A 52,786-nucleotide genomic window follows, 5' to 3' on the forward strand; every position below is an offset into this window, starting at 1 on the left:
TCAGTACAGTTAATGCTCCCATTTACGTGAGTTGGACAGCAGGCAAAATAATGGGACCTGTTTTTCAAGAATTGAACAACATCTACTAATCACAGGGGCCTCTCGAAGAAAATTATTCTTTGAGAGGCTATTTTGGACAGTAGTGACCCAAAATGTGTTATTGAAGCAAATAGCGCTGTAAAAATTAGCTTTCCACCCGGTTTGAGCAAGCCGTAAATTCATCAAATGCCAGGGTGGTGTCAGGTACATAATCAAACTCTTCGCTACATAGAATGCCATCATAAGAGTCGTTCGGTTCCTGGATATGGGTAATATCCCAAACCAAGTCAATTTGAATGGTATTCCACTGCCCCATTTTCATGCTCTTTCCGTATCCCACACCTCCGTACTGCCAAAAATCTTGAGAAACATATGACCGGTGATTGCAGTGGTTCCGATTGGACAATTTCCCGGCCCCCGCATCAAGAATCATCCGCCATAAAACAAATCTGAAAGGATTTTCTGAAACCAGGCCTGACGGTTTTCTTCATTAGCATTTTTATAATGCATATGAATATTAACCATTTATTGATTCAGCATAATTTAACAAAAGTAAAAATTCCCAATGCGTAACGCTGACAAGCCAAATCAGCAAGACAAACTTCATCAAATGACACTTCATCAACCTGATCACCTCCCCTGATCACACTCAACCCAATCAGCTTAAGTGAATTCTGTAAGGCCAAGCTTATTATAACGCGCGGATCAAAAACACGGTTGGCATTGAACTCCACACGTTCCTGCCCGATGGGAAGGGAAAGGTAAAAAATACCCTCTACTTGAAGCAAACCCGCCATATTTTCAAGACCGAGTTCAAATCCTTTAGGATTGATCGGGTCCCCATAGCGCCCCAACCCAAAGTGCTCCAAGGCATGTAGACATGAAAGGGAATCGCAATACCCCGTGACTCCTTCCACTGGCATCATAAAATCGACCTGTCTGAATGTTATCCCCGGTATTTGAGTCGTAATCGGCCTGACATCAAAAACTTCAAGTTTTCGAAAACTGGCTACATGAGCCACAAAACCATCAACACGGGAGCCAATATCGACATGCCTGATGGGGTTGGCATCGAAGATCTTCTTGGCCACCAACAAATCCTGCCAAAAATACTCGTTCTTGGTCCCCCCACCTTCTTCATACCAATCATGCAGACATGGGACAACTTCCAGAGGCCCCGTATATTCTGATCGAAATCTGACAAAATTAAGTACATATTTAGGTAACCCTCGGCAAAAAAGAAGAGTAAGCCTCAAATCGATCCCAACCTGTGTTGCCAAAAAAAAATAGGCCTTGAGAAACTTTCTTTTCATTTTCAACACTCCTAGTAGGATCGATATAGTTTCTTCAACTCGTACAGTAAAAAATTACGAATGTTAACAACAAACCTTTGAACGGGGTTTTGGCTATCCTTTTGAATTACTTCAGATTGCATCGAACCTGCCAACCTGCATGCATCATATATATTATTCACCATGTCATTAGGGGCCTTAAACTGCCAAGATCCTAACTGAAATCCCAATCTTTTAGAAATAGTTATTGATGCGGCAGCTCGATCAGGAATTCGCGTTCGCCCTCCCACCGCCGACACTGTATGAGCAGCTGAACGCAGAATCTCATCAGAGGCATAAGAACACTTCGCATTTCTAACCAATATTTTCACATATTTTTTCCATGAGGGTTCAGAAAATTTCAGCAAATGAATATATTTCTTAGCCAAAAGATATTCACCCATGACACACACCGATGGACAAGGCGCCATCTTCAGACGGGGATCATACTCTATTAAGTTTTCCGACATAAATTTTGCAAAAGGGGTACCTGCCTCTTTGTCCACTGATCTCACAAACGATGTCCCATTGCTGTGCCGAGACGCCCCGTTGACTGAAAAAGAATAATTCGTATAGAGATAGTTACCTATAATAGAACTAAGAGCAATTCCCGAAAAAATATCGGGAGAAATAGCGTTAAAGAACACTCCATTTACTGACAACTTTTTTATCTTATCCACGAAGCTTTTCCGGACTATCCCATTATAAAGACAGGGTAATTTGGTATACATCTCTTGAAAACGAATCACCTTTTTAAGAGTGCTAAGAGCCCTTACCTTTTTAAGAGCGCTGTCTTCTGTTCCAAACCAAAACAAATTCCTTGAGTTTTCATCAATATGATCGGGCCAACAATAGTCTATTTTATGCCAAACCAATGCATTTGTGCGAAACTCGACTATAATACCCATCGCTTTTGCTAAAGCGCCAGAAACAAAGCCATCGTCATCGCCGATATAAGTTACAAAATCACCTTTCACATGACCTAATGCAAACTCCCAATTTTCAGACATACTGACACGCCTGCCTGTATTAATGTAGCGAATCCGAGAATCTGAAAAAGATTCAACAACTTCTTTTGTATTATCGTTGCTATCGTTATCACTTATTATAAATTCACAAAACTGATAGTCCTGGTCCACTAAAGTTTTAATGGTATAAAAAAGTGTATCGGATCGCTCCCTTGTTGGCACAACCACAGACAACTTAGGCGCTAAAATTTCTTTTGACATTCACCCTTCCTTTTTATTTATGGCTCCTTTCCATTTCGAGTGGGTAAATCTCGGATAGTCCATATAGCTTCGGTACGTTTTGGTTGCACCAGGCCTGCCATGGCAGGCATACGGAGGCATAAACTCTTAGCCACCAAAGACGGCAGACACCTGCAGCAGTCAAGGCTGCGCAGCACCGGCGTATCCCGGCTTGGCCTTGACAGCAAGGGGGGCTGACGTAGCATGGGGCGGAGAGTTTTTCACTCCACAAGCGTTTTGGAAGGACATTCTACCCACTCAAATCGTGAAAGAGCCTTATTTATGTACCTTGGTGAGTCACACACATTTCACAGTCCTATACGAGAGTCGTTGCACTATCCATCTTCTGGTTTCCGGGGTAACCCATGCTGCAAACCCGAAGGTCAGCAGAGAAACCACAGCGATATAAAACACTACGCCGAGCTGCGACAACGAGTCAGGCATCAAGATCCGGCCACAACCCGCCGTCACGACAGCACACAATAGTGGCAGCCCAACATCCCGACCATACCAGTACATTTTTTCATCCGGCAACAGCCGTCGATGCATCAACTGAATGGTAATCAACACGTAGCCACTGTTTAGGATCACCCAGACACTTGCCCCACCAACAGCACCATAATGTTTGGTCATGAAAAAAATCAGCGGAAACAAGATAATTACTGAAACTAGATTGACGTAAAAGGCTAATTTAGTCCATCCGTGAGCAAGTTGCAGTGCATAGGGAATATTCATCAACCCATTCAAGGCAGTTCCTGTCACCAACAAACTCACCAACAGATACGCTCGTTCTGCCGTTACAACATTCTGCGTCCACAGCAAGAGAAGCTCCCGTGAAAAAAAGGCCAGAACAAAGGCTGCCGGCAAAATCATCAACGACATTACTTGGCAACTTCGATGGTAGAGTTCCTTTATAGCGAACTGATCATTAAGGGTAACAAGCTGGGTTAACCGGGGATAAACACCATTGAAGATGGGTCCAATAAGGCGAAAAAGACTCAAAGCCACCACTCCCGACAAAGTGTAATAGCCAAACATCTCCAGTGGCAACATGCGACTCAAGATAATCTTATCCATCTGGGTCAGCAAGGTTGCGAGCAGACTTATACCAAACATACCCACGGCAAATCGCCAAATGCGCCGCAAAACACTGGCTTGAAAGCAAGCCTTACCGCGACTCTTAGGCATGCTGTACCATAAAGCACCTGCCAGCAGCAAAGTTGTCGTCCCGCTGACCACAATCTGCCAGGAGAAAAATGCTCCAATAGTGGGGGACACCAGCCAAAGTATCAATACGGCCCCGACGCCTCGCAACGTCGCCATAATGATATTGACAACGTTGAGCAGGACCTGGCCTTGCAACCCCATTAGGCCCCCAGAATAAAAACTGACCGGCCACTGCAGCCCGGTAGCGATCCCCATGAGAATGACCGCCTCCCGCACCGTCTCTGGAGACAAATGTTCAGCCGTCACCCAGTGCTGTGAAATATACCCGGACAACAAAACGATAACGACGACGATTGCAACTGCTACCCCCCAGTAGATAAACTCCAAGGTGCGCACCATATTGCGCATTTCCTGTTCACGCCCAACCTCGGCGGAAAGGCCTGCCATCTCACGATTCAAGGTGGAACTCAAACCCATATCAAGTAAAGCAAACACACCTTGCAAGGTAGCATAAAATCCAACGAGTCCGTAAGCCTCTATCCCCGTAAAATGAATATACAAGGGTATAAAAACAAGCGACATGAGGGCCATCCAGATGCTGCCTGCAAAATTGGCAATAATATTGCGTTTTATGAGTGAGATAGGGGGCATGGCCCTCGGTTTTATGCCATTGCTCACTTAATACACTTCAGATAGCCGTCCGGTGCTACCGTAATCAAAAGTTTATTTTGTATTTCCTCGTCAATGACAAATCGATCGTTGTGCTTCAGAAACTCCCATACCGCAGTCTTGGGATTATTGCCCTTGTCCCAAGGGCGATCAGGAAATGAACCCACCGGCATATCCTCAATAATTGTATCAAAAACTACAAGATAACTGCCCTGGTTAACCAAGGGTGAATATAACTCAAGTTCTTTGGCCACATGCTCGTGGGAATGCATGGAATCTAAGCAGACCAACACCTTTTTTTTCCCTCTGGCAAATTCTACAACCTGCCGGACAATCTCTTCATCAATTGATGATCCCTCGAGCATGGTGATGCGCTTGGACATGGGATGCTTCTCGATCTCCAACCGGTTGTGTTCCCGGATGTCGATATCAAGGCCCAACACCTCGCCATCACCACCCAACAGTTCCAACATGGACGCTGAAAATATCAGTGATCCACCATGGGCGATACCTGTTTCAATAATCAGATCAGGTTTCACCTGCCATATAATTTCCTGCAGGGCCATAATATCCTGAGGATATTGAATGATAGGACGTCCCATCCACGAAAATCCATAAGAATATTCTGCTTTCAAGGTTTCGTTCAAAAAAGCCTTTGAAGTTTGCTGCAATTCACTGTTATTCACTCGCTCATGAATTCTTTTTTTTCTTTCAGCCTCGAATTTTGAAATTGAGTTCATTTAAAGCACTCCCAATGTATATAGTTTTACATCATTTTTTCTTGTCATTTTCTTAATCTCATCCAGATAATTTTCATTCATTATCAAAATATTTTCGACCCTCATTCTGATAATCTCGTCAGGCGAAAAAATCTTATGACCAGTTCCAGAGATGAACCTGTTTTGTTTTTTTTTATTTACATCAATTACGCCTGCAATTAATTCACATTCAGGGTCAACAATATTACAAAAAGTAGATCCTTTTGCACCAGCACCCCAAACAAGAACAGGCGCATGTTGTTTGACAAACTTTTTGTACCTATTTATACCTTCAAGAAATCCATGTTCAGTCAGGAATAACTCATTTGAATCAGAACAGATCCCATCGCTTTTAAAACTGCTCAAATCTGCTACTATGTATAGATATTGTCCTCCAAATAAACGCCCTGAATCTATAACGTTAGCAAACATCGAACATAAGGACTTCATCGAAAAATAGTTACAATGCTCATAAAAAATATCCCAAAAGGCATTTTTATTTATAATCCAATCGATATCAGGTACTTCTATATAAATTAGGCCTTGATGATTGTTGGAAAAGGCAATATCCCTCAAAAATGCTAAAGGGTGAGATATATGTTCCAATGTATGACGCAAAACAATGAACCCAGCATTAATCGATTGATACTTCGCAGAAAAATAGTCTTTAATAACCCATGGATGATTACCCTCATACGCGGGGTCAAACCCAGTGGCATTAATATTCTCACGCCTTAATCGATCGAGGAAGAAACCTTTACCGCACCCAACCTCAACTACACGTGACGAGCTAACTCCATTTTTTTTTAAGACTAAAAAAACTTCATCTAAATGTAATCTAAAAGAAGAAGAATTAGCTTGCTCATTTTGATAATTTTCATCGTACTCCATCTTAGTATCATCAAATGAAGCATTCCAAATAAAGCCGCAATTCCGACAATTGCAAAGCAGTACATCTCCAGACACAGATGATCTTGCATCATCAGGATTTCCGTAAACTTTATTTTGAAAAACAGGCATTCCACTTAAATTATATACTTCTACGAGTAGAAATGATCCACAAAGGGGACAACATACATTCATGAAACAGTCCTTAACTTAGAATTATCACCCCAAAATGCAAATGGCTCATAATCCGGATAGGGATAATACCCCAGATTTAAATTAATTTTTTCCCCTGTATTTCTAACGTGATCTTCAACAAGCTTTCTTATCGTTACAGGTTTCCCACTGCAGCAATTGACTATACCGTTTATCTTATTTTGAAGCGATATTTTCACGATGATCCTGGCAACCTTCTCAACCGGAAGATAATCCCTGATCTGCTCACCTCCGGACATATTAAATACTTCATCCCCATTATCTATGGCTTTATCGAGTTGAGAGAGCAGTGAAGTCTTACTCTGGCCTTCCCCGTACATATAAAAAAGCCTTACCCACTGAAAAACAAAAGGGTGCTCACAAGCAAGCTGTTCCAAAAATTTCCGCAACACATCCTTGGCGAGACCATAGGGATTTGCCGGCTCTGTTGACAGAGTTTCAGACAAACACCCACTTTGCATACCATATTCAAAACAAGTCCCGGCAACTACAAGATGTCTCAAACCGCCCTGAATCATTTTTTTTAAAAAATTATAGTGCACAGGGAGATTTGTCTCATAATGAAACAAACCTTTGTAGTTAGGCAACCCATCCCATGCCAAATGAATGAGTATATCCGGCTTGGACAGATAATTAAAAAAATCGGTTCGGTCCTCGGAAATATCGCAAGGGATGTAGGATATCCCATTATCAATAAGATGTTCTGGAAGATTTTCCGTTCTTCGTGCAGTTGCAACTATCTCGCAATCATAGTTCTTCAACTCATTTATAACATATCTACCTATAAAACCCGTTGCCCCGGTCACCAGGATTTTCATTGTTTTTACCCAAAACTGTTATAATGAAGAGGTTAAATCCCTACCAGCATCTGAGTTCCGGCACAGCCGTCACAAACTTGCCGCCCCAATCCCGAATATAGCGAAGCTGATCACTAATCTCATCCCTGATATTCCAAGGCAAGATCAAGACGTAATCAGGGCGTTCGGTTTTTATCGAATCCTCTGTTACAACGGGGACACGACTTCCTGGAAGATATTTCCCCTGTTTGTGCGGTGAGGCATCCACTACAAAACTGATCAGGTCATTTTTTATGCCGCAATAATTAAGGAGAGTATTACCCTTAGCGGCGGCTCCATAAGCAACAACCGCGAACCCTGCCCGCTTCTGCTGAATCAAGAATTCCAGCAAAGCATATTTAATCCGTTCAGCTTTCTGCTGAAACCGGGTATAGAATGACAATTTAGACATCCCCACAGCAATTTCTTTGGACTCAAGATCTACGACTGAAGGCATGATTATCTTTGAACCGTCACCAGTATGTCTGGCATAAATACGCAGAGAACCACCATGAGTTGAGATTTCCTCAACATCAAAAATCGTCAGATCATGTGAATTAAAAATCTGTTGAACTGTATGAAATGCTAGATAGGAAAAATGCTCATGATAAATAGTATCAAACTGATTGTTTTTTACCAGTTGCATTAGGTGGGGGAATTCCATGGTGATGGTCCCATTTTCTCCCAAAAGTATCTTCATTCCCTCGACAAAATCATTTATATCTGGAACATGAGCCAGAACATTGTTGCCCAATATCAGATCTGGTTTTTTCCCTCCAGCCACCAACTTTGTCGCCAGTTCAACACCAAAAAATTCAGTGATGGATTCTATGCCTTTTGCTCGGGCAACTGCAGCTGTATTTTTTGATGGTTCAACCCCAAGGCAGGAAACACCTTTTTCCATAAAATATTGAAGTAGATATCCATCATTTGATGCTATTTCTACGACAAAAGCATCCATTCCCAGTTCAAGCCTGGATGTTATCATCTCTACGTATAATTTAGCATGGGTTAACCAACTTTTGGAAAAAGATGAAAAATATGCATAGTCTTGGTTAAATATCTCATCAAACTTTTTATATTCATCGATCTGGACCAAGTGACACTCATGACATACAAACAGTTTCAGTGGGTAAAAATTTTCCGGTTCGTTGAGCTGTTTTTTTGACAAAAAAGAATTGGATGCAGGTGCATTGACCAAATCGATAAAGGTATGTTCCAATGAAGCATTACAATATCTACAATTCATTACAAAATCCCCCTAAAACCTTCTTGCAGTAATGGGTGAAGGTTATCCCTCTGGGATATTTCCGTTATCTCTTCAGGCCAGTCAATACCCATCAGGGGATCATCATAGCGGAAAGCGCCTTCATGCTCCGGGCTATAGTATTCCGTATGAAAATAAAGCAGCTCGCAATCATCCTCTAATGTCTGAAAACCATGGGCAAAACCTTCCGGAACATACATCATCTTCATGTTCTGGGCCGATAGAACCGTACCATGCCACTGCAACAGTGTGGGTGAATCTTTCCTCAAATCGACAATGACATCAAAAACAGCACCGCGACTACACTTAACCATCTTAATCTCTTTTGCCGGAGCATACTGAAAATGCATACCACGTACAGTGCCCTTTTTCCGCGTCAGAGAATAATTCACCTGTGTAATCTCTTTAGAGTGCCCTATCTTTTTCAACTCATCCATGCAGACAAGTCGGGCAAACTTACCACGCTTATCCCCATGAGGCTCAGGTTGAATGATATAAGCCCCAGCCAACCCCAATTCGATAAAAATCATATCATCAAACCTTCGTACTGTCTGATCTGATCCAGAGACAATACCTGCAATTCATCAGAATGATCACGGAATGTCTTATACCATATGGCAGACCACTCCAAAGCCTGGTTAACATTTAAACAAGGCGTCCACCCAAGCAAGGTACGTGCTTTGGAACAGTCCAATTTCAAAAGTGCTGCCTCATGAGGATGATTGCCATCATCCATCGTCCACTGGACATCATCACCCCAGCAGCCCGCAAATTGCTTAACGACCTGCCCTACTTCCAAGACAGATTCATCATGGGGCCCAAAATTCCACCCCCCAATGAAACGAGGTCCCTCTATATAAAGACGTTGGGCCAACAATAGATACCCAGCCAGAGGTTCCAAGACGTGCTGCCAAGGTCGTATAGCATGGGGAGAACGGATATGTACTGAATCTCCGTTGGAAAAGGCACGAAACACATCTGGAATAAGACGGTCCTCAGCAAAATCTCCACCACCGATAACATTTCCTGCCCTTGCAGAAGCTAATGCAACTCGATGCTGCTCATAATGACCAGGATTAAAAAAGGATCTTAAGTACGCGGATGAAACCAATTCAGAGCAACCTTTTGAACTGGAATAGGGGTCATAACCACCCATGGGATCATTTTCACGATAGCCCCAAAGCCATTCCTGATTCTCGTAACATTTATCACTTGTAACATTAACAACGGCACGAACGCTTTCTATCGTTCGTACCACATCAAGCAAATGCACCGTCCCCATAACATTTGTCGAAAAGGTATCGACAGGATTTTCAAAAGATCTCCGCACAAGAGATTGGGCCGCCATATGAATGACGATATCAGGCTTAAAATCCTGAATGCTCTTTTCGAGCAACTCATAATTTCTTATATCACCATTAATTGAGACAATGCCGTCAGCAACGTTAGCAAGTGAGAAGCAACTAGGGTTGGTCGGAATATCAAAAGAATATCCACATACCTCAGCGCCCAGCATTTTAAGCCACAGACAAAGCCAAGCCCCCTTAAACCCTGTATGCCCAGTAACAAACACACGTCTTTTATTATAAAATCCCGCAAATGATTCCCGCATGTTCATCCTTATGACCATATTTTCCAAGGTGCGTTTCCTGAACCCCACAACTGTTCTAATTCCGTTTTATCACGAAGGGTATCCATCGGTTTCCAAAAACCAGAATGTTTAAATGCAACCAATTTGCCATCTTTTACGAGATCTTGCAGGGGTTCACGCTCCATACTCGTACTGTCATCCTCAATATATTTAAATATATCTGGTTCTAATACGAAAAAGCCTCCATTAATCCAAGATCCATCACCTTTTGGTTTCTCTTGAAACGAATTAACTTTTTCATTAACTTCATCTACAATCAAAGCGCCAAAACGTCCAGAGGGTTGAACAGCTGTGACAGTGGCCAGCTTTCCTTGCTGCTTATGAAATTCAACTAGTTTATCTATCGCAATACTTGCAACACCATCACCATAGGTCAGCATAAAAGGTTCATCACGAATATATTCCTGAATCCGTTTTACTCTTCCACCTGTCATAGTATTCAAACCTGTGTCAACGAGAGTTACGCGCCAGGGTTCGGCCGAATTAGAGTGTATGACATGATCATTGCCATTTCTAAAATCAAACGTCACATTGCTTTGATGAAGATAATAGTTAGCAAAATACTCTTTAATCGCATAGCCCATATAGCCCAAGCAAATCACAAAATCATTATATCCATAGCTTGAGTACATTTTCATGATATGCCAGAGAATTGGCTTACCGCCGATCTCCACCATGGGCTTCGGTTTTAAATGCGTTTCCTCACTCAATCTTGTACCAAATCCACCCGCTAATATGACAACTTTCATACGCACCTTCTCACCAAATTAATAATTTTCACATCGCCAAAAAAACAATTTAATTAACATAAGATTTGTAACTATTCTCTAAGCCATCTTTCAACGATATTGACGACTTCCAACCTACACTTTGCAACTTTGTCAAATCGAGAAGTTTCTGTGGTGTACCATCAGGTTTGGTTTGATCCCAAGAAACCTTACCCTTGTATCCAACGACATCAACAACCATGGCAGCAAGTTCTTTGATCATAAGGTCAACGCCGGTACCGATGTTTACAAATTCCCCAAGTTCATTTGCATTATATTTTTGCATTAAATATACGCAGGCATCGGCCAAATCGTTTGCATGTAGAAATTCCCTGAAGGGAGAGCCTGTACCCCAGAGTGAGACCACCACTGAAGACGTAGAGTTCATGACCGAATGCAAATCAGATCTCTCATCATTGTGTTCAACACTTATCCCATATTTATTGAGAATCGAGAGAATCTGCTTTTCAGGCACAGATCCATCAATCCCTTCGATGGGTCGTCTGTCAAGATCTGCCCGCAGAGCATCCAAATCTCCCATCTGCAAACACTTGCCCAAATGCATCTTACGAATCAGTGCTGGCAACACATGGGATGTCTCCAGATTAAAATTATCACCAGGCCCATAGAGATTGGTGGGCATAACTGATATAAAATTGGTTCCATACTGCTGATTATAATACCGACAAAGTTTAATTGCCGAGATCTTAGCCAAGGCATATGCCTCGTTGGTGGGCTCAAGTTCACCGGTCAAAAGATATTCTTCCTTGAGCGGCTGGAATGCAAGCTTAGGGTAAATACAGGACGACCCAAGGTTTAGGAGCTTTTTAACACCAGTTTTATAACTGGAGTGGATCACATTAGCAGCAATTATAAGGTTTTGATAAATAAACTCTGCTGGGTATGTGCTGTTAGCCATAATGCCGCCAACTTTCGCGGCAGAAAGAAAGACATATTCGGGACGAGCCTGCACAAAAAAGGCCTCTACTTGGTCCTGACGTGTGAGGTCCAACTCGGCGTGTGTACGAGTGACAATGTTATTAAATCCATCACGCTCAAGACACCCGACGATAGCCGAGCCCACTAACCCACGATGGCCAGCAACATATATTTTCGAACCTTTATTCATGTCTTTCAATAACCTCAAAGCCATTTTTCTTGCAAAGAAGGTCTCGCTTGGCGAATTCTAAATCAGCTGCAACCATTTCTGATATAAGCTCATCAAACGTAATCTTCGGAACCCAGCCAAGTGTTTGCTTTGCTTTGGACGGATCACCCAACAATGTTTCAACTTCAGTAGGCCTGAAATATGCGGGATCTACGGCGACAATCTGCTTTCCAGTCTTGGCGTCGTAGCCTTTCTCTTCGACACCAGTCCCTTTCCATTGGATTTCAATTCCCAATTCGTTTGCAGCGACATTAACAAAATCTCGAACCGAATACTGAACCCCCGTGGCGATCACGAAGTCATCCGGTTCATCCTGCTGAAGCATCAACCACTGCATCTCAACATAATCTTTAGCGTGGCCCCAATCGCGTTTAGCATCAAGATTACCCAGATACAAACAATTCTGGGTGCCTAATTTAATACGTGATATGGCTCGTGTTATCTTACGAGTAACAAATGTTTCGCCCCGCAATGGAGATTCATGATTGAATAAGATCCCATTGCATGCGTACAAGCCATAAGCCTCTCGGTAATTGACGGTTATCCAATAAGCATACATTTTAGCTACTGCGTAGGGGCTCCGCGGGTAGAACGGTGTTTTTTCCGTTTGAGGCGTTTCCTGTACCTTGCCAAACAATTCAGAGGTGGATGCCTGATAGAATTTGGTCTTTTTTTCCAACCCCAACAAGCGAATTCCTTCAAGAATCCGGAGAGTTCCAAGGGCATCTGTATCAGATGTATATTCGGGGGATTCAAAAGATACTGCAACATGGCTTTGAGCTGCGAGGTTGTATATTTCGTCAGGTTGTACTTGTTGAATGATCCGAATCAGATTCGTTGAATCGGTCATATCACCATGATGGAGAAAGAAATTGCGATTTTTTTCGTGGGGATCCTGATAAAGATGATCAATTCTATCGGTGTTGAAAAGCGAAGCTCGACGTTTGATCCCGTGAACTTCATACCCTTTGCTAAGCAAAAGTTCCGCAAGGTAAGATCCATCTTGGCCTGTGATACCTGTAATAATGGCTTTTTTCATATGCTATTCCAAATCGAACTTATTGGGTTTTAACAGCGCGACATTCATATAGTGAGAGCAGAAAAAATCATTTCCTCAACACCGCATAACACACTTTCATCAATAATCAATGTGCTATCTTTAATCACTCAGCTCCACCTTTATAGAAATTATAATAATTAACTACTATAATAAGCTTTATACCAATTCACAAAATTTCTAACACCATCTTTAATCGAAGTTGATGGCTTGAAGCAAATGTCATTTATTAAATCATCAACATCCGCATACGTCTCGGCCACATCGCCCTTTTGCATGGGCAGTAGATTCCGTTTGGCTGTTTTCCCCAAGGATTCTTCGACCTCAGAAATAAAATCGTTTAACATCACAGAAGAATTATTACCGATATTATAAACCTTAAACGGAGCATAAGATGTCCCTGGGTCTGTATTTTTACCACTCCAGTCCTGATTAGCTGTGGGCACTCTTTTCAAGATCCTAAAAACGCTTTCCACAATATCATCAATATATGTAAAATCCCTTCTCATGTTCCCATGGTTGAAAACATTTATTGGTTTTCCAGCAAGAATGGCCTTAACAAAAATGTGATAAGCCATATCAGGTCGTCCCCACGGCCCATAAACGGTAAAGAAACGCAGCCCTGTACAGGGAAGGCCAAATAGATGACTGTAAGAATGCGCCAGTAGCTCATTGGATTTTTTTGTCGCAGCATAAAGGGAGACCGGATGGTCTACATTATGATGAACCGAAAACGGCATATTAGTATTGGCACCGTAGACTGAGCTCGATGAGGCATATAACAGATGTTTAACTTTAGTGTGCCTGCATCCTTCAAGGATATTGACAAAACCCGTAAGATTTGAATCCACATACGCATGGGGATTTTCAAGAGAATACCTAACCCCCGCCTGAGCTGCAAGGTTCACGACTGCATCGAAACCATGCTCTTCAAAAAGAGCAGCAGTGGATTCTCTATCCGCCATATCAGCTTTTACGAAGGTGAAAAGATCATATTCAGATAATAACTGGAGACGGGACTCTTTTAAACTTACATCATAGTAATCATTTAGATTATCGAGCCCAACAACCTCGATGCCCTCTTCGAGAAGTCTCTTTGAAAGGCTGAATCCGATAAAACCGGCAGCACCTGTAATCAAGCATTTATTTACGTTTAAATCGGTCATCGTTTGATTATCTCCCAATACCAAAATACTCAAAACCTGCGCCCCTTACAAACTCAGGATTGTACTGATTTCTGCCATCAAAGATGGTATGTCCATTCATACGCTCATGCAACATTTTATAGTCAGGTTGTCTGAACTGCTTCCACTCTGTAATCAAAACAAGAGCATCCGCACCAACAACTGCATCATACTGACTCTGAGCAAGAATAAGGTTTTTGTCATCAAAGAGCCCCTTATCAAAACATTCGAGAGATTCGGTCATCGCTTGAGGGTCATAGGCTTTGACTGTAGCCCCCGCTTTTACCAAACTGTTTATCACCACAACGGAGGTTGCCTCCCTCATGTCATCTGTACCTGGTTTAAAAGCAAGGCCCCAGATACCAAAACATCTCCCCGTGAGGTCAGAACCATATGTGTCGGTTATCTTCTGGAACAATACATTTTTCTGAGAGGCATTCCTCTCCTCGACGGCATCAAGAAGTAACGGTTCAAAACCACTCTCGCGACTTGTTCGGATAAGCGCCTTGACATCCTTGGGAAAACAGGACCCGCCATAACCGCAACCCGGATAAATAAATGAATACCCGATTCGTGTATCCGAACCTATCCCTTTCCTTACATTCTCAACATCAACACCGAGTTGTTCACAAATTCCCGCAATTTCATTCATAAAGGAAATTTTCGTCGCAAGCATCGAGTTGGCGGCGTATTTAGTCATCTCCGCGTCCTTGACCCCCATCACATGAACTTTATCATGGTTTCGGTTAAATGGACTGTAAAGCTCCTTCATATAGACTTCAGCCTTGGCAGACTCAATGCCAAGTATAATTCTGTCAGGTTTCATGAAATCATTGACCGCATCACCCTCTTTTAAAAACTCAGGATTGCTGACAACATCAAATTCGACATCTACACCTCTTTTTTTCAACTCTTTGGTAATCGCATCCGTAACACGCTCAGCCGTTCCCACTGGAACCGTCGATTTATTCACGATAACGGTATAATTTTCTATTGATTTACCGATATCAGATGCAACGGTAAGAACATGTTGAAGATCAGCAGATCCATCCTCTTTCGGGGGGGGTCCCAACGGCGATAAATACAATGGAAGCATCTTTTATCGTTTTTTTCAAGGAATCAGAAAAATGTAAAAAACCGTTGTTATAATTATCAATCACAATACCATCCAAGCCGGGTTCATATATTGGTAGAATTCCATTCTTTAAATCTTCTAATTTTTTTCTATCAACATCAACACAGGTGACATTATTTCCCATCTCTGAAAAGCATGCACCGGTTACGAGCCCAACATAGCCGGTTCCGATAACGGTAATTTTCATTTATTTTACGTCCTGTAAATTATAGTAAATTATATACATTGCGTCATTGATCTATTCAGCAAATCGCATACTCCTTGTTTACCTAATTTTTCTGTATACTCAACAACAAGGAAAGGCTAAAATATGTATGATTCAAAATTTAAAAATCTCGTATCATGACAATTCATTATAGAAACGCGCTATCGCTATCACGATTAATCGTTAAGAAAATTACTTTTCACATGTTTTTATATATTCAATAATCAACGTCGCAAATATCATGAAAAACAAACTACAGACAAAACTCATCATAACAATTAATCGCCGATTAGGACCAACCCGGCCCTCTTCTGTCATCACCGGAATGAGCTCCTGAAAGGGGATGATATGTTTAATGGTTCGCGCGCTTTCTTCAACACTCATTTGTAATTCCCCGGTTAAAACAGAAGTCGCCTGTTGTTTTTTCTCAAGTGAAGCAATTTGAACATTAATCTCGCTTAGCTCTTTTTTCAAAACCGAATAGACCACCTGTCTGTTTTGGATTACCATATTGTTATACAAAAGAGCTTTATGAAGGCTTTCCGCAGTCATTTCTTCTGAAGCCAAACTTTTTACACCGCGAGACTGATATGCGTTGGTGGATTCAATGGCAGCATCTATTTGCTGCTGCACATTTTTCTTTGCCTTATATTGTTCCTTTAAATGGAACGCTAAAAGAGCCAAGGTCTTTTCATGTTCTGAAAGAGCCTTTTTATCCGAATCAATACCGGCTTGAAGACCTTCGACAAAAGGCTTGATAATATTCGAATCCTCTTTTTCTAATTGACCGATCAGATTACTTAGCACTGCTTTACCAAAATTTTGATTGGACGTATCATAGGAGATTAGAAGCGTACTCGAGTGCTTTGGAATGGAGGAGTGAAGGGCTTTTGATGCGTACCGCAGAGCAGGGAACTGTTCAATAAGGGTCTCGGACAGTTGCATGCTGTAAGCACCCGCATCAATCTGCCCCTTGACGCTTTCCAGGCTATTGGTAAAGGTTACGTTGCCGCCCGGCTTACGAGCTACAATCCCCGGGCTTACAAGAGCTTTTACCCTATATACATCTGGTTTTAAAAATGCAATCACACCAGCTGCCACTACAAACAAAAGCACACCGAGCCCAATGAACTTTTTGCGTTTCCAAAGGGTTGCGAACACCTCTCTCAGATCAATTTCATCGTCGGGATATGGCATTGATTGAAAAGGTGGTATGGGCTGATTTCCGTGATTAATTTCTGTGGTCATCTTGGGTTCCATTTGGGATTAATTTTATTTTTTCGCAGAAGCAGAAAAGGTAGCACAAAGTACATAGCTCCGCCTCTCCATTTACAATGGCCGAATGTATAAAACTGGTATTAAGCCTTACAAACATCGGCTGAAACCTTTGCCTGCTTTAGCCCGGTAATTTCATGAAGAACCTCACTGCAAATAAATATTTAATTTTATTGCAGAGTGTTGCATCGATAAAAATCAGTTGTTCAAAAAATGGAAACTGTCATTTTCAGTTCTATGCCCGTTTTCTAACCCTTCGGGCGGACCAAGTGCATCCATCTTCTGTGTTAACAGAAAACTAAGGTAAACAAATATAGCAGCAGCTCTTGTGCCTTGAATATACTCCACTCGTGAAATATTCGGGTTAAGTTAAAAACGTCATGACATTACTTCTCGGGAGGCCCTATGTCAATAGTTATGCATGGGCAATAAAAAGCCTGGCTCTGCTCTGTGTTCGTCGTTTTAGTTTAATGTTGAAAAGCGACAGCCTTACCCTTTGTTCAAAGCCAAAAATCGATTTGTTTTGTATGATTTCAAGAAATTAGGTGGTAGCGAATCACCTCCAAGACTATTCGCTACTTACGGCTCCTTGCCGAATGCTACTCAAACGACGCCATCCCCTTATAACCCATTGCCCATAGCCTGTCACCTATCTTACTTACCTTCCGTCCCCATCACGCAAATTTATTGTTTTGACATCAGCCGGCACTTCCCTTAAACCTATCTTGTTGTTCAAACAATAAGCGGCATATTTTTGATTTTGTGATTCATTTTCCATAAAGGCAGCTACCATCATGATCCTTACCATCAACCCGGATAATCCCCAACCCAGAAATATCTCACGCGTCGTGGAGTGCCTGAAAAGCGGAGGGCTCATCGCCTACCCCACCGACACCCACTACGGTATCGGCTGTGATATCATGAACAAAAAGGCCATTGAGAAAGTCTACCTTCTGAAGCAACGGGATAAAAGCAAGCCTTTCAGCTTTATCTGTTCGGACTTAAAGGACATCAGCGATTACGCAAAGGTATCAAACTACGCGTACCGGAATCTGAAAAAGCTGCTGCCGGGGCCCTATACGTTTATTTTAGAAGGGACCAAATTGGTTCCGAAGATGATGCTCACCAAACGAAAGACTGCCGGGATCCGGGTTCCGGACAACACCATCTGTATTGAGATCATCAAAAAACTTGGCAACCCGATTCTCTCTACGTCGGCGGGACTCCCGGGCGAAGAAATCATGAACAATGCCTGGATGATTGATGATACCTTCGGGCACTTGGTGGATATTGTTATTGATGGGGGGGATGTGCCGGAGGTGGCCTCAAGTGTTATTTCGCTTCTGGATGACGAGCCTGAAATCATCCGTGAGGGTGCGGGAGATGTTTCGATGTTTGTTTAAGACCCCAAAAGACCTGTGAGGGTGCCATCTATGAAATCAAGGCTTTGTGGAGACAATTTAAAACCGCCACTTATCCATGATGGTGCATAAAATGCACCCTACGGGGCCGATGGCAAATGTCCTATGACGCGTCCCCCCATTCACGCACCTGTTCCCACCTGCCACTGATAATTCACGGGTAAACCATAACGAACCACAACCACCTCCGATGTATCTTCTATAATCTATTATCTGTTTAATTCCCCAACTTATACAAAAACGATGCTCCCATCTCCGGCGGATGCAGCGCTGAAGAGATCCGCACTGCGGCGCTGTCCATGATATAGTCCATCATGTTCGCTTTTTCCCGGGGCGGGTAGATGAGCTCGGGTATTCCTTCCAGCCCTCCGAGTTCTGCTGCCCATTCCTGGGCATCTTCGAGGTTGCCGAGGCGATCCACAAGCCCTAAAGACTTGGCCTCTTCACCGGTATAGATACGACCATCAGCGAGTTTGGCTACATCCGGGACCTCAAGACCCCTGGCGGTAGCCACGTCCCGTACGAACTGACCGTGGAGGGAGGTGACGAGCTGCTGGAGGTAGGCGCGCTCTTTTTCGGTCATCTCTCGGGTGGGGGAGCCGGCATCTTTCATATCACCGCTTTTGAAAACCACGGGCTCAAGGCCGATTTTGTCCAAAATTTGGCGGAAATTGGTGTACCCCATAATGACCCCTATGCTCCCGGTGATCGTGCCGGAATTCGCCACGATGCCGTTTGTGGCGGCGGCGGCGTAATAGCCTCCTGAGGCGGCCACGCCACCCATGGAGGTGATGACCGGTTTGACCTCACGGGTTTTCATCAGGGATCGGTAGATCTCCTGGGAGGGGCCCACCCCGCCGCCTGGGGAGTTGACGCGCAGCACAATGGCCTTTACCTCGTCCGTATCGCGGAAATACTTCAAATCATCAAGGATTTGCTGGGAATCGGCGATGACGCCTGTGATCTCCACCACCCCCACACCATCCTCCAAAACAGGGACCTCAGGAGACAAAGAGACCATCACACCCACGCTGATCACAACAACTGTGGCGGAAAACATCCCCGTCAACATCAGGATAAAAAACAAAATCGGATGACGCCTTGAAAACATAGTTTCACCTTTTGTCATAAAAACAAGATTTAAGGGCGATGATAACTCACAAAGAACGATACATACGCCAATATCAGGACCCTGCTCTTGGCCTCGGTTACTCAGCAGTGTGCAAGTGCATCCCACCAAGACATAGGTTTCTGAGAGCGTCGGCCTGTAAAAAAGGCAAAATCATCGACAACAGGCCTTGATCATCGCTTGAGCCGAGGCCTGCAAAGAGCCGATTCGTAGGGCGCACTCCGTGTACCAAAATCAAAGCCTTGGGTGCCCCCGGGCTGGTGCACAGAGTGCACCCTACGGGCTGTCGGCCTTTTGGGGCGGAGTCATCAATAACAATCTGTTGACCCAAACGATGACCAAGACCGACCCACACACCAACCCCCTGAGCCTGCCCTTACTCTCCGGTTACCCGGCGGTGCGCAAGCGCATCGTACCAAAACATAGGTCTCCGCAAGCCTCGGCCATTGGACGTTGTACCGGATAAAAAAAATGCCCCGGAAAGACTCACGTCATGACCGGGGCATTCTTTACACTCTAACCAGGCCCTCCTGGGAAAGCCTGCAGGCAAACCGTAGGGTATGCCTACTCAGCAGCGTCATCGCCGCCTTCCTCGTCACCTTTCAGCTGATCCGCCAGGTTTTCACGGAGGATCTCACCGAAATCGGAGGTAGGCTTCTTGGAGTTGCTGATGTATTCGCTCAGAATCGCCTTGTCGTCTTCCATCTCGAGACGCTTGATGGAGAGACCGATACGACGCTCGTCACTGTTGATATTCATCACCTTGGCAACGAGAGAATCGCCCACGTTGTAGGTACCAACGGGAGTCTTGATCTTCTCTTTGCTGATCTCGGAAACGTGAACCAGGCCTTCGATGCCCTCTTCCAGCTCAACAAACACGCCGAAATCGGTCACATTGGTCACGGTACCGTTGATCTCGGTGCCCACTGCGTAACGCTCGCCAACGCTCTTCCAGGGATCTTCCTGGATCTGCTTGATGCCGAGGGAGAAACGCTCGCTCTGCTTGTCGATATCCAGAACAACCGCCTGCACCACGTCGCCCTTCTTGTATACTTCGGAAGGATGCTTGATGCGCTTGGTCCAAGAGATATCGGAAATGTGGACCAGACCGTCGATCTCGTCGTCGATCCCGATGAACAAACCAAAATCGGTGATGTTCTTGATCTTGCCTTCGATGATGGTACCCACGGGATACTTGTCGCTGATGACCTCCCAGGGGTTCTCCGCAACCTGCTTCATACCCAGAGAGATACGACGGTTGTCGGGCTTGATGTCGAGGACAATGGCCTCGATCTCTTCGCCCACGGAGATGATCTTGGAAGGGTGACGGATCTTACGGGTCCAGGACATTTCAGATACGTGAACCAGACCTTCGATGCCCTCTTCGAGTTCAACGAAGACACCGTAATCGGTGAGGCTGACCACGCGACCGCCCACTTTGGAGCCCACGGGGTACTTCGCTGCGGCAGATGCCCAGGGATCCTCGGAAAGCTGCTTCATACCCAGAGAGACACGCTCCTTCTCAAGATCGAAGGAGAGAATCTTCACGGTGATGTTGTCACCAACGGAGAAGAGCTCGGAAGGATGCTTGACACGGCCCCAGGAGATATCGGTGATGTGGAGGAGACCGTCCACGCCGCCGAGGTCCACGAAGACACCGTACTCGGTGATGTTCTTGACAACGCCGTCCATGACCTTTCCTTCCTCGATGGTCTCGAGGGTTTTGGAACGGGTCTTTTCACGCTCTTCCTCAAGGATAACCCTGCGGGAGAGGACGATGTTGCTGCGTTTTCTGTTGTACTTGAGAACCTTGAAGGTATAGGACTTGCCCACCATCTCATCCAGATTACGGATGGGTCGCAGGTCGGCCTGTGATCCGGGAAGGAAAGCCTGGAGTCCAACATCGACAGAGAAGCCACCTTTGACGCGGCTGGCGATAACGCCTTCCACGGTGCCTTCTGCGTCGTAGATCTCTTTGATCTTTTCCCATACCTTGATCTTGGCCGCTTTGTCTTTAGAGAGGACTACACGCTCTTCCTCTTCGTCCCAAAGCTCGACCATGACCTCCACTTCATCTCCAATGGCAACGTTGACTTCACCGTTTTCATTTTTGAATTCGTGGATGGAAATGAGACCTTCGGATTTGTATCCGACATCGACCAGAACGTAATCTTTGTCTACGGCAATGATCTTACCAATTGCAAGTTCGCCTTCGGAAAAAGATTTGAAGCTTTCCTCATAAAGTTTGAGAAAATCCTCGTAGCTCTCTTCCCCGTCTGATGTAAGATTACCGTCGATTGCATCACCAAAAAGATCTGTTTTCACTTCCCTAATACCCTTGGTTTCGTTTGTACTAACTGTCATTAATATTAACCCCCTAAACAATGTATTTTACGCCCCCACCGGTTATAAATGAGAGCGTAATCCGGGTTAACATATCAACTGGCCAAAAAAAATTCAACGAAAAATTATGCTCTTATCTCAGCCACGACCTTGGCCATCATTTCCACCACTTCGTCGATGCCGATGCGGCTGGCGTCCACATGGATCGCATCCTCTGCGGGCCGCAGCGGAGCGAGCTTTCGGCTGCTGTCATTGGCGTCCCGCGTGATGAGATCTTTTTTTACATCCTCGAAATCCAAATCCTGCCCCTTGGCCTTCAGTTCAAGGTAGCGCCGCTCTGCGCGGATCTCGGTGTCGGCATCGAGAAAAAACTTTACGTCCGCTTCAGGAAACACAACGGTTCCCATGTCCCGCCCTTCAAATACAACCGAGCGTTCTTCCCCGAGGCGCCTCTGGAGAACCGTCAGAAAGGCACGTACCGGCGCAAGGGCCGACACAGCCGAAGCACGCATGGAGATCTCGGGGGTCCGGATCAGCTCTGAAATATCCCGCGTGCCGGAGTAGAGCCGAAGGTCACCGTTTTCGATCTTGAACCGCAGATCAATGGTCCGGCACGCCGCTTCCATGGCCTCCTCATCATCGGCGGCAATGCCCCGCTCCTGTGTCTCAAGGGCAATACCGCGATAAAGGGCCCCGGTATCAATGTATCGGTAGCCGATCCTGGCTGCCAGCGTCTTGCTCACCGTTGTCTTGCCGGCCCCTGACGGCCCGTCAATCGTAATAACCAGTTCTTTTTTCAATATCTCTTCCTGTATTGAATCGTATCCCTGACGGCACACGTGCACAGGGCCCGTTAAACGGGCCCGAATCAGAGGGGTGGATGCCTTAAAAAGCAAGGGGCCGGCTCATCGCACTGACGCCCGGTCTGAAACATGCTTGCCTGCTGCAGCATCTTCTATATGTGAAAATGGAAAAAAAATGTAGCCCTGCGTTGCAGAATCTCCCTCACTCAGACCCTGTGACGGCGCCTGCAATGGAGAAAAAAAATCCGTTGTCACGATTCAGCGGATGCCCCCGGTGGCCCTGCATAGCACGAAACGTCACAAAATTTAACAAACAGGGCTTAAATAGGTTCCGCGAATGAGCTCGGTTTGATAGGCGAATGCGCTTTACCCCGAGGAACAAGGGGAAAAACGCATTCGCAAGCGGCTTTCAAGATGGCACACCTTGCCGCCGGAGGCAGCTTTTGGCGCCGAGCAGTTACAATCCGCTCTCGGCATTAAAATCCCACGGAACGATGCGCCAACACGCTCCATCTATATGAACCATCAATACCAGGGACGCACCGGAAACTGGGACACCACGATGCGGTTGTCCACCTTATGGATCCCCTTGACGCTGCGGACAATGTTTTCCGCAGAGACCCTCTCTCCTTCCGTGGGAAGGTACCCGGTGAGCATCACTTTGCCGCTCTCGCACGGAGACACCTTCACCGCGTTGGACTCGCCCATCTCCATCATCAGCATCAACTCGGCACGCTTGCAGATGGCCATCTGGCGGAACTCCAGCTTGATCTCGGGGGTCACCGGATGGAGGCGGTTCACTTCTTCTGCCGTATCGTGAATAAGCCTGACCGCCATGTCCTGGGATACCACCCGGGTATTGATCGTCAAATCATACACATCTGTTTCGGCAATATTGCGGTTGTGGAGGTACTTGATAAAGGAGCTGCGTTCCCGGTCGGACGCCTTGATGATGTCACCGGCCATGCCGATCTCGATGCCCTTAAACCCGGCGTAGTTGCGGATTCGCTCTTCAACGGGCGAGACCACGCGCACATTGAGGACACACTTGAGCCCCTCAAGGATAAACTGCCCTCCCCTGCCCACCACCACCACATGATCAGCGGCGGCCGCTTCATAGACCATGGCGGCGATGATGTTGCCGTACACGCAGTGGTTGTGAAAAAGCTTTTCAAACAGCTTTGGAGGACTCTCATTGGTCAGGGCCTCCACCTCTCGGGAAAAATGTCCGTCAAAGCCTTCGGCTTCTCGGTGAAATCGTTCCTTGTTGAAGAGTTGGTAGCCCTTCTCCTCGGCAAGCCTTGCGGCGATGGTACCGCCGTGGCTCCCCACCTGCCTGGATACGGTAATTACGGTCATGGCATCCCCTTTCGAAAGCCTCGGAAGTCCCGGCAGCTGATACACTCCTGGGTGCCGGAAGGAACCTCCCGGGGACAATCCCATTCGAATTCCTACCCTTGCCTTTCAGGACAGGGATGGCCTACACTTGAAAATCTCCATGAACCCTATCCAATCGAGGCACTTCCATGAAAAATGTTACGCAAAAAATCGCTATCAGGCAAGCAGATATCACCACCCTTGATGTGGATGCCATTATCAATGCCGCCAACAACTCCCTTCTCGGAGGCGGGGGTGTGGACGGCGCCATCCACAGGGCCGCCGGACCGGAACTCCTTGCCGAATGCAAAACCCTTGGGGGCTGCCCCACAGGGGAGGCGAAAATCACAAAGGGATACAACCTCACCGCCCGTCACGTCATCCACACCGTGGGCCCCGTCTACAGCAGCAAAGAAAACGATCCCATTCTCCTTGCCTCCTGCTACCGAAACAGTTTCACGCTAACCGCCGAACACGGGCTCTCCTCCATCGCCTTTCCGGCCATCAGCTGCGGCGTGTACCGATACCCCGTGGAGAAGGCCTGCGCCATTGCCCTGCGAGAAACAGTTGAAGCGCTGGGTCGGTACCCGGGTATCGAGCAGGTGGTGTTCGCTCTTTTTTCTGAAGATCATGTCAGGATTTATTTAAACGAGCTTGCAGCGATTGATCTATAAAATGACAGGGTGCTCTTGCGCACCCGGCAGATAAACCGAAACAGCAAACAAATGGCAACTATCCAGCTCCTAAAAAGCAGCCTCTGGCGGCAAGGTGTGCCACCTTGAAAGCAGGTTGCGGATGCGCCCCCCCATGTAACGGCGTAGCCGCAGGCGAAGACGGATCGCTTGTCGCGCCGTAGCCCATTGACGTTGGTCGAATGGAGACTCATTGACACGGGCGTAGGCAGATTCCTCGGGCCAAATCACATCTGCCTTTAAAATGACATTTACTCAAGGACAATTCGGCCTTAGTCATCGTTTCGGCCAGTACCATAAAAACCGCGAATTACCTTTGGTCGCCATACTACAGACGGAACATGTAATTCCGGGCATGGGTCCCCGGTCACTTGACGATACGAAAGGTGGCAAGTGCCGGACAGCAAAACGGTACAACCGACCCCTTTTCCCGGGCAGCCGGGGAAGACGAGGAGGTGCGAAGGACATCACACTCGGTACCGTCTTTCCCGCGAAGGCGGGAACCCATGTTAGTTATAGGATACTGCCGGGCTTCATGATGCGGGTGGTACGATAAACGCGAAGGTGGCCTTAACGATGATCAAGGTCGACAATTCTTAAGGCCTGTTTGTTAAACATTCTTGTCGCGCCGTAGCCCTTGGGCGAAGGAGGATTAAATGTTTAGCCCCTGACAGGGCCGCCGGAGGCATAAGCTGAATAGTTACTACAAATAAAAGGTTGGTGGCAGGATCGCCCCCTTGTTTGAACGGCAAGCGGTGTCGGCTTGCAAAGGCCAAGGTGCACAAGCACACCCTACTCAGTAACGAATTATCCCACATTACCCGCCCGTCAGCAAATGTGACGTCCCTGAGGAACGAAGGGACGGAGCATTTGCGAGCCTGGGGTCCAGGGGTGGCAAAGCCACTTTGGCTAATAATCCCCTGGCCGCCGGAGGCATGTTTTTAAATGCCCCCCGAATTACGTCTCCCGGGTACAAATCCGCAGGATAATACGGTCAAGGAGAACGGTGGGGTCTTCGGGGCTGCTTTTCATGGTGCGGTCGCAGTCGGCCAGGAGCGAGTGGATAGAGGTGAGTTCGGCCATGGAAAACCGGGCCGCGTTCTGCAGGAGCAGAAACAGGGGATACGGGCTCCCACCGCGGTTGAGAAGCAGATCGGTCTTCTTTTTGGACAGGGCCAACGACGCCTGCCACGCCTCCACCCTGCCGGCCATGATCTCATCGGCTGCTTTCACGGCATTGATACCGCCTGCCCGAAACTGGTTGTAGTCCCTGAGCCCTCCAAGGGAGCGGCCCTCCCGGCTCTCCAGAAAAGATCTGGCCAGAAGAAGGCGACGCACCTGGTTCACAAGGGCGGCCAGTACCTGGAGCGGATGGGTCTCGTTGGCAAGGAGGTTACGCACGCAGGAAAGGGCCATCCGGCCGTTGCGCTCGGAGATGGCACCGGTGAGTTCATAGATGGGATCCTGCTTGGTCTTTTTTGTGATGCGGCGGGCGTCATCATAACTGATGGTGGGATTGTCCCCCACAAACGAGCAGAGTTTCTCCACATCTCCCACAAGGACCCTCAAGTCAAAACCCACCATCTCCACAAGGTACCGAACGGCCCGGGGGTCCATCTTTTTCCCGTACCGGGACAGGACCGCCTTCACGGTCTCGTCGATGATCTTGGCCTGCTGGTCCTTGTCGGCTTTGCGCTCTCCTTTGGGGGCGGAGCAGTCCACGACGCTGCCGCACTCTTTAAACGCCTTGAAGAGGCTTTTTCGTTTATCCGCCTGATCCGTGGTGAGCACCAGGTGGTGTCCTGCGGGAAGCCCGGCACGGATGGCGCGTTCCACCATGCTCTGGTCGTCCATGGGCTCGGGAACGACGATCTTGTTTGCCTCGGCCCAGGCCGCCACCTCACCCGTCCACGGCGGCACCTGCCCGTCTTCGGCAAGGGCTTTCAGCTTGTCCAGCCCCTTGGGCATAGAGAGATGCTTGAACTGGAGCTTCAGCTTGGAAAGAAGCTGGGCAAGGCGCCGGGCCGCAAGCTGCATTTTGCCGTCATCGTAGGCTTTGGTGATCTTGGCAAGCTCTTTGTTCTCCCCTTTTTTTGCATAAAAGATGTGAGAATCCCGAACCACAACCACCTTACCGCTTGAAAAAAGGGAAAAGGTGGACACCTGTTCCAGGGCGTCCCGGAGTTCTGCGTCCCCTTCCACCACCTCGCAGCTGGAGTCTCCCAGGCCACCGGGAAGCAAGGTTCCCACCAGGGCCTTCAGGGACCGATCCACAAGGAACTCCTCCCCGTAAATCAGCCAGACCGGCGAGTCCGACGCTTTGGCCAGACTCTTTTGAAGGGTATTGTGCGCCAATTCAGCCACGAACCACCTCCCGGTGCGCTCGTTTAGACAGGATAAAAAGCATCACCGCGCCGGAAACACATAAGAGAACACCCACCTGCTGAGCCGGGGACAGCCCCAACAGATACGACCCCCTTTCATCTCCCCTGGCAAACTCCAGGAGAAACCGAATCACACCGTAGGCCACCACGTATCCCCAGAAAAGCTGCCCCTCAAATCGTTTCTTCTTCCGCACCGCCATGATCACCCCGAAAAGAGCAAGGTTCGCCAGGGACTCGTAAAGCTGAGTGGGGTGCAAAGGGGTATGCAGGGGCGCCAGGGAATCGGGGTTGGTAAAGGTCACGGCCCAGGGAAGATCGCACACCTTTCCGTAACAGCACCCGGCATTGAAACACCCGATGCGCCCTAAAAAATGGCCGAAGGGAAGGGCCGGGGTCAGGATGTCGATGCTCTTCCAGAAAGGTATCTGGCGCTTGCGCACACAGTAAAACGCCGCGCCCAGGCCGCCGATGAACCCGCCGTAAAAGACAAGGCCCCCTTCCCACACCTTCACCACATCAAGGGGATGGGAAACAAACCAGGAGAGATTCACGGCCACATAAAACAAACGGGCGCCGATGACCCCCCAAAGCAGAATATAAAAAATCAAATCGGCGATTTTGTCGGGATCTTCGCCGAACACCCTGGCCTCGCGTTTGGAAATCACCATGGCCGCAAGAAATGCCAGAGCCATCATCAACCCATAGGTGTGAACCACCACCGGACCGATTTTAAAGAGTACCGGATGCATCAATTCTCCTCAGGCATGCGATTGAAAAGGATATGAACAATGAGAATCCCCACACCGACGCAGATGGCGCTGTCGGCAAGGTTAAAGGCAGGCCAGTGCAGGTCGCCGATGTACCAGTCGATGAAATCCACCACGTTGCCGAACCGCAGCCGGTCGATAAGATTCCCCACGGCCCCGCCGAACACCATGGCAAGACCCGCCGACAGGATCCGGTGGGTCTCGGGAACCGTGTTGTATACCCAGAGAATAAAAATCGTGGCCACGCCGGTGACAAAAAGAAAGAAAAACTCCCGCACCGACTCACTCTGGCCGGAGAGAAACCCAAAGGCCCCGCCCGGGTTCCTCACATGGACAATATCAAAAAAACCTTCAATCAGAGGAAACCCGCTACCCACGGGCATGGTATTCAACACCAGCTGCTTGGAGAGCTGATCCAGGATCACAACCAAACCGGCCACCAGGATAAGGCGGGGCCACTTCTGCTTAAACCATGTCATCCAATTATCCTTTCAGTAATTAAAATCGTGCCTTCTATGGTCAAAGTGCATGGAAAAGCCAGCCTACGGCGGCCAGGGGATAAATCCCCTGAGCCCCAGAATCGGGAATGCTCCGTGCCTTCGTCCCTCAGGCCCTTCCCACTCCCTGACGGGCTACGCCCGTGGGTGGCGCCGCAGGTTGTCCGACCCTATGCATCAAAATCGCGCATGCTCACAGGGTCGTCTCTGGTGCATAGAATGCACCCTACGCGTTGCGGGCATCCCACCGGGACCGGGTTGACCCGGAAAGGATCAGCCACTCCCAAACGGGCATCAAGAAATATGTCGAAGTACTTCGGCCCGTAGGGTGCACTCCGTGCACCATGCCCAACCACCGGCCTGAATCATTCCCACCCATTCGGCGTGACCAGGGCGTCGCCTCTGGTGCATGAAATGCACCCTACGCGTTGCGGGTATCCTGCCGGGTCCGGGTTAATCCGCGAAGGATCAGACACCCACAGATGGGAATCAAGAAATACGTCGAGATACTTCGGCCCGTAGGGTGCACTCCGTGCACCATGCCCAACCACCGGCCTGAATCATTCCCACCCGTTCGGTGTGACCAGGGCGTCGCCTCTGGTGCATGGAATGCACCCTACGCGTTACGGGCATCCTGCCGGGTCCGGATTAATTCGAGAAAGATCAGCCACCCACAGGCAAGAATTACCCTCACCCCTTCAATGTAAGTGGCGTGCCATCTCCAGCAAATGTGACGCCCCTGAGGAACGAAGGGACGGAACATTTGCGACCCTGGGGTGCAGGGGATTTATCCCCTGCCCGCCGGAGGCATGCTTTTTATGCTTTTATTTTTTCGTACACCCTTCCGCAACGCCGCCATGCGCAGTAACCAAAAAAAGGGCCGGGGCACGCTTGCATGCCACCGGCCCTTTCTATTCAGCTTTTATACGGTTTAGGCGGTGCGGTCAAGGATCCCGCGGCAGCGGCTGCACAGGGTGGGCCGCTCGCCGTCTTCGCCCACGGAGGGGCTCCAGGTCCAGCAGCGCTCGCACTTGTCGCCTGAGGCTGAGGCGACCTGCACGGCAAGGCCCTCCACCTCATCGCTGACAAAGGCGCCTTCCGGGGCGTCTCCTTCTGCGAGGGTGAGGTCGGAGACGATGAGCACCTGCTTCAGCTCGGAAGAGAAGCTCTCGAGGAACGCCAAGGTCTCGCCTTTTGCCGTCACGGTGATGGCGGCGTCGAGGTTCTGGCCGATGAGCTTTTCGCTTCGGGCTTTTTCAAGGGCTTTGTTCATCTCGTCGCGCAGGGTCACCAGGCGCTCCCAGCGCTCGATGATCGCATCGTTTTTCCAGTGGGCCTTGGGCTCGGCACCTGCCATGAGGTGCACGCTCTCTTTCTTGCCTTCGAAATCGGGCATGTGCCCCCAGATCTCCTCGGCGGTGAAGCAGAGGATCGGGGCCATCATGCGGACGATGGCGTCCACAAGATCGAAGAGCACCGTCTGGATGCCTCGCCTTACAGCGGAATCCGTGCCTTCCACGTAAAGAGCATCGCGAACGATGTCAAAGTAGAAGCTGGAGAGATCCACCGTACAGAAGTTGTTGAGGCTGTGGTAGATGGTGTGGAACTCATAGGTCTCGTAGGCCTTGGTCACCCGCTCGATAAGGGTTGCCAGACGAGCCAGGGTAAACCGGTCGATGTCCCGCAGGTCCTCGTACGCCACCCGATCGGTGTCCGGGTTGAAGCCATCCAGGTTCCCCAGCATGTAGCGGCAGGAGTTCCTGATCTTTCGGTAGGCGTCGCTGAGCTGCTTGAGGATGTTGTCGGAGATGCGCACGTCGTCCCGGTAATCCGTGGACGCCACCCACAAGCGCAGCACTTCCGCGCCGTACTTGTTGATCACCTCTTTGGGCGCCACCACGTTGCCCACGGACTTGGACATCTTGTGGCCCTTGGCGTCCACCACAAACCCGTGGGTGAGAACGGCCTTGTAAGGGGCTTTGCCGGTCTTGCCCACGCTGGTAAGTAGAGAGCTGTGGAACCATCCGCGGTGCTGATCGGAACCTTCAAGGTAGAGATCCGCAGGGCGCTTCAGCCCGTCACGGTCGTTCAATACAGCGGAATGGGTCACACCGGAGTCAAACCAGACGTCCAGGATGTTGGTGTCCTTGGTGAAGGTGCCGTGGCCGCACTTGCCGCACACCGTGCCTTCGGGGAGCAGGTCCGCCGCCTCTTTTTCGAACCAGATGTCCGCGCCATGCTCTTTAAACAGGTCGTAAATCTTGTCCACGGAAGCCTGATCGGCATGCACCTCGCCGCACTTTTCGCAGTAGAACACAGGGATGGGAACACCCCAGGAGCGCTGACGGGAAAGACACCAGTCCGGACGGTTGGCGATCATCCCGTGGATACGCTCGCGGCCCCAGGAGGGGATCCACTCCACCTTGTCGATCTCAGCCAGGGCCTTTTCGCGCAGGCCCGTATTGTCCATGGAGAGGAACCACTGGGGCGTGGCCCTGAAAATAACAGGCTTTTTGCAGCGCCAGCAGTGGGGATAGGAGTGACTCATCTCGTTGTGTTTCACCAGGGCTCCGCAGGCGTCCATCTTTTCGATGAGCTCGGCGTTTGCCTTGAAGATGAATTTACCTTCGAACTCTTCCCCTACCTCCTCGGTGTAGCAACCGTTGTTGCCCACGGGTGAGTAGGGCTCCAGGCCGTACTTGAGGCCGGTGATGTAGTCGTCGGCGCCGTGGCCGGGGGCGGTATGAACGCAGCCGGTACCTGCTTCAAGGGTGACGTGGTCCCCCAGGATAATCAGGGAATCCCGATCGATGAAGGGGTGACGGCACACCTTGTTTTCCAAGGTTGCACCTTCGGTTTCAAAAAGGACGGTATAAGACTCTTTGCCGAAGGAGGTCATGAGCCCTTCCAGAAGGTCCTTTGCCACCACCATCACCTCGCCGTCTGTTTCGACGAAGGCGTACGTGAACTCACCGTTCAGGCACACCGCAAGGTTGGCGGGAATCGTCCAGGGAGTGGTGGTCCAGATGACGAAGGAGACATTCTTCCCGGCAAGGGACGCATCAATCTCCGCGGCGTCCCCTTTGAGGGGAAACTTCACGAAAATGGACGGTGAGGTGTGGTCGGCGTACTCGATCTCGGCCTCGGCCAGGGCGGTCTGGCAGCTGCAGCACCAGTAGATGGGCTTTTTGCCGATGAACATGTCGCCGTTGGCGGCAAACTCACCGCACTCCTTGGCGATGCGCGCTTCAAAGGGGTAGTTCATGGTGAGGTAGGGATCTTCCCACTCGCCCATGACACCGAACCGCTTGAACTCTTCGCGCTGGATGTTCACGAAGTTGCCGGCATACTCCCGGCACTTCCGGCGGATGTCCGCTTTGGACATCTCCTTTTTCTTGGATCCCAGTTTCTTGTCCACGTTGTGCTCGATGGGAAGGCCGTGGCAATCCCAGCCGGGCACGTAAGGGACATCAAAACCATCCATCTGCTTGGAGCGGATAATAATATCCTTGAGGATTTTGTTCAGGGCGTGTCCGATATGAAGGTTGCCGTTGGCATACGGAGGGCCGTCATGCAGAATAAACTGTTCACGACCCTTGGACTCTTCCCTGATCTTTGCATAGAGTCCGCTCTCCTCCCACGCCTTGAGCTGCTGAGGCTCTTTGGTCGGCAGGTTGGCCTTCATGGCGAACCGTGTCTGTGGCAGGTTCAGCGTTTTCTTGTAATCCATTATCTCCTCCAGCGTGTGGAACTTCTTAGTCGCACCAAGATATACTTTGGTCTTCATGAAATTAGTCGCACCATGCATCTCACCCCGATCAGTCCCAAAAAAGCAAAAGGCGAAAGGCAAAAAAAGTCACCGGACGCCCGGCTTCCCCCTTTGGTACCGCCCCCTCACCCGCGGGCCTGCGGGGTCCCCTGCACGGAAACATGCAGCAAACAAGGCCTCGGAAACCACTTTCGAGGCTGTCACATCAAAATAACCACCAACTTTATGGCATAGTCCCTTCCAATGTCAATGGGATTGCCCCGGTTTTAAAGGGCGAGGCCTCACCCACTCAAGCCACGGTGATGATAAACAGGGCCCGACGGGATCCCGAAAACGGAAGCTCGTAGCGAATCATCTCGGTTGAAAGGGAAATACCCCGGGCAGCAAAGTCGGCTTCGCACGCCTTGAGCTTTTCAAGGTCCTCTTCAAAGCCCTTGCCCTTCATGGCAATGATCCGCCCCCCGGGCTTTAAAAAAGGAAGGGCCATGGGCACAAAGATGTCCATGGCGGAAAAAGCCCGCGAGGTCACCACATCGTAGCTCTCCCCCCGTCCCTCTTCCCCGCTGAGCTCTTCGGCCCGGGCATGGATCGCCTCCACACCGCTGAGCTTGAGGGTCCGCGCCACGTGTTTTAAAAAACTGACCTTCTTCCGAACCGCATCCACCAGGGTCACCGAAAGGGAGGCATCCATGATCCGGGCAGGTATCCCGGGAAACCCGCCCCCGGACCCGATGTCCAGAAGCCTTGCCCCCTGCGGTATGTACGGCACAACGGCCAGGGCGTCCACCATGTGCTTTTCCGCCACCTCCATGGGGTCGGTGATGGCCGTCAGGTTGCACTTCCGGTTCCAGGCCAGAAGCTCTCCGGCATAGGTCGCAAGAAGGCCCGTTGCCCCAGGGTCCAATTCAACGCCCAGGCTCCCGGCACCCTTCACCACCTGCGCCGCCCATCTGTCATCTATTCCAGCCATGTCGCCTCTCTTATCTTAATCGTCTATCATGTGATGTATTTATTTTCAGAGTCATACCTTGCCTCCCATGGTTGAAACCGATGGAAAAGCAGCCTCCGGCGGCAAGGTGTGCCACCTTGAAAGCAGGTTGCGAATGCGCTTTACCCCTCGTTCCTCGGGTCAAAGCACATCCGCCTTTCAAACAAACGTCGACCTTAATTATCGTTTGGTCCATCGGCGTATTTACCAGACGAAAAAGCCGCACTGGAGTGCGGCGCTCCGTTTCGGTCGATCTTTCTCAGTTTTTTTTAAAGGTCGCGACCTAAACGATAGCCAAGGCCCAAACGGGATTCAAAACGAACTATAAAAACCTGTTTGTTAGACCCGTCTGTATAAGATCAGGCAAAGGCTCAGCCGCCGGCATACGCTGAATCGTTACTATTCGCTTTCATCATCCCCGAGTGGTGGAAGAGATCAAAAACGACAGACACGCCCTTCATGGTGTGTTTCCCCATATCGAGTTGTCACTCTTCAGCATGCCCCCATCCATTGATTTACGGTTGACAGGGCACGGCGGCTGTTCTTATATGAACTTACGGCCAGACGCACAGCATAACGCCTTTCCAGCAATCGCCCGGAATCAAACGAGAACATTCTTCACCCGAGGCAACGACACACCATGACAGAACATCCCAGAAATCCCTTCCTCACCGTGGACGCCCTTATCGAAACAAAGGGGGGCATTGTTCTCATCAGACGAAAAAACCCGCCATACGGCTGGGCCCTGCCGGGGGGCTTCGTGGACTACGGGGAGTCCGTGGAACACGCCGCCAGACGCGAGGCCCAGGAGGAGACAGGCCTTGACGTAACCCTTGTCCGCCAGTTTCATACCTACTCGGACCCCGCACGGGACCCGCGGCACCATACCGTCTCCGTGGTCTTTCTTGCCACGGCCTCAAGCACCCCGGTTGGGGGTGACGACGCCGCCGAAGCCAGGATCTTTGACCTGAACAACCTGCCCGACCCCATTGTCTTCGACCACGGGCGCATCCTAGCGGATTACGCCAGATTTAAAAGCGGGCAGGCTATCACAGAAATCTTCTCCCCCCAGGGCGAAGCGTCATTACGATAGCATTAATAGAAACAAATCATCATAACAGTGGTTCGTCACATCGCTGCCGGGAGTTGCCCCGAGGGACGAGGGACAAATCCCGGCGGTAACCTGCTTTCAAAGTGGCACACCTTGCCGCCGGTCACGCTTCAAGCAATCACCGGAAGCGATACAATAACCATGTGGACCACGCATTTCAACCAGGTTGTCACCGGTCAGGGCACCAAAAGCCCTTAATCCCCGAACAGCCACTGGAGGTAGCGATGAAAAAAATAGGCGTTCTTCTTTCAGGTTGCGGCAACATGGACGGCTCTGAAATCCATGAATCCGTCCTCTCACTCCTGTTCATCGACAAGGCCGGGGCCAAGGCTGTGTGCATGGCCCCCGACATGACGCAGACCGAGACCGTCAACCACCCCAAGGGAGAAACCACAAGGGAAACCCGACAGGTCCTGGCCGAAGCAGGACGCATCGCCCGGGGGCACATCCGCCCCATCACCGATGTCAACGTCGAAAACCTAGATGCCCTGATCATCCCCGGAGGGGCCGGCCCCGTCAAAAACCTCAGCACCTATGCCGAAAAGGGCCCTGACTTTGAGGTACGCCACGACGTCACCATGCTCATCCGCGCCTTTTACACCGCCGGAAAACCCATCGGGGCCATCTGCATCGCACCCGTGATCCTTGCCAAAGCCCTCTCCGCCCACGATCCCAAGGTCACCATCGGCGACGATGCCGCCACCATCGATAACCTGAAATCCTTCGGCGCTGCCCATCAAGCCCAGCCCGTGGACGGCATCTGCATCGACGAAGCCAACATGCTGGTCACTACCCCCGCCTACATGCGCGGCCCGGGCATCGCCGATATCGCCATAGGCATCGAAAAGCTCGTCACGCAAGTGATTTCCATGACGAAAGGGTAAGAGGGGCCAAGGGCTAAGGGGAAAAAACATGCCTCCGACGGGCAGAGGGGTCGCACATGCTCCCGACCTTCGTTCCTCAGGTCGATCACATGTGCTGACGGGCTTCGCCCGTGGATGAAACGGCCGTTGCCTTGGAGCGCCGCACTCCGTGCGGCATGAACAGCGACACCCTCTCCAAAAGCCGCACTGGAGTGCGGCGCTCCATGTTCAATGGAGCATGCAACGCTGGAACATCCATGGCAGAGGGCAAACCATACGCAATGGAAACAGATTGAAGGAAGCCACCGGACACCCAGACACAAGCACCGACTGTCCCTCCGAACCCCCGCCGCCTTGGAGCGCCGCACTCCGTGCGGCATGAACAGCGACACCCTCCCCAAAAGCCGCACTGGAGTGCGGCGCTCCATGTTCAATGGAGCATGTAACAGTGGAACCGCCATGGCAGAGAAAAAAAAAAAACCAAAGCACACAGATTGAAGGAAGCAACCGGACACCCAGACACAAGCACCGACTGTCCCTCCGAACCCCGCCGCCTTGGAGCGCCGCACTCCGTGCGACATGAACAGCGACACCCTACCAAAAAGCCGCACTGGAGTGCGGCGCTCCATGTTCAATGGAGCATGTAACAGTGGAACTGCCATGGCAGAATGAGGGTGTCAACACGGGCGCAGCCCGTCAGCAAATGTAACGAGCCCGAGGAACGAGGGCTCGGAGCATTTGCGAATCTAAAACCCTTCGTCGTGGACCTTGCCGTAGTCCAGTTCGCTTTGCAGATGGCCTTGTTTCTCTTCGGCGGGGTAACCGATGCCGATGACGGAGGCCACTTCAAGGGCCTCGGGAATGGCGAGGATCTCGCGAACACGGTGGGCAGCCATGCCCCCTTTGCCGTCGTCCCTCAGACGGATCTGGCACCAGCAGCTTTTCAGCCCCAGGGACTCTGCGGCAAGTTGGATGTAGGTAGCGGCGATGGCGGTGTCTTCCACCCAGACATCGCAGCGTTCGGGGTCGGCCACAACGGCAATGGCCAGGGGGGCTTTGGCGAGGAACCCGCCCCCGTGGGGTTTGACGGAGGAGAGGGCTTCAAGGGTTTTGCCATCCTGGACCACCACAAACTGCCAGGGGTTGAGGCTTCGTGACGAGGGGCTTCTCAGGGCCGCCTCCACGATCAGGGAGAGTTTCTCCCTTTCCACGGGGCGGGTTTCAAAGGCCCGCGCACTTCGCCTGTCACGAATAAGCTGCATAAACGACTGATCCATAGACCCTCCAGAAAAAAAAAGTAAGTTCGCCCCCCCCCCAAAAAGCTCGACTTTGCCGAGGCATCCGGGGAATGACACGCTTTCGCCTTGGTGCACGGAGTGCACCCGACACTTCGGTTTCCCCGGGGTGCGGGCTTGTCCGACCGGTGTCGCAGCACGCCCAATACCACCGGGATTAATGACACCAACCTAAAAAGCCGACAGCCCGTAGGGTGCACTCTGTGCACCGTGTTCGGGCCCCAAAAAAATTTCGATGTTGCCGAGGCATCCGGGAAGTCTTAAACAAGGTCTAAAAAAAACAGGCGATGGCAGAGATTCCTCCCTCTCCCATCGCCCGATTTTTTAAATTCTTTCTTATATCACGCCCGCGGACTGGCCATCGCTACTTCTTTTTCTTCATGGCAGCCATCAGCAGCTCGCCCATGGTGCCCATGGCCGCTTCAGATTTGCCTTTTGGCTTTTCGGTGTAACCCTTCCAGTTGGAAGCACCGTCGGCAGCTTCTGTGGAAACCAGGGTAATGCGGCGTTTTTCTTCGTCTACGGCGTCCACAAGGAGTGTGACTTCGGTCCCTGGCTTGGCCGAACTCAGGGCTGCGGCATCTGCGGCCTCGGCCAGTTTGGACTTCGGCAGCAGGCCGGTCACCCCGGGCTCAAGCTTGACGAAGATCCCGTAGCTCTCTTTCTTTTCCACGGTTCCAGCCACCTTGGACCCCACGGGGTATTTCAAGGCAACGCCCTGCCAGGGATCACCGTGGGCATCTCGCATGGAGAGGGAGAGACGTTTTTTCTCCAGGTCGATGGCCTTGACCACCACCTGAACGGTCTCACCCTGGGTCACAGCGTCTTCGGGCTTTAAAATCCGCTTGGTGTAGCTCATCTCGCTGACATGGACCAGGCCTTCGGTGCCGGGGGCCACTTCCACAAAGGCGCCGAAGGGAGCGAGTCGAACGACTTTGCCGCTGAACTGCTCACCCACGCGCATGGTATCCCCCACCAGCTCCCAGGGATCCTGGGATGCCTGCTTGACGGACAGGGCAATGCGCGGGGCATTTTTGCCCTCCACGGTATCGACCTTCAGGACTTTTACGGGGATCGTGTCTCCCACGCTCACGGCTTCCTCACAGGACTGCACGCGGCTCCAGGAGAGTTCGGAGATGTGGGCCATCCCCTCCACACCGGCATGAAGCTCCATGAACGCGCCGTAGGGCATCAGCTTGATGACCTTGGCCTCCAGGGTGTCGCCCTCGGACAGGCCTTCAAGGAATGCGGCCCGAACCTCTTCGAGCTCCGCCTCCAGAAGCTTGCGCCTGGAGATGACAATGTTTTTCCCCTCGCCTTCGATGCGTGTCACCAGGAAAGGAAAGCTCTTGCCGATAAATTCCTCGCCCTTTTCAACAAAAGAGATGTCGATCTGGCTCACGGGACAAAAGGCCCGCTTGCCCAAAAGGGAAACGGAAAAGCCGCCCTTGATCTGTTCGTTGACCTTCCCTTCCACCGGCGTCTTGCTGGAAAAAGCGTCGAAGAGCATCTCCATGGTCCCGGCCCCGGACATCTGCCTGGAGAGGACCACTTCGCTTTCGGTGGCGCTGACCACATACAGGGTCACGCTGTCGCCCACGCCCACGGTGAGTTCGCCTTCGTCGTCGGTGAGTTCCATGCGGTCCACCACGCCGTCGCTTTTCGTTCCGGTGTTGACGTAGACGCTGCTCTCTCCGATGGAGATCACCGTTGCATCCACTTTATCACCGCTTTTCAGCTCTTCACCCAATCCGTCGCCATACGCGTCCAGCAACGCCTCAAAGCTCTCCTCTTCAGGAATGCCCATATCACCCTTGTCGCTCATCATACTCTCCGACATGCCCCCTGGCGGGGGGATCTGGTTCAACCGGTATCTGACTGTCGATTACCTGCTTCGTACCGACGCCTTGCTCCCGTGCAGTTGCAGGGACGCCCCCGCGATTCCTCACGGCGGGCTTGCGATCCATCAAGGCGATGGTACGTGACAACACCCCGGTATGCGCGTAAAAAAAGAGCGCCTCACAAACAGCCCTTCGCCGCCAACGGCAGGCGAACAGCAACGTTTTAAGGCCAGGATGCCATCAACAGCTCATCTATAAACTGTATTCATCAAATACGCCACCCTTTTTCACTCGGCCCGAATGCAGAAACCCCGTGGTATTCATGCCTATCCTCTGCCGGGAGATCCCGCCACCCCCAGAAAAATCACGGCGCCACAGGCGGTGCGCCGGGCTACCGGCCCATGGGCCCCGGCAAACACCCCGAAGTCCCCGAACCGTAACGCCCTAGCCCAGCGGGGTCTATTTCGGAATCTCAACCACAAGGCGCATGCCCACTTCGCTGCACCCGCGAGACGGGTTCACGGCTTCGCGCTTGGCGCACCGGGCGTTGTAGGCATAGGTGGCCCAGCCTCCGCCGCGCACCACACGGTTCGTCCCGGAGGCCGCCCCCGTGGGGTTTTTCACCGACTTCTGGGGGTAGCGTCCGTACCAGTCCCGGCACCATTCCGCCACGTTTCCGTGCATGTCATAAAGGCCCCAGGCATTGGGCGTGAAGGTCCCCACGGGAAGGGTCCCGTTGGAGGCGGCCCCTGCCGGGCATTCTCCCCAGCTGGCGTTGGCGTCCACATTGGCATCGGCCGAGCCGAGACAGGCCCCAGTGGAAAAGGCCGCGGACTCTCCGGCCCGGGCCGCATACTCCCACTCCGCTTCCGTGGGCAGCCGATAAGTGTACTTTGACTGTTTGTTCACCCACTTTAAAAATGCCTGGATATCGGCGCTGGTGATTCCCGTCACCGGGTGATCGCCGCTTTGGGAAAATCCCGGATTCTTCCAGGAATACTCCCGGCTCTGGGTCCAGACATAGTCTTCCAAGGCATAGGCCCCCCCTGCTGTCTCCGCCTCGCTTTTGTACCCGGAGTCATCCACAAAGGCCTGCCATTGGGCCACGGTGACCTCCTTGTCCTGCATGAAAAAGCCCCAGGTAAGGGTCACGGAGTGGGCTGATTCGTCCTCTTTGCGTCTGGACTCGGTATCCGGGCTCCCCATGGTAAACGTGCCCGGCTTGATGTAGACATAATGCCCCCACTCCCCCTTGAACGAGTCTCGCGGCGTAAGAAACACTTCCACCCAGGCATCCTTGCCCGAGGACACCACCACCTTTGCCTTACCGGATTTAAAAAGCGGTGCACTCACCTTGACGGTGTGGGTCCCTGCCTCCACAGTGCCTCCGCTTTTAAAGGCCGCCCCGTCCAGGCGAATCGACGCATTCCCGGGCTTGACCTTGACAAACAGCTTGCCCTTTTGCGGGGGCTCTTTTTCCAGGGTGGCGCTAAGGCTGCGCTCTTTGCCCCTCTCGATGTCTATGGTGCCGTTCCAGGCCAGATACCCCTCTTTGCTCAAGCGGACCTCATGGGTGCCCTCCTTGAGGGCAATGTTGCCCACGGGGGTGATGCCCTGCTTCTTCCCGTTGATGTAAAGCTCTGCGCCTGTGATGTTGGAAGAGACCTTCAGCCTGCCGTCCACGGGCTTGCGCGTGGGCTTTGGCTTGGGAGGCACCAGCTTGACCACGGCAACCGGTGCCGCCTTTGGCTTGATGCGCGGCGCCTTAACCACCACAGGGGCCGGGGCCGGAGCAGAAAGCAGAAAGACAAATTCCCCGCCCTGATCGCCCGTATTGCGAAGGGACCGGCACCGGGGAGGCATGGTTCCGGACTTCCGCAGCTCTTTTTTCATGCCGCTGAACATCTCCATGGTGGTAAGGCACGGCCCCTTTGATGAAAGGGCCGAGGCCACGCCCCGGGCAAAGACACTCACCCCGCCTTCCCCTGCCACGGGATGCACGTTGCCGGATATCATGGCCCAGCGGCTGCGTTTGTTGAACAGCTCCACGTAGTACTCGCCGTCCCGGCGGCTGGCCAGGCGGTGTGTGGCACCGAACATCGTATCCCCCAGGGCCGCATCCGAGAGGATCAGTACATCCCTTGCCTTCATGACGTTCACCGCTTCCTGGATCTCATCGTCTGCAATCCAGGTGGCGGGGTCATCGGGCCTGGCATCGCTGGGAAGCCACCACGCTTTGCGCGCGGCCTTGTCCGTATGGGACGAGCCTGAAAAATAGACCAACACGCTGTCGTTGATCCCCATGCCGCGGGCCAGCCCCCTGAATTCCCGCATCACCGCAGCCCGACCGGCAGCCTCGTTGATGAGGAGCTTCACGTCAAAGCCCGCCCGTCCCTTCAGGGCGTCAGCCACATGCCGGGCCCCTTCAACGGCAGCAGGCGAGCCCTCGATGCCCGGATCGGCGTAGGTATCGATACCAATGACCAGGGCCTTGTAACTCCCAACGGATCCCTGCCGCCTCTCCAATTCGTCAAAGGCTTTCACGTCCGCCAGGGCAGTCGCCGTCCATACTGCCGTCAAAAGAAACATTACAACGGGTCTGATTGCTCTCGCCATGGTCTTTCTCCACCTTACTCGCTGGTCTTTTCACTTGTAAAATGAGGATTCTTACCACCTTTGGTCCGTCCTCGCTGGCCGTTGATGCTGGTGTATTCTCCCTTAGCGGTATTTTTCGTGCCCCCCAGAATGGAGGCGTAGGAACCCGGTGCCGTGTTCCCTTTTCCCCCGGCAATAACGGAAAAATCACCGGAAGCTTTGTTTTTCTCTCCGCCCAGCACGGCACCGCAGTCACCGCTCACGGAGTTACCACGCCCGGACACCACGTTGCCGACCCCCTCATAATGGTTGGCAGCCCCCACCACAAGGTTGTGGGAGCCTGTGCCGGTGGATCCGTAGCCGATCACCACGTTGCCTTTGCCGTTGACTTTGTCGGCTTTTCCCGTGCCGTTGGTCACATAAAGGTTGACCCCGTTGAAATAGATGTTGCCGCCCTTGCGGGTGATGTTTGTGAGCAAACTTTCCAGGGCTTTCACCCGGGCTTCAAGCTCTGCAACCCGCAACTGCAGCTCCGGGGATCCGGCGCCGGTCTTCATGACAGGCATGACCTTGGGGATGTCTTCCTTGCGTGCGTACCCGGAGAGAAGCTGCAGCAGCTCGCTGTCCCGGGTAATGGAGTCGTCGATAAAGGACTCGCCCACAACCCCTTGACCGATACTGCTTCCGGAGAGCACCGCCGCAGGCTTGGGCTTGGTGCTCTTTGGCTTGGGCGCAGCCGCAACCTTCACATCCGCCCCGGCTTTGCGAAAACGCGTCGCGAGCTCCGCATCGGCCATGGTCTCGTATGCGGAGATGTCTCCGGCTTTTCCCAGGATCATGAGGTGCTGCATCTTATGGTCCAGCCCCCCTTCGGTTTTCTTGTGAAACAACAGGATATAGATGGCCGGTTCGGCCTTGGCACGGGCGCTGCCCGCTTTTTTCACGCGGGTAAAAAAGGCCGCCGACACGTAGCGGTCTCCCAGAACGCGCACGTCCAGAGGCTTTTCCAGGGTCACCGCCCGTTTGTAGCGACTGAGCTGGGTCTTGCTCACGCTGCGCAGGGCGTTTGTCATGAGCTCCGGCTGCGCTTTGCCGCCAAAGGCCTGGATCAGCCGGGAGGCCGTCTCCACGTCATCGACTTTCTTGGCCGCCGCAGGCCATGGCATTACAAAAAACACGGCAAGAACACATACGATCCATTGAAATCTTCGTCTGGTCATTACACCCCCCGAAAAGGTCATTGGCAGTAACATTCGCAACAAGTCGGTTTTATGTCAGCGGCCTGGAAGGAGAGCATCGTACAGCGCTATGGCCGTTGCATTTTCCGGTAAGACTAAAGCTGGTCGTCAAAAGGAAGGCCTCACCCGGAAACGATCCGGGCCAGGGCCTTCCCCCCAGACTGAAAGTGCCGACACCGCCATACCCATGACCGATGCCGGCACCTCGTTTAAACAACCTTGAGGCCCTTGGGCATCAGAAGCTGTAGGAGACTTTGGCTGTGTAGAGTTCCCAGTCCTTGGTGTAACTGGGGCCCTCGATCTGGCCATTCACACCGAAACTTGACGAATAGAAGGCCGTGTTGCCGTCGGAGTTCAGCATGATGGCACCCCCGCGCATCTTGTGGCCTTCCACCTTGAAGATCCAGTTTTCGGTGATGTCGAAGCGAAGGGAAAGGGCGAGATCTTTAAGGTAGGCGCGGTGCTCCTGGCCGGGGGGGGTAGCCACCCAACAAACCATCGGAGAGGGCCCACTTTTGAGCGGATTTTTCACCATCCTTGTCGTCCCGGTTGGCGTAGTACTCGGAATAGTAAGTGCCGAGCTCGAACCAGTCGGTGAATCGGTAGGTGATCATGCCGTAGTAGCCCTCACTGTCAAAATCTGCGGCAGCCGAATCTTCGGGAATATACCCAGGAGCAACCATTTCATAGTTGATGCGGTTGTACTCGGTGGAAAAAACAAAGTCCCCCACAGCGTACTGAAGGGAGGTGGTCCAGCCGGTCTGGGTTACTTCGATCTCAGAAGGTTTTAATGTCGGTGCAGGAGGTGATGTCACACTGCCATCAGGATTACTGGTGATATCGGCATTAAAGTTCATCTCCCAGCCGCTCACCCCAAAGGAGAGCCCGTCCAGGGGCGTCTCCCAGAGCACGCTGCCCACATAGGTGCGGTCCACCTCGTTGTTGGAGACGTCCACCCCGAGGTAAATGGGGAACTGGTCTTCCAGAAGCCTCATCTCGGGGCCGTCGTCGTCAAACTGGTTGACGCCGCCCATAAGATGGTACTCAAAGCTCCCGACCTTGCCGGCCGGTGCATAGCCGTAATATTCAAAACCGTTCAGGGCGTTGATGGAGTCTCGCCACCCTTCGTTGTACACGCTCTGGGGAAGCAGGACCGAGGTGCGAAGCATATCCACGTCGCGGCTGGTGTTGTAGAGGCCCTGGGGCATCTTGAGCTTACCGGCTTTGAAGTTGGCCCACTCGGTGAAGGAGTAGTCGGCATAGGCCCAGTCGATGGTCACTTCGTTTTCCCCCAGGGAACCGAAGTCCCGGGAGAAGAACTGGATGCCCAGACGAAGGCGGTCGCTTACGTCTGAGGTGAAGTTGATGCCCCGCTCGTTAAAGTGATACGTGCCGCCGTTATCGGTATCCCCGAAAAATTTGTTGTCCGAGGAGAGAAGATACCCCTGGGTAATGAACCCGTGAATGGTCACCTGCCCTTCTGAGCCCAGCTCAAAGGCCCCGGCAGACTGTGCCGAAAGGAAAACCAGAATAAAACTAAACAAAATGGCCGTTCTTTTCATCATTGTTGTTAGCCTCCGCATCGGTAAATGTATGTGAAATTTATTCAAAAACAATTTAGATGGACATTTCGCTTAAGATCTTCACCTGGTCCGTTGCGGCTGCGGAAGAGACAAAACCGATGGCTCCTTTGGTCTTCTCCACGTATTCCACAAGGTCCCTTTCTTTTCCAAAGCTCTTGGGTGCCTGCCCCCCTCCGGTAAACACCTTCTTTTTCCAGTACCGATTAAAGGTGTTGTGATTTTTTTTAAGGTACTTATTTAAAAACGCATCCCGGGTGGCGCCTTTGCCCAGGACAACAAACTGAACCCTCATGCCGTTTTCCCATACCTTCTTCTTGCCAAGGTAGATATCCCGAATCTCCCGCTGTTCAAGAGAAGCGACGGGAACGCTTCGATTTCCGATGACTCTCAACTGCTCTGCAGATACATTGCCTGCGAACAGGCAGAGAATCGAAGCAACCAACATGCCCCTTAGAACCATTCTCATCATTCCTTGCACTCCTTCTTTCCTTTGGTGGTGAAAATCATCGTTCAGCTGTGCCAAACAAAATGTACACATACAGGATACCAACCGTATGAAATTAACATTGTTATCCTTTGTGCACTACTAATTTCCTTACAAGGTGTCAATACCATTCCCGTTACAGAGTACTTACCACAGCCTCACTGGTAGACCTGCGAAGGCGTGTCAACTCTATGGATGAGATGGTGGCAGCCCCCTTGGAAACCACATCAATAACGGCCTGCCCTTTTTTGGCAAAAAAGAGGCGAACGGTACGATCCGGGCGGTTCCAGACCCTCAGTGCCCCCACAGCCCCCGTCTCCCTGCGGGCGGTGCCGTATCGCAGGGAGACCAGTTTCTCCAGTTTATCCAGGGAGTCCGATGCCTTGACAGGGAGCACATACCGCATCCCCACAAGGCGGTCGTCGTAGAGTCGATACATCAGGTGGGCGGGCCGCTTGAACAAAGAGACCCGATAGAGAAGTTCATTGCGTGCCATCTTCTTGGGGGCGATCTTTTCCGATGCCATCACCTCGAACCGGTTCATGCCCCAGCGCACGCTGCGAAAATCAAAACTCGCGGCAACGGCGCTGTGCGAAACCAGCAAAAAGCCTAGCAAACAGACAAGGCCCTTAATGTAATGACATCTCTTCATCGGTCCCCCTGCCGGCAAGGGCATTGCGGATGGATGCGGAAAGCTCCCTTATTTCAAGGGGCTTCATCAACAGAAAATCGATGCCCGCATCCGAGACCTCACCTGCAGAGACACTGTCGCTGTAGCCGGTACAGATAATCACCGGCACCTCGGGTCGCAGGTCCTTGACCTTGCGTGCCAGGGCGACGCCCGTCATCTTGGGCATGGTCAGGTCCGTGACCACCAGGTCAAAGGCTTCGGGGGATGCGGAAAAAAGATCCAGGGCCTCCCGGCTGTCCGTGACGGCCGTCACCGTGTAGCCCAGGCGCTCCAGCATGGACCCCACCATTTCGGTCAGGTCGGGCTCATCGTCCACGAAAAGAATCCGCTCGCGGCCACGGGCAAGCCCCACCACAACCGCGGGTTCCTCACCGGCCCGCCCTTCGGAGACAGGAAAATAGAGGTGGAACACACTGCCCTCCCCTTCCTCGCTCTCCACGCGAACCGCCCCGCCATGGACTTTTAAAATCCCGTGGACCACGGAGAGCCCCATGCCGGTACCCTGGCCCTTGCCCTTGGTGGTGAAATAAGGATCGAAGATGCGTTTTTTCACATCAAGGTTCATGCCGCACCCGGTGTCCCCCACCGAAAGTTTCATGTAGGCCCCGGGTTCGAGCTCGATGAACTCGTGGACGTCCACCTCGTTCAAGGTCACCACGTCCAGCAGGATAGACAGGGTCCCTCCCTCGGCCATGGCATGGGCCGCGTTGGTGCACAGGTTCATGAGGATCTGATGAATCTGGGTGGAGTCGGCGTCGATGGGATACACCTTGGAGGTCATGGACTGCTTGATCTCGATGGTGCTGGGAAGGCTCGCGCGGAGGAGCTCCAGGGACTCACCGATGATCTGCTGCATAAAGACCGGCTTCTTCTCATGGACGGTCTGCCGACTGAAAGAGAGGATATGGCCCACCAGGTTGCGGGCGCGCTGGGAGGCTTTGTAGATCTGGTCGATGCTTTTGCGGGCCGGGTTGGATTCGTCCACGTCGAAACGGGCCAGCTCGATGTACCCCAGGATGGCGGCAAGGACGTTGTTGAAGTCATGGGCGATGCCCCCGGCAAGGGTCCCTAAGGCTTCCATCTTCTGGGCCTGGCGGAGCTGCTCTTCCATGGATTTGCGGGCCGAGGTGTCCCGGACAAGGGTCAGCTTTCGAAAGGGCTCCCCCCGGTTGTTCCTCAACAGCCAGCTGCGGACCTGGGTGGGTACCCGGCTGCCCCCTTTGCGGATAAACTCCTTTTCGTACTCCCCGGACTCCCCCTGGGCAAGAAGGGCCGGCGTCACGATGCGTGACTCCAGAAGGCGCCACTTTTCGGGGGTCATCTGCTGCTCGAAGCGATCGCACACCTCCCCAAGGGGGTACCCGACCATTTCAAGAAACGCAGGGTTGGCGTCTTCGATGCGTCCGTTCAAATCCGTGAACAAGATGCCGTCCCGGCTTGTCTTGAACAACTCTTCATAGCGCACAGGATCTTCGGGAGCGTCATGCCCCCGTACCTGCTCCTCTGAGGCGATCCCTTCGGCTTCAAGGAGCCTCCGGGCACGGGCCAGGGTGTGTTCATCGCCATGTACAACAAGAACCGTTCGGTCAGAGTCCCGGTTCAATGCAACCCCCTTTTCTCTCTCATGGGAGAGTTTATCACGCAGAGCACACGTACACATGTTCACTCATATCGGCACGCGAGCTGTTTATCTTTATGCCAAAACGGTTGAATTGCGCCAAAAAGCCACCCTAGCCCCCTTTAAAGCGCACATCCCGCGATGCCGGTAAACCCCCTGCTCTGCATAGAGCTTCACCCCATCATGTCACCGCCGACTCATTTGATTATCACGACACATTCAACGAGGGTATCTAACACACCTGTCCTTGCAGCACCACCCCTGCCGCTGCCTTTTGCATGGCGGTATCCCCCCCGGAGGCTCGTTGCAGCACCGGGGAAGCGAGCCGGTTCCCTTCCACTTGTTTTTACAGTGGATCAAAAGCCTTTTCTCAACGCCCGCAGGCGTTAAAGCCGCGCCGCCCCTTGCAATTCATCACCCCGTGTTTATATTGATTAGACCATGAGCCATTATAATGAAAACATACCCGACCCCAAGGAACTCGAAAAGGAGATCGGTAATTTCCTCAATCAAAAGTTTGGCGGAAACGTAAAGATCGTCTCTCCCTTCTCGAAACCCGAGCGGGACAAAACCGAAGACAAGAGCGTCAGAGCCGAGAAGACGGGTTTTCAACTCGACTTCAACATGAAGCCCGAAGAGCTGGTTGCCTACCTGGACCAGTTTATCATCCGTCAGGAGAGGGCCAAAGCCGTTCTGGCAACCAAGATATGCACCCACTTTAACCGGATACGCCACCTGGAAGACGAGGGGCGCAAATCCGCGGGCATTGTGGGGGGCATCAAAAACAACGTCCTGATGATCGGCCCCACCGGCGTGGGCAAGACCTACATGATCAAGCTCATTGCCGACAAGATCGGGGTCCCCTTTGTCAAGGGAGACGCCACCAAGTTCACGGAGGCCGGTTACGTGGGCGGCAACGTCGAGGACCTGATCCGCGACCTGGTGCGAGAAGCCGACGACAGCATCGAACGGGCCGAATACGGCATCGTTTATATTGATGAGGTGGACAAAATCGCCTCTTCCCCCAACCTCATGGGAGCCGACATCTCCCGCACCGGTGTCCAGCGGGCCCTCCTCAAGCCCATGGAAGAGACCGATGTGGAGCTCAAGGTCCCCCATGACCCGGTCTCCATGCTCAAGGAGATGGAGCGCTACCAGAAGACCGGGGCCCTTGAAAAACAGGTCATCAACACGGGCAACATCCTTTTTATCATGAGCGGTGCCTTCAACGGCCTGTCCGAGATCATCGAAAAACGAAACCGAAAAAAAAGCATCGGCTTTGGCGCAACCCTCCATGACAACGCCGATACCGACGCCATCTTCCGCGAGCTCCGCACCGAAGACCTCGTGGAGTATGGTTTTGAGTCCGAGTTTGTGGGACGCCTTCCCGTGCGCACCACCCTGGAGTCCCTCTCCGAAGACGACCTCTTCGAGATCCTTAAAAACCCCAACAACCCGGTGATCCTCAGCAAAAAGCTGGACTTTTCGTCCTACGGCATCACCATCCGGTTCGACGATGAGATCCTCCGGGAGATCGCACGGCGTGCCCACCTCGAAAACACCGGGGCCCGAGGCCTTGTGAGCGCGGTGGAAGATGTACTGCTTCCCTTTGAGACCCGACTGCCCTCCATGGGCCTGAAAGAGTTTCCCGCCACCATCGAAGCGGCACTGGATCCCGACAATACCCTCCGGTCCCTTTCGGACCCTGCCATGGCAGACGAGTGGAACGCGCGGTTCCGACACCTGGAAGAGCTGGAAGCCGAGGACCTGTCCGGGTACATCGCCAACCACTGGCAACAGCTGACCATCGGACACCTCCTGCCCATCACGCCCTGGCGTACGGAGCTGGCGTCAAGGCTCTGTATCGCAAGCGGAATCTCCACGGGAAGCGCCATTGAGAGAATTCATTCACATTATGAAGAGGTTAAAAAACTTGAGGTGAATTTTTTCTCGAAGTTTGGTATGCATGTCCTGTTTGATGAAGAGGCGGTGGATTTCCTCATGGACCAGATCCTGACGGCCGGGGCCACCGGCGACGAATTGTTCGCCAAAATCACCGGAGATTTCGAACTCGGTCTCTCCCTTATCCGGGAAAAAACCGGGAAGACCCACTTTTTCATCACACGGGAGGCCCTGTTGACGCCCGAACTCTTCCTGGACGACCTCATCAAAGAGGAGCTTGTGGGAAAAGACGGCGCCATCCGCCTTCCCGACAACACAAAGACATAACGAATCCCTGCCGGCAGCCCTCGTTTCGCCCTGGGATTCGACACCATTCAAACGAGATACCAACAAAGGCCCCTGTTTGAGGGCCTTTGCTGTCACAACCGGAGAGTATACGTAGATGATCGGAATATCCAAACTCTACTGCGGAACCGTGGAACCCTCAGACGCCCTGCGCTACGGACGCCATTCCGGGAGCCTTCCTTCCCACCTGCTTCAGTTCTCTAAAGACAAAAAGCCTGTGGTGGTCTGGAACTGCACCCGGGCATGCAACCTCAAATGCATCCACTGTTACGCCCAGGCCAAGGCGACCGGCGAAGACAACGAAATGACCACCGAGGAGGGCAAGGCCCTCATCGACGACCTGGCGGCCTTCGGGGCCCCGGTCATCCTCTTTTCCGGCGGTGAGCCCCTCATGCGCAAGGACATGCCGGAGCTGGCCGAGTACGCCGTCTCCAAGGGGATGCGCGCCGTCATCTCCACCAACGGCACCCTCATCACAAAGGAAGTGGCCCAGAACCTGAAGCGCATCGGCCTCTCCTACGTGGGCATCAGCATGGACGGCATGGAAGAGACCCATGACCACTTCCGCGGAGAAAAAGGCGCGTTCCAGGCCAGCCTGGAAGGCATCCGGAACTGCCAGGAAGCGGGCATCAAGGTGGGCCTTCGCTTTACCATGAACCGCATGAACGTCCGGGATATCCCGGCGGTATTCAAACTCCTCGAAGAGATGGACATCCCCCGCATCTGCTTCTACCACCTGGTGTACGCCGGGCGAGGCGTCAAGATCGGTGACGAGGTGCTCTCCCACGAAGAGACCAGAAAGGCCGTGGACCTCATCGCCACCGAGGCCAAGCGCCTCCACGACGCGGGCAAGCCCAAGGAGGTCCTCACCGTGGACAACCACGCCGACGGCCCCCACATCTACCTGCGCATGCTCGAAGAGGACCCCAAACGCGCCGAGGAAGTGCTGGAACTCCTCCAGATGAACGAAGGCAACAGCTCCGGCCACGGCATCGGCTGCGTCAGCTGGGACGGCTCCGTTTACGCCGACCAGTTCTGGCGTCACCACAGCTTCGGCAACGTACGCCAGCGCCCCTTCTCTGAAATCTGGACCAAGCCCGAGGACGACCTTCTCCTCAAGCTCAAAGAGAAGAAAAAGCACGTCACCGGAAGGTGCGCCAAGTGCAAATGGCTCGATATCTGCGCCGGCAACTTCCGCGTTCGCGCCGAAGCCGCCACCGGCGATGTCTGGGCCCCGGATCCCGAATGCTACTTAACCGATGAAGAGATCGGCTTGACCGAATAACCCTATGGGCCCGGTCACTGGCGCGGCACACACCATGCCGCGCCACCCCGGCCGCCCCCATGCCGAAGACGACGGCAAGGGCGCGCCCGCCTCACCCCGTGAGCCGTCGCGCCCTTTGACAGCCGGATCACCGGCCCTCGCCTTCCCGTAAGGAGTACCCGATGCTGTTTCCCCAATACCGAGGACGACGCCTGAGAGCGTCATCCAGCCTGCGCCGCATGATCCGCGAAACCTCCCTCTCCGTCAACGATCTGATCCTGCCCCTTTTTGCCATCGGCGGAAAAGGCGTCAAAAATCCCATTGAGTCCATGCCGGGACACTACCAGTACTCCGTGGACAACATCGTCAAGGTGGCCAAGGAAGCCCGTGACCTTGGGATTCCTGCGGTGATGCTCTTCGGCATCCCCGACAAGAAAGACCCCCTCGGAACCTCTGCCTATGCCAAAAACGGCATCGTGCAGAAGGCGGTGCGCGAAGTGAAGAACAAAGTCCCCGATCTCACCGTCATCACCGACGTCTGCCTCTGCCAGTATACGGACCACGGCCACTGCGGCGTGGTGGAAAAAGGAAAGATCGACAACGACATGAGCCTCGATCTCCTGGCCCGTATCGCCGTCTCCCATGCCAAGGCCGGCGCCGACATGGTGGCCCCCTCGGACATGATGGACGGCCGGGTGGGTGAAATCCGCGAAGCCCTCGACCAGGAGGACTTGGACGAGATCCCCATCATGAGCTACGCCGTAAAATACTGCTCCGCCTACTACGGTCCCTTCCGGGCCGCCGCCCACTCCGCCCCCACCTTCGGGGACCGGCGCACCTACCAGATGGACCCGGCCAACGTCCTGGAAGGCATCCGGGAGGCCACCATGGACGTCCAGGAAGGCGCGGACATCATCATGGTGAAACCGGCCCTCTCCTATCTGGACGTCATCTCCAAGGTCCGGGACGAAGTGGACCTGCCCATGGCTGCCTACAACGTCAGCGGCGAATACGCCATGATCAAGGCCGCGGACCAGCTCGGCTGGATCGACGGCACCAAGGTGATGATGGAGACCCTGACCTCCATCAAACGGGCAGGCGCGGACATCATCCTCACCTACCACGCCCTGGAAGCCGCCCGGGAGCTTGGCGGGAAATAGAAGCATGAAAAAATGCCTCCGGCGGCCCTGCCGGGGGCCAAACTTTTGAAAAGTTTGACAAACAGGCCTTAAGCGTGCGCGATGCCGGCTGTTTCCCTATGCCGGTACACTGCGCGCATCAGACTTGCTTACTTCGCAACAGCGAAGTCTCCCTGCCGAAAGGCGGGGAGACTTCGTTGTTGCAACCGGAATGTTTTTGCGGAGCTTTTTTCAAAAAGCGACCCGCCGGAGGCACGATACGACATGGACACGACGAAGATGCATGAGCATATGAAGCACGGAGGCCCTCACGGCCACGGCGGCGGGCACGGAAAAAAAGAGGCGGAGTTGAGGCTGGTGGCCTGGGAGACGACCCGGCGCTGCAACCTGAGCTGCGTGCACTGCCGTGCCGCAGCCGAGAACGGCCCCTACCCCGGAGAGCTGGATACCGAAGCCGCCTTCAGGCTTCTGGACCAGATCGCCGAGGTGAGCAAGCCCATCATCATCCTGACCGGCGGCGAGCCCCTCCTGCGCGAGGACATCTTTGAGATCGCCGCTTACGGCAACAAACTCGGCATGCGCATGACCATGGCCCCCAACGGCACCCTGGTCACTGCGGAGAACGCCAAAAAGATGGTGGAGTCGGGCATCGTGCGCATCAGCCTGAGCCTGGACGGCGCCACCAAAGCGTTTCATGACGGATTCCGCGGCGTGGACGGCGCCTACGACAGCGTCATGCAGGCGGTGGAACACGCCAAGGCAGCCGGCCTGGAGTTCCAGATCAACACCACCATCACCAAAGAGAACCTCTCCCAGATCCCGGACATCCTGGCCAAGGCCGAGGAGATCGGCGCCGTGGCCCACCACATCTTCCTCCTGGTGCCCACGGGCAGGGGAAAATACATCGCCGACAGCGAGATCAACGCCAAAGAGTACGAGGAAACCCTCAACTGGTTCTACGACCAGCGTGAAAAAACCTCCCTCCAGCTCAAGGCCACCTGCGCCCCCCACTACTACCGGATCCTTCGCCAGCGGGCCAAAGAGGACGGCAAAAAAGTCACCTTCGAAACCCACGGCCTGGACGCGGTGACACGCGGCTGCCTGGGCGGCATCGGCTTCTGCTTTGTCTCCCACACCGGCACGGTGCAGCCATGCGGGTTCCTCCACACCGACTGCGGCAACGTCAAGGAGCAGCCCTTCGGCGAGATCTGGCAAAACTCCAAGGTTTTTAAAGAGCTCCGGGACTACGACCTCCTTGAAGGAAAATGCGGCCCCTGCGAGTACAAACGGGTCTGCGGCGGATGCCGGGCCAGGGCCTTCGAAGCCACAGGCAGCTACCTCACCGAAGAGCCCCTCTGCAGCTACAAACCGCCGCGCATGGAGAAATAGCGCCAACCGGATAAAACGTTGCCGGTTCCATGTGCCGCCAGACACATCCCAAAAATAAAAGACCCTGTACGCTCAGCGTGCGGGGTTTTTTGTTTCAGACACACTGTTGTCCAAAATAGGATTTGACCGGAAGTAAACCGGTGAGAATTTGAAAAGATGCTCCCTATAAGGCATGGTTAAGTTTGCAAACAAAGACCTCGCCAAACAAGGAGCATATCAATGGTACGTCATTCCAGCCTTTTCAGTCAAATCGTAGGTTTTTTTGACCGTAACCAGTTTGCCCGTTTAGTCTCCGAGCACGACGCAGAAAGAAACTCGAAGGGCTTCAAGTGCTGGGATCATTTTGTTTCCATGCTTTTTTGCCAAATAGCCCAAGCAAAAAGCCTCCGAGAAATATCCGG

At 52.1% G+C, this 52,786-nt stretch carries 45 protein-coding genes; 9 read left to right on the plus strand and 36 right to left on the minus strand.

Annotated elements, in window-relative coordinates; translation table 11 throughout:
- Nucleotides 1-184: 184 nt before the first annotated feature.
- From BLQ12_RS27590 to BLQ12_RS27595, 18 genes are all read right to left on the minus strand, one after another.
- The gene (locus BLQ12_RS27590) at nucleotides 185-361 is read right to left on the minus strand and encodes a hypothetical protein (protein WP_175470061.1); all 177 of its coding nucleotides are present in this window, start codon (nucleotides 359-361) and stop codon (nucleotides 185-187) included.
- 211 nt (nucleotides 362-572) lie between these two features.
- A complete protein-coding gene (locus tag BLQ12_RS25090) occupies nucleotides 573-1,352 on the minus strand; it encodes a DUF268 domain-containing protein (RefSeq protein ID WP_092215439.1) in 780 nt (259 codons plus the stop codon).
- An 11-nt stretch (nucleotides 1,353-1,363) separates the two neighbouring features.
- Nucleotides 1,364-2,599 (minus strand): glycosyltransferase family 2 protein, encoded by a 1,236-nt coding sequence (locus BLQ12_RS25095; RefSeq protein WP_092215441.1) that lies wholly within the window; start codon nucleotides 2,597-2,599, stop codon nucleotides 1,364-1,366.
- A 315-nt stretch (nucleotides 2,600-2,914) separates the two neighbouring features.
- On the minus strand, nucleotides 2,915-4,435 hold the full coding sequence (locus tag BLQ12_RS25100) for an oligosaccharide flippase family protein (protein WP_092215443.1): 1,521 nt from the start codon (nucleotides 4,433-4,435) through the stop codon (nucleotides 2,915-2,917).
- 23 nt (nucleotides 4,436-4,458) lie between these two features.
- A complete protein-coding gene (locus tag BLQ12_RS25105; protein WP_092215445.1) occupies nucleotides 4,459-5,193 on the minus strand; it encodes a cephalosporin hydroxylase family protein in 735 nt (244 codons plus the stop codon).
- The gene (locus BLQ12_RS25110; RefSeq protein ID WP_092215447.1) at nucleotides 5,194-6,294 is read right to left on the minus strand and encodes a class I SAM-dependent methyltransferase; all 1,101 of its coding nucleotides are present in this window, start codon (nucleotides 6,292-6,294) and stop codon (nucleotides 5,194-5,196) included.
- Nucleotides 6,291-7,130, minus strand: coding sequence for an NAD-dependent epimerase/dehydratase family protein (locus tag BLQ12_RS25115; RefSeq protein ID WP_092215449.1), 840 nt, complete (start codon nucleotides 7,128-7,130; stop codon nucleotides 6,291-6,293). Before BLQ12_RS25115 ends, BLQ12_RS25110 begins: the two co-directional genes overlap by 4 nt.
- A gap of 40 nt (nucleotides 7,131-7,170) precedes the next feature.
- Nucleotides 7,171-8,397 carry a class I SAM-dependent methyltransferase gene (locus BLQ12_RS25120; RefSeq protein ID WP_092215451.1) on the minus strand — a complete coding sequence of 409 codons (1,227 nt, stop codon included), beginning with the start codon at nucleotides 8,395-8,397 and terminating at the stop codon, nucleotides 7,171-7,173.
- Nucleotides 8,397-8,945 (minus strand): dTDP-4-dehydrorhamnose 3,5-epimerase, encoded by a 549-nt coding sequence (gene rfbC, locus BLQ12_RS25125; RefSeq protein ID WP_092215453.1) that lies wholly within the window; start codon nucleotides 8,943-8,945, stop codon nucleotides 8,397-8,399. Before rfbC ends, BLQ12_RS25120 begins: the two co-directional genes overlap by 1 nt.
- The gene (gene rfbG, locus BLQ12_RS25130) at nucleotides 8,942-10,045 is read right to left on the minus strand and encodes a CDP-glucose 4,6-dehydratase (protein WP_254782116.1); all 1,104 of its coding nucleotides are present in this window, start codon (nucleotides 10,043-10,045) and stop codon (nucleotides 8,942-8,944) included. Before rfbG ends, rfbC begins: the two co-directional genes overlap by 4 nt.
- Nucleotides 10,036-10,815: a glucose-1-phosphate cytidylyltransferase gene (gene rfbF, locus BLQ12_RS25135; RefSeq protein ID WP_092215455.1), complete on the minus strand. Its 780-nt coding sequence runs from the start codon at nucleotides 10,813-10,815 to the stop codon at nucleotides 10,036-10,038. The genes rfbG and rfbF overlap by 10 nt, the downstream gene beginning before the upstream one ends.
- Nucleotides 10,816-10,864: 49 nt before the next feature.
- Nucleotides 10,865-11,962 (minus strand): GDP-L-fucose synthase family protein, encoded by a 1,098-nt coding sequence (locus BLQ12_RS25140; protein ID WP_092215457.1) that lies wholly within the window; start codon nucleotides 11,960-11,962, stop codon nucleotides 10,865-10,867.
- Nucleotides 11,955-13,040 (minus strand): GDP-mannose 4,6-dehydratase, encoded by a 1,086-nt coding sequence (gene gmd, locus BLQ12_RS25145; RefSeq protein WP_092215459.1) that lies wholly within the window; start codon nucleotides 13,038-13,040, stop codon nucleotides 11,955-11,957. Before gmd ends, BLQ12_RS25140 begins: the two co-directional genes overlap by 8 nt.
- Before the next feature lie 158 nt (nucleotides 13,041-13,198).
- Nucleotides 13,199-14,224, minus strand: coding sequence for an NAD-dependent epimerase (locus BLQ12_RS25150; RefSeq protein WP_092215460.1), 1,026 nt, complete (start codon nucleotides 14,222-14,224; stop codon nucleotides 13,199-13,201).
- A gap of 7 nt (nucleotides 14,225-14,231) precedes the next feature.
- Nucleotides 14,232-15,338, minus strand: coding sequence for a UDP-glucose dehydrogenase family protein (locus BLQ12_RS25155; RefSeq protein WP_254782114.1), 1,107 nt, complete (start codon nucleotides 15,336-15,338; stop codon nucleotides 14,232-14,234).
- The gene (locus tag BLQ12_RS28115) at nucleotides 15,280-15,564 is read right to left on the minus strand and encodes a 2-dehydropantoate 2-reductase N-terminal domain-containing protein (protein WP_254782115.1); all 285 of its coding nucleotides are present in this window, start codon (nucleotides 15,562-15,564) and stop codon (nucleotides 15,280-15,282) included. Before BLQ12_RS28115 ends, BLQ12_RS25155 begins: the two co-directional genes overlap by 59 nt.
- A 210-nt stretch (nucleotides 15,565-15,774) precedes the next feature.
- Complete coding sequence (locus BLQ12_RS25160) at nucleotides 15,775-16,830, minus strand: Wzz/FepE/Etk N-terminal domain-containing protein (protein WP_175470062.1); 1,056 nt, start codon at nucleotides 16,828-16,830, stop codon at nucleotides 15,775-15,777.
- 685 nt (nucleotides 16,831-17,515) lie between these two features.
- On the minus strand, nucleotides 17,516-17,653 hold the full coding sequence (locus tag BLQ12_RS27595) for a hypothetical protein (RefSeq protein ID WP_175470063.1): 138 nt from the start codon (nucleotides 17,651-17,653) through the stop codon (nucleotides 17,516-17,518).
- Between BLQ12_RS27595 and BLQ12_RS25165 the strand changes: the two genes are divergently transcribed.
- On the plus strand, nucleotides 17,652-18,260 hold the full coding sequence (locus BLQ12_RS25165; RefSeq protein ID WP_092215464.1) for an L-threonylcarbamoyladenylate synthase: 609 nt from the start codon (nucleotides 17,652-17,654) through the stop codon (nucleotides 18,258-18,260). The genes BLQ12_RS27595 and BLQ12_RS25165 overlap by 2 nt on opposite strands.
- A 235-nt stretch (nucleotides 18,261-18,495) precedes the next feature.
- Here BLQ12_RS25165 and sppA read toward each other — a convergent pair whose 3' ends face one another.
- From sppA to BLQ12_RS25185, 4 genes are all read right to left on the minus strand, one after another.
- Entirely contained in the window at nucleotides 18,496-19,389 is an 894-nt protein-coding gene (gene sppA / locus BLQ12_RS25170; protein ID WP_092215466.1) for a signal peptide peptidase SppA, read from the minus strand.
- A gap of 582 nt (nucleotides 19,390-19,971) precedes the next feature.
- A complete protein-coding gene (locus tag BLQ12_RS25175; RefSeq protein ID WP_092215468.1) occupies nucleotides 19,972-21,771 on the minus strand; it encodes a 30S ribosomal protein S1 in 1,800 nt (599 codons plus the stop codon).
- A 104-nt stretch (nucleotides 21,772-21,875) separates the two neighbouring features.
- A complete protein-coding gene (cmk, locus tag BLQ12_RS25180; RefSeq protein ID WP_092215470.1) occupies nucleotides 21,876-22,550 on the minus strand; it encodes a (d)CMP kinase in 675 nt (224 codons plus the stop codon).
- Nucleotides 22,551-23,078: 528 nt separating this feature from the next.
- Nucleotides 23,079-23,912, minus strand: coding sequence for a cytidylate kinase family protein (locus BLQ12_RS25185; RefSeq protein WP_175470064.1), 834 nt, complete (start codon nucleotides 23,910-23,912; stop codon nucleotides 23,079-23,081).
- Nucleotides 23,913-24,079: 167 nt separating this feature from the next.
- On the opposite strand from BLQ12_RS25185, the gene BLQ12_RS25190 reads away from it, so the two are divergent.
- On the plus strand, nucleotides 24,080-24,604 hold the full coding sequence (locus tag BLQ12_RS25190; protein WP_092215474.1) for an O-acetyl-ADP-ribose deacetylase: 525 nt from the start codon (nucleotides 24,080-24,082) through the stop codon (nucleotides 24,602-24,604).
- Nucleotides 24,605-25,579: 975 nt separating this feature from the next.
- Here BLQ12_RS25190 and holA read toward each other — a convergent pair.
- The 5 genes from holA to rsmG form a co-directional block, all read right to left on the minus strand.
- On the minus strand, nucleotides 25,580-26,986 hold the full coding sequence (holA, locus tag BLQ12_RS25195; protein WP_092215476.1) for a DNA polymerase III subunit delta: 1,407 nt from the start codon (nucleotides 26,984-26,986) through the stop codon (nucleotides 25,580-25,582).
- A complete protein-coding gene (gene lgt / locus BLQ12_RS25200) occupies nucleotides 26,979-27,755 on the minus strand; it encodes a prolipoprotein diacylglyceryl transferase (RefSeq protein ID WP_092215478.1) in 777 nt (258 codons plus the stop codon). The genes holA and lgt overlap by 8 nt, the downstream gene beginning before the upstream one ends.
- Nucleotides 27,755-28,252 carry a signal peptidase II gene (gene lspA / locus BLQ12_RS25205; RefSeq protein WP_092215479.1) on the minus strand — a complete coding sequence of 166 codons (498 nt, stop codon included), beginning with the start codon at nucleotides 28,250-28,252 and terminating at the stop codon, nucleotides 27,755-27,757. The genes lgt and lspA overlap by 1 nt, the downstream gene beginning before the upstream one ends.
- A 949-nt stretch (nucleotides 28,253-29,201) precedes the next feature.
- Nucleotides 29,202-32,000: an isoleucine--tRNA ligase gene (gene ileS / locus BLQ12_RS25210; RefSeq protein WP_092215481.1), complete on the minus strand. Its 2,799-nt coding sequence runs from the start codon at nucleotides 31,998-32,000 to the stop codon at nucleotides 29,202-29,204.
- Nucleotides 32,001-32,328: 328 nt separating this feature from the next.
- On the minus strand, nucleotides 32,329-33,009 hold the full coding sequence (gene rsmG, locus BLQ12_RS25220; protein WP_092215485.1) for a 16S rRNA (guanine(527)-N(7))-methyltransferase RsmG: 681 nt from the start codon (nucleotides 33,007-33,009) through the stop codon (nucleotides 32,329-32,331).
- Nucleotides 33,010-33,667: 658 nt separating this feature from the next.
- Here rsmG and BLQ12_RS25225 point away from each other — a divergent pair.
- A complete protein-coding gene (locus BLQ12_RS25225; RefSeq protein WP_092215487.1) occupies nucleotides 33,668-34,120 on the plus strand; it encodes an NUDIX domain-containing protein in 453 nt (150 codons plus the stop codon).
- 242 nt (nucleotides 34,121-34,362) lie between these two features.
- Entirely contained in the window at nucleotides 34,363-35,022 is a 660-nt protein-coding gene (gene elbB / locus BLQ12_RS25230) for an isoprenoid biosynthesis glyoxalase ElbB (RefSeq protein WP_092215489.1), read from the plus strand.
- 725 nt (nucleotides 35,023-35,747) lie between these two features.
- Here elbB and BLQ12_RS25235 read toward each other — a convergent pair.
- The 9 genes from BLQ12_RS25235 to BLQ12_RS25275 form a co-directional block, all read right to left on the minus strand.
- Nucleotides 35,748-36,278 (minus strand): nitroreductase family protein, encoded by a 531-nt coding sequence (locus BLQ12_RS25235; protein ID WP_175470065.1) that lies wholly within the window; start codon nucleotides 36,276-36,278, stop codon nucleotides 35,748-35,750.
- Between the two features lie 382 nt (nucleotides 36,279-36,660).
- Nucleotides 36,661-38,124 carry a 30S ribosomal protein S1 gene (locus BLQ12_RS25240; RefSeq protein WP_092215491.1) on the minus strand — a complete coding sequence of 488 codons (1,464 nt, stop codon included), beginning with the start codon at nucleotides 38,122-38,124 and terminating at the stop codon, nucleotides 36,661-36,663.
- A 472-nt stretch (nucleotides 38,125-38,596) separates the two neighbouring features.
- Nucleotides 38,597-40,753 (minus strand): SUMF1/EgtB/PvdO family nonheme iron enzyme, encoded by a 2,157-nt coding sequence (locus tag BLQ12_RS25245; protein ID WP_092215493.1) that lies wholly within the window; start codon nucleotides 40,751-40,753, stop codon nucleotides 38,597-38,599.
- 14 nt (nucleotides 40,754-40,767) lie between these two features.
- Nucleotides 40,768-41,952 (minus strand): hypothetical protein, encoded by a 1,185-nt coding sequence (locus BLQ12_RS25250; RefSeq protein ID WP_139164111.1) that lies wholly within the window; start codon nucleotides 41,950-41,952, stop codon nucleotides 40,768-40,770.
- A 253-nt stretch (nucleotides 41,953-42,205) separates the two neighbouring features.
- Nucleotides 42,206-42,457 (minus strand): hypothetical protein, encoded by a 252-nt coding sequence (locus BLQ12_RS25255; protein WP_092215499.1) that lies wholly within the window; start codon nucleotides 42,455-42,457, stop codon nucleotides 42,206-42,208.
- Nucleotides 42,417-43,535, minus strand: a complete 1,119-nt coding sequence (locus tag BLQ12_RS25260) for a hypothetical protein (protein ID WP_092215501.1) — start codon at nucleotides 43,533-43,535, stop codon at nucleotides 42,417-42,419. Before BLQ12_RS25260 ends, BLQ12_RS25255 begins: the two co-directional genes overlap by 41 nt.
- 52 nt (nucleotides 43,536-43,587) lie before the next feature.
- On the minus strand, nucleotides 43,588-44,022 hold the full coding sequence (locus BLQ12_RS25265; RefSeq protein ID WP_139164112.1) for a type 2 periplasmic-binding domain-containing protein: 435 nt from the start codon (nucleotides 44,020-44,022) through the stop codon (nucleotides 43,588-43,590).
- Nucleotides 44,023-44,173: 151 nt separating this feature from the next.
- Entirely contained in the window at nucleotides 44,174-44,689 is a 516-nt protein-coding gene (locus tag BLQ12_RS25270) for a hypothetical protein (RefSeq protein ID WP_139164113.1), read from the minus strand.
- Nucleotides 44,667-46,388 carry a PAS domain-containing hybrid sensor histidine kinase/response regulator family protein gene (locus tag BLQ12_RS25275; protein WP_092215506.1) on the minus strand — a complete coding sequence of 574 codons (1,722 nt, stop codon included), beginning with the start codon at nucleotides 46,386-46,388 and terminating at the stop codon, nucleotides 44,667-44,669. The genes BLQ12_RS25270 and BLQ12_RS25275 overlap by 23 nt, the downstream gene beginning before the upstream one ends.
- A 399-nt stretch (nucleotides 46,389-46,787) precedes the next feature.
- On the opposite strand from BLQ12_RS25275, the gene BLQ12_RS25280 reads away from it, so the two are divergent.
- The 5 genes from BLQ12_RS25280 to BLQ12_RS25300 form a co-directional block, all read left to right on the plus strand.
- Nucleotides 46,788-48,575 (plus strand): AAA family ATPase, encoded by a 1,788-nt coding sequence (locus BLQ12_RS25280; protein ID WP_092215508.1) that lies wholly within the window; start codon nucleotides 46,788-46,790, stop codon nucleotides 48,573-48,575.
- Between the two features lie 115 nt (nucleotides 48,576-48,690).
- Nucleotides 48,691-49,878, plus strand: a complete 1,188-nt coding sequence (gene ahbC, locus BLQ12_RS25285) for a 12,18-didecarboxysiroheme deacetylase (RefSeq protein WP_092215510.1) — start codon at nucleotides 48,691-48,693, stop codon at nucleotides 49,876-49,878.
- 161 nt (nucleotides 49,879-50,039) lie between these two features.
- Complete coding sequence (gene hemB / locus BLQ12_RS25290) at nucleotides 50,040-51,017, plus strand: porphobilinogen synthase (RefSeq protein ID WP_092215512.1); 978 nt, start codon at nucleotides 50,040-50,042, stop codon at nucleotides 51,015-51,017.
- A gap of 243 nt (nucleotides 51,018-51,260) precedes the next feature.
- Complete coding sequence (gene ahbD / locus BLQ12_RS25295) at nucleotides 51,261-52,385, plus strand: heme b synthase (protein WP_404825995.1); 1,125 nt, start codon at nucleotides 51,261-51,263, stop codon at nucleotides 52,383-52,385.
- Nucleotides 52,386-52,604: 219 nt separating this feature from the next.
- Nucleotides 52,605-52,786, plus strand: a 182-nt coding sequence (locus BLQ12_RS25300) for a DUF4372 domain-containing protein (RefSeq protein ID WP_139164114.1), incomplete at its 3' end; no start/stop codon positions are given.

The sequence above is a fragment of the Desulfoluna spongiiphila genome (genome assembly GCF_900101345.1).
Lineage (GTDB): Bacteria > Desulfobacterota > Desulfobacteria > Desulfobacterales > Desulfolunaceae > Desulfoluna > Desulfoluna spongiiphila.

Coding starts and splice junctions, on each gene's coding strand:
- BLQ12_RS27590 (WP_175470061.1), bottom strand. CDS start 361: ATGAAAATGGGGCAGTGGAATACCATTCAAATTGACTTGGTTTGGGAT.
- BLQ12_RS25090 (WP_092215439.1), bottom strand. CDS start 1,352: ATGAAAAGAAAGTTTCTCAAGGCCTATTTTTTTTTGGCAACACAGGTT.
- BLQ12_RS25095 (WP_092215441.1), bottom strand. CDS start 2,599: ATGTCAAAAGAAATTTTAGCGCCTAAGTTGTCTGTGGTTGTGCCAACA.
- BLQ12_RS25100 (WP_092215443.1), bottom strand. CDS start 4,435: ATGCCCCCTATCTCACTCATAAAACGCAATATTATTGCCAATTTTGCA.
- BLQ12_RS25105 (WP_092215445.1), bottom strand. CDS start 5,193: ATGAACTCAATTTCAAAATTCGAGGCTGAAAGAAAAAAAAGAATTCAT.
- BLQ12_RS25110 (WP_092215447.1), bottom strand. CDS start 6,294: ATGAATGTATGTTGTCCCCTTTGTGGATCATTTCTACTCGTAGAAGTA.
- BLQ12_RS25115 (WP_092215449.1), bottom strand. CDS start 7,130: ATGAAAATCCTGGTGACCGGGGCAACGGGTTTTATAGGTAGATATGTT.
- BLQ12_RS25120 (WP_092215451.1), bottom strand. CDS start 8,397: ATGAATTGTAGATATTGTAATGCTTCATTGGAACATACCTTTATCGAT.
- rfbC (WP_092215453.1), bottom strand. CDS start 8,945: ATGATTTTTATCGAATTGGGGTTGGCTGGGGCTTATATCATTCAACCT.
- rfbG (WP_254782116.1), bottom strand. CDS start 10,045: ATGGTCATAAGGATGAACATGCGGGAATCATTTGCGGGATTTTATAAT.
- rfbF (WP_092215455.1), bottom strand. CDS start 10,815: ATGAAAGTTGTCATATTAGCGGGTGGATTTGGTACAAGATTGAGTGAG.
- BLQ12_RS25140 (WP_092215457.1), bottom strand. CDS start 11,962: ATGAATAAAGGTTCGAAAATATATGTTGCTGGCCATCGTGGGTTAGTG.
- gmd (WP_092215459.1), bottom strand. CDS start 13,040: ATGAAAAAAGCCATTATTACAGGTATCACAGGCCAAGATGGATCTTAC.
- BLQ12_RS25150 (WP_092215460.1), bottom strand. CDS start 14,224: ATGACCGATTTAAACGTAAATAAATGCTTGATTACAGGTGCTGCCGGT.
- BLQ12_RS25155 (WP_254782114.1), bottom strand. CDS start 15,338: ATGCTTCCATTGTATTTATCGCCGTTGGGACCCCCCCCGAAAGAGGAT.
- BLQ12_RS28115 (WP_254782115.1), bottom strand. CDS start 15,564: ATGAAAATTACCGTTATCGGAACCGGCTATGTTGGGCTCGTAACCGGT.
- BLQ12_RS25160 (WP_175470062.1), bottom strand. CDS start 16,830: ATGACCACAGAAATTAATCACGGAAATCAGCCCATACCACCTTTTCAA.
- BLQ12_RS25165 (WP_092215464.1), top strand. CDS start 17,652: ATGATCCTTACCATCAACCCGGATAATCCCCAACCCAGAAATATCTCA.
- BLQ12_RS27595 (WP_175470063.1), bottom strand. CDS start 17,653: ATGATGGTAGCTGCCTTTATGGAAAATGAATCACAAAATCAAAAATAT.
- sppA (WP_092215466.1), bottom strand. CDS start 19,389: ATGTTTTCAAGGCGTCATCCGATTTTGTTTTTTATCCTGATGTTGACG.
- BLQ12_RS25175 (WP_092215468.1), bottom strand. CDS start 21,771: ATGACAGTTAGTACAAACGAAACCAAGGGTATTAGGGAAGTGAAAACA.
- BLQ12_RS25185 (WP_175470064.1), bottom strand. CDS start 23,912: ATGACCGTAATTACCGTATCCAGGCAGGTGGGGAGCCACGGCGGTACC.
- BLQ12_RS25190 (WP_092215474.1), top strand. CDS start 24,080: ATGAAAAATGTTACGCAAAAAATCGCTATCAGGCAAGCAGATATCACC.
- lgt (WP_092215478.1), bottom strand. CDS start 27,755: ATGCATCCGGTACTCTTTAAAATCGGTCCGGTGGTGGTTCACACCTAT.
- lspA (WP_092215479.1), bottom strand. CDS start 28,252: ATGACATGGTTTAAGCAGAAGTGGCCCCGCCTTATCCTGGTGGCCGGT.
- ileS (WP_092215481.1), bottom strand. CDS start 32,000: ATGGATTACAAGAAAACGCTGAACCTGCCACAGACACGGTTCGCCATG.
- rsmG (WP_092215485.1), bottom strand. CDS start 33,009: ATGGCTGGAATAGATGACAGATGGGCGGCGCAGGTGGTGAAGGGTGCC.
- BLQ12_RS25225 (WP_092215487.1), top strand. CDS start 33,668: ATGACAGAACATCCCAGAAATCCCTTCCTCACCGTGGACGCCCTTATC.
- elbB (WP_092215489.1), top strand. CDS start 34,363: ATGAAAAAAATAGGCGTTCTTCTTTCAGGTTGCGGCAACATGGACGGC.
- BLQ12_RS25235 (WP_175470065.1), bottom strand. CDS start 36,278: ATGGATCAGTCGTTTATGCAGCTTATTCGTGACAGGCGAAGTGCGCGG.
- BLQ12_RS25240 (WP_092215491.1), bottom strand. CDS start 38,124: ATGATGAGCGACAAGGGTGATATGGGCATTCCTGAAGAGGAGAGCTTT.
- BLQ12_RS25245 (WP_092215493.1), bottom strand. CDS start 40,753: ATGGCGAGAGCAATCAGACCCGTTGTAATGTTTCTTTTGACGGCAGTA.
- BLQ12_RS25250 (WP_139164111.1), bottom strand. CDS start 41,952: ATGACCAGACGAAGATTTCAATGGATCGTATGTGTTCTTGCCGTGTTT.
- BLQ12_RS25260 (WP_092215501.1), bottom strand. CDS start 43,535: ATGATGAAAAGAACGGCCATTTTGTTTAGTTTTATTCTGGTTTTCCTT.
- BLQ12_RS25265 (WP_139164112.1), bottom strand. CDS start 44,022: ATGATGAGAATGGTTCTAAGGGGCATGTTGGTTGCTTCGATTCTCTGC.
- BLQ12_RS25270 (WP_139164113.1), bottom strand. CDS start 44,689: ATGAAGAGATGTCATTACATTAAGGGCCTTGTCTGTTTGCTAGGCTTT.
- BLQ12_RS25275 (WP_092215506.1), bottom strand. CDS start 46,388: ATGTGTACGTGTGCTCTGCGTGATAAACTCTCCCATGAGAGAGAAAAG.
- BLQ12_RS25280 (WP_092215508.1), top strand. CDS start 46,788: ATGAGCCATTATAATGAAAACATACCCGACCCCAAGGAACTCGAAAAG.
- ahbC (WP_092215510.1), top strand. CDS start 48,691: ATGATCGGAATATCCAAACTCTACTGCGGAACCGTGGAACCCTCAGAC.
- hemB (WP_092215512.1), top strand. CDS start 50,040: ATGCTGTTTCCCCAATACCGAGGACGACGCCTGAGAGCGTCATCCAGC.
- ahbD (WP_404825995.1), top strand. CDS start 51,261: ATGGACACGACGAAGATGCATGAGCATATGAAGCACGGAGGCCCTCAC.